Origin of the sequence: Streptomyces sp. WM6378 (genome assembly GCF_001279695.1) — a bacterium.
Lineage (GTDB): Bacteria > Actinomycetota > Actinomycetes > Streptomycetales > Streptomycetaceae > Streptomyces.
On the sequence record NZ_LGDD01000106.1, the window covers coordinates 57,672 to 112,753 of the forward strand.

At 71.2% G+C, this 55,082-nt stretch carries 41 protein-coding genes and 1 riboswitch (1 of these 42 only partly in view); of the genes, 8 read left to right on the top strand and 33 right to left on the bottom strand.

Going from position 1 to position 55,082, the window contains the following annotated elements:
* The 3 genes in view from ADK54_RS11620 to ADK54_RS11630 are tightly spaced (at most 38 nt apart) and all read right to left on the bottom strand, a layout consistent with a single transcriptional unit that may run on beyond the window.
* On the bottom strand, positions 1-541 hold the 5' end (the start) of the coding sequence (locus ADK54_RS11620; RefSeq protein ID WP_053725498.1) for an alkaline phosphatase family protein. The gene continues 647 nt to the left of window position 1, outside the view; the window shows 541 of its 1,188 coding nt (coding positions 1-541); it begins with the start codon at positions 539-541; the stop codon falls past the left edge of the window.
* Positions 541-1,128, bottom strand: coding sequence for a DUF5998 family protein (locus ADK54_RS11625; protein WP_053725537.1), 588 nt, complete (start codon positions 1,126-1,128; stop codon positions 541-543). Before ADK54_RS11625 ends, ADK54_RS11620 begins: the two co-directional genes overlap by 1 nt.
* Positions 1,129-1,166: 38 nt before the next feature.
* Positions 1,167-4,040: a GNAT family N-acetyltransferase gene (locus tag ADK54_RS11630; protein WP_053725499.1), complete on the bottom strand. Its 2,874-nt coding sequence runs from the start codon at positions 4,038-4,040 to the stop codon at positions 1,167-1,169.
* A gap of 152 nt (positions 4,041-4,192) precedes the next feature.
* Here ADK54_RS11630 and ADK54_RS11635 point away from each other — a divergent pair, with 152 nt between their 5' ends.
* On the top strand, positions 4,193-4,474 hold the full coding sequence (locus ADK54_RS11635) for an HPr family phosphocarrier protein (RefSeq protein ID WP_053725500.1): 282 nt from the start codon (positions 4,193-4,195) through the stop codon (positions 4,472-4,474).
* A 157-nt stretch (positions 4,475-4,631) separates the two neighbouring features.
* Here ADK54_RS11635 and ADK54_RS11640 read toward each other — a convergent pair whose 3' ends face one another.
* The 4 genes from ADK54_RS11640 to ADK54_RS11655 form a co-directional block, all read right to left on the bottom strand.
* Entirely contained in the window at positions 4,632-5,309 is a 678-nt protein-coding gene (locus ADK54_RS11640) for a GntR family transcriptional regulator (RefSeq protein WP_053725501.1), read from the bottom strand.
* A 209-nt stretch (positions 5,310-5,518) separates the two neighbouring features.
* The gene (locus ADK54_RS11645; protein ID WP_053725502.1) at positions 5,519-6,283 is read right to left on the bottom strand and encodes a M23 family metallopeptidase; all 765 of its coding nucleotides are present in this window, start codon (positions 6,281-6,283) and stop codon (positions 5,519-5,521) included.
* Between the two features lie 13 nt (positions 6,284-6,296).
* Positions 6,297-6,456: riboswitch (cyclic di-AMP (ydaO/yuaA leader) on the bottom strand.
* Between the two features lie 236 nt (positions 6,457-6,692).
* Positions 6,693-8,057 (bottom strand): M16 family metallopeptidase, encoded by a 1,365-nt coding sequence (locus ADK54_RS11650; RefSeq protein ID WP_078966316.1) that lies wholly within the window; start codon positions 8,055-8,057, stop codon positions 6,693-6,695.
* 17 nt (positions 8,058-8,074) lie between these two features.
* A complete protein-coding gene (locus tag ADK54_RS11655; protein WP_053725538.1) occupies positions 8,075-9,412 on the bottom strand; it encodes a M16 family metallopeptidase in 1,338 nt (445 codons plus the stop codon).
* Between the two features lie 209 nt (positions 9,413-9,621).
* Here ADK54_RS11655 and ADK54_RS11660 point away from each other — a divergent pair, with 209 nt between their 5' ends.
* On the top strand, positions 9,622-12,084 hold the full coding sequence (locus ADK54_RS11660; RefSeq protein WP_053725504.1) for a DNA gyrase/topoisomerase IV subunit A: 2,463 nt from the start codon (positions 9,622-9,624) through the stop codon (positions 12,082-12,084).
* A gap of 54 nt (positions 12,085-12,138) precedes the next feature.
* Here the strand turns inward: ADK54_RS11660 and ADK54_RS11665 are convergent, their stop codons facing one another.
* Both ADK54_RS11665 and ADK54_RS11670 read right to left on the bottom strand, forming a co-directional pair.
* Positions 12,139-13,326 (bottom strand): CobW family GTP-binding protein, encoded by a 1,188-nt coding sequence (locus ADK54_RS11665; RefSeq protein WP_053725505.1) that lies wholly within the window; start codon positions 13,324-13,326, stop codon positions 12,139-12,141.
* Entirely contained in the window at positions 13,286-14,443 is a 1,158-nt protein-coding gene (locus tag ADK54_RS11670; protein WP_053725506.1) for a citrate synthase/methylcitrate synthase, read from the bottom strand. Before ADK54_RS11670 ends, ADK54_RS11665 begins: the two co-directional genes overlap by 41 nt.
* A 97-nt stretch (positions 14,444-14,540) precedes the next feature.
* Between ADK54_RS11670 and ADK54_RS11675 the strand changes: the two genes are divergently transcribed.
* The gene (locus ADK54_RS11675; protein ID WP_053725507.1) at positions 14,541-15,773 is read left to right on the top strand and encodes a citrate synthase; all 1,233 of its coding nucleotides are present in this window, start codon (positions 14,541-14,543) and stop codon (positions 15,771-15,773) included.
* Positions 15,774-15,851: 78 nt separating this feature from the next.
* Positions 15,852-16,628 carry an alpha/beta fold hydrolase gene (locus ADK54_RS11680; protein WP_053725508.1) on the top strand — a complete coding sequence of 259 codons (777 nt, stop codon included), beginning with the start codon at positions 15,852-15,854 and terminating at the stop codon, positions 16,626-16,628.
* Positions 16,629-16,640: 12 nt separating this feature from the next.
* Here the strand turns inward: ADK54_RS11680 and ADK54_RS11685 are convergent, their stop codons facing one another.
* From ADK54_RS11685 to ADK54_RS11715, 7 genes are all read right to left on the bottom strand, one after another.
* Positions 16,641-18,857, bottom strand: coding sequence for a discoidin domain-containing protein (locus tag ADK54_RS11685; protein ID WP_324610148.1), 2,217 nt, complete (start codon positions 18,855-18,857; stop codon positions 16,641-16,643).
* Between the two features lie 270 nt (positions 18,858-19,127).
* Positions 19,128-20,759, bottom strand: coding sequence for a glycoside hydrolase family 13 protein (locus ADK54_RS11690; protein WP_078966312.1), 1,632 nt, complete (start codon positions 20,757-20,759; stop codon positions 19,128-19,130).
* Between the two features lie 63 nt (positions 20,760-20,822).
* The gene (locus ADK54_RS11695; protein WP_053725510.1) at positions 20,823-21,698 is read right to left on the bottom strand and encodes a carbohydrate ABC transporter permease; all 876 of its coding nucleotides are present in this window, start codon (positions 21,696-21,698) and stop codon (positions 20,823-20,825) included.
* A gap of 19 nt (positions 21,699-21,717) precedes the next feature.
* On the bottom strand, positions 21,718-22,662 hold the full coding sequence (locus ADK54_RS11700; RefSeq protein WP_053725511.1) for a carbohydrate ABC transporter permease: 945 nt from the start codon (positions 22,660-22,662) through the stop codon (positions 21,718-21,720).
* 63 nt (positions 22,663-22,725) lie between these two features.
* Entirely contained in the window at positions 22,726-24,147 is a 1,422-nt protein-coding gene (locus tag ADK54_RS11705) for an ABC transporter substrate-binding protein (protein ID WP_053725512.1), read from the bottom strand.
* A gap of 211 nt (positions 24,148-24,358) precedes the next feature.
* Positions 24,359-25,366 (bottom strand): LacI family DNA-binding transcriptional regulator, encoded by a 1,008-nt coding sequence (locus ADK54_RS11710; protein ID WP_053725513.1) that lies wholly within the window; start codon positions 25,364-25,366, stop codon positions 24,359-24,361.
* Positions 25,367-25,487: 121 nt separating this feature from the next.
* Positions 25,488-29,795 carry a discoidin domain-containing protein gene (locus tag ADK54_RS11715; protein WP_078966313.1) on the bottom strand — a complete coding sequence of 1,436 codons (4,308 nt, stop codon included), beginning with the start codon at positions 29,793-29,795 and terminating at the stop codon, positions 25,488-25,490.
* 378 nt (positions 29,796-30,173) lie between these two features.
* Here ADK54_RS11715 and ADK54_RS11720 point away from each other — a divergent pair, with 378 nt between their 5' ends.
* Together ADK54_RS11720 and ADK54_RS11725 are read left to right on the top strand one after the other, a co-directional pair.
* On the top strand, positions 30,174-31,853 hold the full coding sequence (locus ADK54_RS11720; RefSeq protein WP_053725514.1) for a sensor histidine kinase: 1,680 nt from the start codon (positions 30,174-30,176) through the stop codon (positions 31,851-31,853).
* Positions 31,850-32,527, top strand: coding sequence for a DUF7342 family protein (locus ADK54_RS11725; RefSeq protein ID WP_053725515.1), 678 nt, complete (start codon positions 31,850-31,852; stop codon positions 32,525-32,527). Before ADK54_RS11720 ends, ADK54_RS11725 begins: the two co-directional genes overlap by 4 nt.
* A gap of 47 nt (positions 32,528-32,574) precedes the next feature.
* Here the strand turns inward: ADK54_RS11725 and ADK54_RS11730 are convergent, their stop codons facing one another.
* From ADK54_RS11730 to ADK54_RS11740, 3 genes are all read right to left on the bottom strand, one after another.
* Positions 32,575-33,567, bottom strand: coding sequence for an ABC transporter substrate-binding protein (locus ADK54_RS11730; RefSeq protein ID WP_053725540.1), 993 nt, complete (start codon positions 33,565-33,567; stop codon positions 32,575-32,577).
* Positions 33,568-33,774: 207 nt separating this feature from the next.
* Complete coding sequence (locus tag ADK54_RS11735; protein ID WP_053725541.1) at positions 33,775-34,635, bottom strand: ABC transporter permease; 861 nt, start codon at positions 34,633-34,635, stop codon at positions 33,775-33,777.
* Complete coding sequence (locus tag ADK54_RS11740; protein ID WP_053725516.1) at positions 34,625-35,440, bottom strand: ABC transporter ATP-binding protein; 816 nt, start codon at positions 35,438-35,440, stop codon at positions 34,625-34,627. Before ADK54_RS11740 ends, ADK54_RS11735 begins: the two co-directional genes overlap by 11 nt.
* Before the next feature lie 145 nt (positions 35,441-35,585).
* On the opposite strand from ADK54_RS11740, the gene ADK54_RS11745 reads away from it, so the two are divergent.
* The gene (locus ADK54_RS11745) at positions 35,586-36,269 is read left to right on the top strand and encodes a response regulator (RefSeq protein WP_053725517.1); all 684 of its coding nucleotides are present in this window, start codon (positions 35,586-35,588) and stop codon (positions 36,267-36,269) included.
* A 68-nt stretch (positions 36,270-36,337) separates the two neighbouring features.
* Here the strand turns inward: ADK54_RS11745 and ADK54_RS11750 are convergent, their stop codons facing one another.
* The 6 genes from ADK54_RS11750 to ADK54_RS11775 form a co-directional block, all read right to left on the bottom strand.
* Entirely contained in the window at positions 36,338-37,936 is a 1,599-nt protein-coding gene (locus tag ADK54_RS11750; RefSeq protein ID WP_234392015.1) for a cation acetate symporter, read from the bottom strand.
* A complete protein-coding gene (locus tag ADK54_RS11755) occupies positions 37,933-38,493 on the bottom strand; it encodes a DUF485 domain-containing protein (protein WP_053725518.1) in 561 nt (186 codons plus the stop codon). The genes ADK54_RS11750 and ADK54_RS11755 overlap by 4 nt, the downstream gene beginning before the upstream one ends.
* 125 nt (positions 38,494-38,618) lie before the next feature.
* Complete coding sequence (locus ADK54_RS11760) at positions 38,619-39,308, bottom strand: response regulator transcription factor (protein WP_053725519.1); 690 nt, start codon at positions 39,306-39,308, stop codon at positions 38,619-38,621.
* Complete coding sequence (locus ADK54_RS11765; protein ID WP_053725520.1) at positions 39,305-40,501, bottom strand: sensor histidine kinase; 1,197 nt, start codon at positions 40,499-40,501, stop codon at positions 39,305-39,307. The genes ADK54_RS11760 and ADK54_RS11765 overlap by 4 nt, the downstream gene beginning before the upstream one ends.
* Positions 40,498-41,016 (bottom strand): hypothetical protein, encoded by a 519-nt coding sequence (locus tag ADK54_RS11770; RefSeq protein WP_053725521.1) that lies wholly within the window; start codon positions 41,014-41,016, stop codon positions 40,498-40,500. Before ADK54_RS11770 ends, ADK54_RS11765 begins: the two co-directional genes overlap by 4 nt.
* A 201-nt stretch (positions 41,017-41,217) precedes the next feature.
* Positions 41,218-43,335: a DNA gyrase/topoisomerase IV subunit B gene (locus ADK54_RS11775; protein ID WP_053725522.1), complete on the bottom strand. Its 2,118-nt coding sequence runs from the start codon at positions 43,333-43,335 to the stop codon at positions 41,218-41,220.
* 434 nt (positions 43,336-43,769) lie between these two features.
* Between ADK54_RS11775 and ADK54_RS11780 the strand changes: the two genes are divergently transcribed.
* Entirely contained in the window at positions 43,770-44,000 is a 231-nt protein-coding gene (locus tag ADK54_RS11780) for a DUF7455 domain-containing protein (RefSeq protein ID WP_053725523.1), read from the top strand.
* A 110-nt stretch (positions 44,001-44,110) separates the two neighbouring features.
* Here the strand turns inward: ADK54_RS11780 and ADK54_RS11785 are convergent, their stop codons facing one another.
* The 8 genes from ADK54_RS11785 to ADK54_RS11820 form a co-directional block, all read right to left on the bottom strand.
* Positions 44,111-44,923: a S1 family serine peptidase gene (locus tag ADK54_RS11785; protein ID WP_053725524.1), complete on the bottom strand. Its 813-nt coding sequence runs from the start codon at positions 44,921-44,923 to the stop codon at positions 44,111-44,113.
* 131 nt (positions 44,924-45,054) lie between these two features.
* The gene (locus ADK54_RS11790; RefSeq protein ID WP_053725543.1) at positions 45,055-46,608 is read right to left on the bottom strand and encodes an RNA polymerase sigma factor; all 1,554 of its coding nucleotides are present in this window, start codon (positions 46,606-46,608) and stop codon (positions 45,055-45,057) included.
* A 321-nt stretch (positions 46,609-46,929) separates the two neighbouring features.
* Positions 46,930-47,814 (bottom strand): FadR/GntR family transcriptional regulator, encoded by an 885-nt coding sequence (locus ADK54_RS11795; RefSeq protein WP_078966314.1) that lies wholly within the window; start codon positions 47,812-47,814, stop codon positions 46,930-46,932.
* A gap of 160 nt (positions 47,815-47,974) precedes the next feature.
* Positions 47,975-49,699, bottom strand: a complete 1,725-nt coding sequence (locus ADK54_RS11800; protein ID WP_053725526.1) for an ATP-binding cassette domain-containing protein — start codon at positions 49,697-49,699, stop codon at positions 47,975-47,977.
* A gap of 271 nt (positions 49,700-49,970) precedes the next feature.
* Positions 49,971-50,735, bottom strand: coding sequence for an NUDIX hydrolase (locus tag ADK54_RS11805; RefSeq protein WP_053725527.1), 765 nt, complete (start codon positions 50,733-50,735; stop codon positions 49,971-49,973).
* A gap of 96 nt (positions 50,736-50,831) precedes the next feature.
* On the bottom strand, positions 50,832-52,862 hold the full coding sequence (locus ADK54_RS11810) for a glycogen debranching N-terminal domain-containing protein (RefSeq protein WP_078966315.1): 2,031 nt from the start codon (positions 52,860-52,862) through the stop codon (positions 50,832-50,834).
* A gap of 220 nt (positions 52,863-53,082) precedes the next feature.
* Entirely contained in the window at positions 53,083-54,594 is a 1,512-nt protein-coding gene (locus ADK54_RS11815; protein WP_053725528.1) for a DUF4192 domain-containing protein, read from the bottom strand.
* 132 nt (positions 54,595-54,726) lie between these two features.
* Positions 54,727-54,909, bottom strand: a complete 183-nt coding sequence (locus tag ADK54_RS11820) for an acyl-CoA carboxylase epsilon subunit (RefSeq protein WP_053725529.1) — start codon at positions 54,907-54,909, stop codon at positions 54,727-54,729.
* Between the last annotated feature and the right edge of the window lie 173 nt (positions 54,910-55,082).

Consider the following 55,082-nt stretch of genomic DNA (forward strand, 5'->3'; position numbering starts at 1 on the left):
TCTTGGTGAGCGGGGTGTGCTCGAAGTCCGGCGAGGAGACCTGGGCGGTGTGCACGCCGTCCTGGTCGGCGAGCTGGAAGACGGTGGGGTACGGCTGCCAGGCGTGCGGGTCGGTCCACGGCTTCCAGCGGAGCTGGTTCATCAGCTCGCCGCTGTCGGGGTTGCGCGCGGTGTAGCCGGGCAGGCCGTGCTCGCCGGGGGCCAGGCCCGTGCCGACCGAGGCGAGCGAGGTCGCGGTGGTGGCGGGGAACCCGGCGGTTATGGGCCGCCCGGTGCCGCCGCGCGAGGTGCCGAGCAGGGAGTGCAGATACGGGGCCTCGTCCGGGTGGGCCTTGATCTGCTCCCAGCCGAGGCCGTCGATCAGGAAGACGCAGTTGCGGTCGGCGGGGGCGAGCCCGGCGATGCGCTCCTCGAATCCGGGTACGCCCTGGCCCGCCACGAGGGTGGGCAGCAGATCGGCGAGCGATCCGGTGCCGTACTCGGGGACGGGTGCGGTGTCGAGGGCGAGGGGTTCGGGGTCCTGCCAGGCGGGCTGGGCCATCAGCGGCCGGTCGCCGCGGTCGCCTCGGACAGCGCCTGGGCGAAGGCCAGGGTCTGGCGGACCGTGTCCGGGCCGTCGCCGGCCTCGCTGACCCTCAGGCTCAGGTCGTCGGCGGTGGAATTGCCGGTGTAGCCGTGGTCGGCGTCGCAGTTGGGGTCGCCGCAGGCGGCGGGCTCCAGGTCGATCCGGGCGACCGCGCCCCAGCCGATGGTCAGGACGACCTCGCGGGGCAGCGTGCCCGGGGTGTACGACTCGGGGTTGGCGACGACGCGGCTCACCACGACCGACGAGATCCGGCCGAGCTTCACGGACTCCGTGGAGGTGGTCGCGTACGGCGTCGGGGAGCTGGTGTCGGCGTTCTGCTCGTCGGTGTGGCTGACGATGAAACGGTTGTCCGTGAGCACGAGGACCGTCACATGGCGGCGTACCTCGTTGGCGTCGAACGTGGTCTCCTGGTGCACCAGGTACGACGCGATCGGCTCCCCGCCGACCGCGGCCTCCACCGCCTCGGCCACAAGGGCCGGGTAGTAGCCGCTGCGCTCGATCGCCGCGCGGAGCCCCTGGGTCGTCGTACCGGTCTTCGCCATGGGGTCCATCTTAAGCTGCCGCAGGGGGCGGACGGCCCTCAGTAGCTGGGCAGGCGTCTGGGGCCGAGGTCTGTGCGGGGCGGGGCGGGGGCGAGGCGGACCGTCGCGCCGAGCACCGAGAGGCCGTGCTGGGCGACGATGACGGGCTCCAGACCCACCGCGACCACCTCGGGATGGTCGTCGACCAGCCGCGACACCCGCAGCAGCAGCTCTTCGAGCGCCGCGGTGTCGACCGGCGCGGAACCCCGCCAGCCGAACAGGAGCGGCGCCGTCCGGATGGATCGCAGCAGCTCGGCCGCGTCGCGGTCGGTGGCCGGAATCAGCCGGTGCGAGGTGTCGCCGAGCAGCTCGGAGGCGGCGCCCGCGAGTCCGAAGGACAGCACCGCGCCGACCGCCGAGTCGATCGAGGCGCGCACGACGGTGTCCACGCCGCGCGGGACCATGGCCTGGACGACGGGCGCCAGCTCCTCGGGCTTGCCGAGGGTGGCCGTCAATTCGGCATATGCACGGGCGAGTTGGTGCTCGTCCGCGAGATCCAGGCGTACGCCGCCGAGGTCGGGGCGGTGGCGCAGATGCGGGGCGGTGGTCTTCAGGGCGACGGGGTAGCCGAGGCGGCGGGCGGCCGCCACGGCGTGCGCCGCGTCCGGCGCGGGCAGCGTCGGGCGCACCGGGATGCCGTACCGGCCGAGCAGTTCCTCCGCGTCCGACGCGGTCAGGGTCGTGCCGCGGGGGTCGGGCGCGGGGCCGAGGAGGCGCTCGATCAGCGCGGCCGCGCCCGCCTCGTCGATGTCCTCGTACTCCCCCACCTTGCCGGGGTCCGCCGCCTCGCGGCGCCAGCGGGCGTAGCGGACCGCTTCGGCCAGCGCCCGGACCGCTCGCTCCGCGGCGGGGTAGGCGGGGATTCGGGTTGCCTCGCGGGGTGGCCCGCCGAGGGGAGTGCTGAGGCTCTGCCCCAGCCCCGGCCCCCGCTCCTCGGTCTCCCCCGGGGAATTCGTCCGGGAGGGACCCCCGGGGGCTGGATTCGGCGGGGTCTGGGGCGCCCGCTTGTTCACCGTGCGGGCCGCCGCCGACAGCGCCTCCGCCAGGCCGCCGATCTCCACGTGGACCACCGCCACCGGCTTCGCCGGGGCCGCGGCGGCCGCCTCGCGCAAGGCATCCGCGAGGACCTGGCCGTCGCCGGATTCCATCGCTCCGTTCTCGCCGACCCAGGGGATCGCCGTCACCACGACCGCGTCGCAGGCGTCGTCCGCGAGGGCCGCCGCCAGGGCCGCGCGGAAGTCGGCCGGAGTCGCCCCCGTCGTCAGATCGAGAGGCCTCAGCGGGCGCAGGCCTTCGGTCAGGCAGGCGTCGTACGTCAGCAGGCCGAGCGATTCGGAGTTGCCGAGGATCGCCACGCGCGGGCCCGCGGGCAGCGGCTGGCCCGCGAGCAGCAGGCCCGCGTCCACGAGTTCGGTGACGGTCCCGACCAGGATGACGCCGGCCTGGCGCAGCAGCGCGGAGACGGTGGCGTCCGGCACCCGGGTCACCGGGACGGCGTGCCCCGGCGGCGTCGTGCCGCTGTGCCGGGCGCCCTTGACCACGACGACGGGCTTCGCGGCGGCGGTGCGCCGGGCGAGCCGGGTGAACTTCCGCGGGTTCCCGATGGATTCGAGGTAGAGCAGGACCACATCGGTGGCGGGGTCCTCGTACCAGTACTGGAGGAAGTCGTTGCCGGAGAGGTCCGCGCGGTTGCCGGAGGAGATGAACGTGGACAGGCCCGCGCCGCGCCGGTAGAGGCCCGACAGGAGGGCTATGCCGATCGCGCCGGACTGGGTGAACAGGCCGATCCGCCCCGCGGCCGGCGGCTCGGGCGCCAGCGAGGCGTTCAGCCGCACCCCGGCCGCGGTGTTGATGATCCCGAACGCGTTGGGGCCGATCAGCCGCATCCCGTACGAACGGGCCTGGCGGACCAGGGCGCGCTGGCGCTCCCTGCCGTCCGGGCCGCTCTCCGCGTAGTCGGCGGCGAGGACGACGAGGCTCTGGACGCCGTGCTCGCCGCAGTCGGCGACCGCTTCCGGCACTCGTTCGGCGGGCACCGCGACGATCGCCAGGTCGACCGGTTCGCCGATCGCGCCGACGGAGGGGAAGGCGGGGACGCCGTCGAGCTCGCGCCGCTCCGGGCCGAGCGCCTTGTTCACGGCATAGGTGCGTCCGGTGAACCCGGCGTCCAGGAGGTTGCGCAGGACCGTGCGACCGACGCCGCCGGGGGCGCGGCCGGCGCCGATGACCGCGACCGAGCCGGGCGCGAGGAGGCGCTGCACGGATCTCGCCTCGGCGCGGTGCTCGCGGGCGCGCTGCACGGCGAGCGACTCGGCGGTGGGTTCCAGGTCGAGGGTGAGGTGGACCGAGCCGTCCTCGAAGGACCGCTTCTGCTGGTAGCCGGCGTCCGTGAACACCTTGATCATCTTGCTGTTGGCGGGCAGCACCTCGGCCGCGAACCGTCGGATGCCCCGCTCGCGGGCGACGGCCGCGATGTGTTCGAGCAGCGTGGAGGCGACGCCCCGGCCCTGGTGCGCGTCCTGGACGAGGAAGGCGACCTCGGCCTCGTCGGCGGGGGCGGAGGCCGGCCGGCCCAGGGCGTTGATGCGGTCGTAGCGGACGGTCGCGATGAACTCGCCGCCGACGGTGGCGGCCAGGCCGACCCGGTCGACGTAGTCGTGATGGGTGAAGCGGTGGACGTCCTTCGCGGAGAGGCGGGGGTAGGGCGCGAAGAAGCGGTAGTACTTCGACTCGTCCGAGACCAGCTCGTAGAAGGAGACGAGCCGCTCGGCGTCCTCGGTGGTGATGGGCCTGATGCGCGCGGTGCCGCCGTCGCGGAGCACCACGTCGGCCTCCCAGTGAGCCGGGTACGCGGGGTCGGACGCCGTCGTCATACCGAAAGCGTACGGGTCGCGGGGCCGTACGGGGCGGGGCAAGGTGGACAGGGCCGATCGGCGGCGCACCGGGGCCTAAGGTCGGTACGAGCACCGCGCACCACATGAGAGACTGGTCTAGACAACCGTCAGAGATTTCGAAGGGCAACACCATGGCTGAGCGCCGCGTCAACGTCGGCTGGGCCGAGGGCCTGCACGCCCGCCCCGCGTCCATCTTCGTCCGTGCCGCCACGGCTGCCGGAGTCCCCATGACGATCGCCAAGGCCGACGGCAACCCGGTCAACGCCGCGTCCATGCTCGCGGTGCTCGGTCTGGGTGCGCAGGGCGGCGAGGAGATCGTGCTGGCCTCCGACGCCGAGGGCGCGGACGTCGCTCTCGACCGGCTGGCCAAGCTGGTCGCCGAGGGTCTTGAGGAACTCCCCGAGACCGTCTGATCCGGTCGACGGCACGTCCCGTCACATCGAAGGACCGCGGAACCCGAATTCGGGCTCGGCGGTCCTTTCGTTTCCCAGTAATGCGCGTGCGGGAAACGAATTGCGGGCAGCGCGATGCGGCACCCCTTATCGCCTTTCTTTGTATACGGCCGTGCTGTTAAGTGCGGGCGCTCGCGGTGTTTACGGCATGTTGCGAAGTCCTCACGGCCGCGGGCCCGCGCAGCCGATGGGCGGAAAAGGATCGCTCCGCGTGCAGGGCGGTTAGCGAACGGGCGCGTTCGGCGTCGCCGCGGGCCACCGCGTCGGTGATCGCGCCGAGTTCGGCCCAGGCCTCGGCCGGGCGGGCCGGCGCCTCGACCGCGTACATCCAGGCGACCTTGTGCCTCAACTGCGTGAGCAGCGCGATGAGTCCGGGGCTCGCGGAGGCCTGGGCGAGCGTCTCGTGGAACCAGCCGCCCAGCGAGCGCAGGTCCTCGCCCTGGCCGCGCCGGGCCCGGTCCTGACCCAGCCTCACCAGGCCGCGCAGCACCTTGAGATGAGCCTCGCTGCGGCGCCCGGCGGCCCGGGCCGCGGCCAACGGCTCAAGCACCAGACGGAGTTCGAGGAGGTCGGCCGCCTCAAGGTCGGTGGGCTCGGCCACGCAGGCGCCCGCATGTCTGCGGGTGGTGACGAACCCCTCGGACTCCAGGGTGCGCAGGGCCTCGCGGACCGGGACGCGCGAGACTCCGTAACGGCGTGCGAGGACTTCCTCGGTGAGCCGGCTGCCGCGCTCGTGGACACCCGAGACGATGTCGTCGCGGATTGCCGTGCATACCGAATGCGCCGGAATGCGCATGGCCGAACCTCCGCCTTAATCCCCGCGAAACGCGGTCGGGCAACGCCTGTTCCGCGACTCTATGGCAGGCCTTGTTAATTCCCGGTGACGGGCCGGAACCAATGGATATCTTTTGGCCAATACCGAAGGCCCCCGGCAGCGTGCCGGGGGCCATCGGTGTGCGCGCGGGCGCTTCGGACGTCTCGTACGCCTCGGATGTCTCGTACGTCTCAGACGCTGACGCCGTGCGAGCGCAGGTAGGCGACGGGGTCGATGTCCGAGCCGTAGTCCGGGCCGGTGCGGGCCTCGAAGTGGAGGTGCGGGCCGGTGGTGTTGCCGGTGTTGCCCGACAGGGCGATCTGCTGGCCCGGCTCGACGGGCTGGCCGACGGAGACCTGGATGACCGAGAGGTGGCCGTACTGGGTGTACGTGCCGTCGTTCATCTTGATCACGACGTTGTTGCCGTACGCGCCGCCCCAGCCCGCCTCGACGACGGTGCCCAGACCCACGGCGTGCACCGAAGTGCCGCTCGCCGCATGGAAGTCGATGCCCGTGTGGCTGCCGGAGGACCACAGCGATCCGCCGGTCTTGTAGCCGGTGGACACATAACTGTCGGATATGGGGGCCACGAAGGTGTTGAGGCGCTTGCGCTCGGCTTCGCGCGCCGCGCGCTCCTTGGCCTCGCGCGCCTCCTTGGCCCGCTGTTCGGCCTTCGCCTTGGCGGCGGCCTCGGCCTCCGCCTTCGCCTTGGCCTTCGCGGCGGCCTGCTTCTGCGCGTCGGCCTGGGCACCCACCTGGTCGGCGATGGTGTCGCCGATGACGATGGCCTGGGTCAGGCCCGTGTCGGCGGCGGCGGACGGAGCCGCCACGGCCGGGGAGGCGAGGGTGCCCACGACTCCGGCGGTGGCGAGGGTGGCGATGCCCGCGATGTTCGCGCTGCGGCGCGTCATACGGCTGGGCGCGCGATGCTTCCCGGTGGCACGGGTGAACGCCATGAAGTGGCGGTGTCCTTTCCTTCCATCTCGCCTACCGGGTTAGCTGACGGGTTCGGAGCAGGAAGGTCTCCTACGGGCTCCTCCGCGGGCGGAGGCGTCCGATTCACCCCAGGGACTGAGTGGGTCCCCGGCTCCCCAGGCTCGCGCCTTCGGGGACTCGGCGATCACTGTCCGGTGCCGCGGCTGCGACGGGTGGTGACGGACAGCGGGAACGACGCTAGACGGCTGATCTTTCAATCACCAAACAGACACCGGTTTTTGTAGCGCACGCCACATGACAGACAGGCAACCTCCCCAACAAACCGGACATTGCGCCGGACATCAGGAGGACCCCGGCAGCGCATCCGCCACCGGGGTCCCGTGCCCTTTGGCCGTCCGGGTGCCTCGACGGGCCCGGACGGTTCCTCAATCAGCCTGCTACGACGGTCACTTCACCGATTCCGAGCGCCCTGACGGGCTCCTCGATCTGTGCCGCGTCGCCCACCAGGACCGTGACGAGCCGGTCGGCCGGGAAGGCGTTGACGACGGCCGCCGTCGCCTCCACGGTGCCGGTTTCCGCGAGCAGCGCGTACAACTGCGCCTGGTAGTCGTCGGGCAGGAACTGCTCGACCTGGTCGGCCAGCGTCCCCGCGACGGCCGCCGCGGTCTCGTACTTGAGCGGCGCGACGCCCACCAGGTTCTGCACGGCCGTCTCGCGCTCGGCGTCCGTCAGACCCTCGGCCGCCAGCGTGCGCAGCACCTTCCACAGGTCGTCGAGGGCCGGGCCGGTGTTCGGGGTGTCGACCGAGCCGCTGATGGCGAGCATGGCCGCGCCGCCGTCCGGGCCCGAGCGCAGCACCTGGCCGAACGCGCGAACGCCGTAGGTGTAGCCCTTCTCCTCGCGCAGGACGCGGTCCAGGCGCGAGGTGAGGGTGCCGCCCAGGCAGTACGTGCCGAGCACCTGGGCCGCCCAGACCCGGTCGTGCCGGTCGGCGCCGATGCGGCCGATGAGCAGCTGCGTCTGGACCGCGCCGGGGCGGTCCACGATGACGACCCGGCCGGTGTCGTCGGCGGTGATCGGCGGCATGGGGCGCGGCTCGGCCGTGTTGCCGGTCCAGTCGCCCAGGGTGTCCGCGAGGATCGCGTCGAGGTCGGTGCCCGCCAGGTCGCCGACGACGACGGCGACCGTCGTCGCCGGGCGCACGTACGCCTCGTAGAAGGCGCGCACTGCGGCCGCGTCGATGGCGGCGACGGTCTCCTCGGTGCCCTGGCGGGGCCGGGACATGCGCGCGGAGGCCGGGAACAGCTCCTTGGAGAGCTGCTTGGCGGCCCGCCGCGACGGGTTGGCCTGCTCGTGCGGGATCTCGTCGAGCCGGTTGCGCACGAGCCGCTCGACCTCGGAGTCGGCGAACGCGGGGGCCCGCAGCGCCTCGGCGAGCAGCGAGAGCGCCTTGGGCAGTCGCGAGACGGGCACTTCGAGGGAGATCCGGACGCCGGGGTGGTCGGCGTGCGCGTCGATGGTGGCGCCGCACCGCTCCAGCTCGGCGGCGAACTCCTCGGCCGAGTGCTTGTCGGTGCCCTCGGTCAGGGCGCGCGCCATGATCGTGGCGACGCCGTCGAGGCCCTCGGGCTCGGCGTCCAGCGGGGCCGCGAGGAAGATCTCCACGGCGACGACCTGCTGGCCCGGGCGGTGGCAGCGCAGCACGGTGAGGCCGTTGGCGAGCGTGCCGCGCTCGGGGGCCGGGAAGGCCCACGGCGTGGCGGTGCCGGCGGCCGGCTGCGGGTGGAACTCCATGGTCACGACAGCGTCCGTCACTGGCCCGCCTCTTCCTCTTCGTTGCCTGCCTCGGGTGCCTCGGTGGGCTCGTACACCAGGACCGCCCGGTTGTCGGGGCGCAGGGTCGCGGCGGCGACCGCCTTGACCTCTTGTGCGGTGATGTCCAGGACGCGGTCCACGGCGGTCAGGGCGAGCTGCGGGTCGCCGAACAGCACGGCGTACCGGCACAGTTCGTCGGCGCGGCCGGCCACGGTGCCGAGCCGGTCGAGCCACTCGCGCTCCAACTGGGCCTGGGCGCGCTCCATCTCCTCCTCGGTCGGGCCCTCCTCGGCGAACCGGGCGAGCTCCTCGTCGACCGCGGCCTCGATGTCCGGGACATCGACGCCGGCCGACGTCTTGACGTCCAGCCAGCCGAGCGAGGGGGCGCCGGCGAGCCGCAGCAGGCCGAACCCGGCCGCGACGGCGGTCTGGTCGCGGCGGACCAGGCGGTTGTGCAGCCGGGAGGACTCGCCGCCGCCGAGGACGGTCAGCGCCAGGTCGGCGGCGTCGGCCTCGCGGGTGCCGTCGTGCGGCAGCCGGTAGGCGGCCATCAGGGCGCGCGCCGGCACGTCCTCCTCGACGACCTCGCGCAGCTGCCCGCCCATGGTGTCGGGCAGCGCGCCGTCGCGCGGCGGCTGCTTGCCGTCGTGGGTGGGGATGGAGCCGAAGTACTTCTCCACCCAGGCCAGCGTCTGCTCGGGGTCGATGTCGCCGACCACCGCGATCACCGCGTTGTTGGGCGCGTAGTACGTACGGAAGAAGTTCCGGGCGTCTTCCAGCGTCGCCGCGTCCAGGTCGGCCATCGAGCCGATCGGCGTGTGGTGGTAGGGGTGGCCCTCCGGGTAGGCGAGGGCGGTCAGCTTCTCGAAGGCGGTGCCGTAGGGCACGTTGTCGTAGCGCTGCCGGCGCTCGTTCTTGACGACGTCGCGCTGGTTTTCCATCGACTCCTCGTCGAGGGCTGCGAGCAGCGAGCCCATGCGGTCGGCCTCCAGCCAGAGCGCGAGCTCCACCTGGTGGGCGGGCATGGTCTCGAAATAGTTGGTGCGCTCGAAGCTGGTGGTGCCGTTCAGCGAGCCGCCGGCCCCCTGCACCAGCTCGAAGTGGCCGTTGCCGTGCACCTGGTGGGAGCCCTGGAACATGAGGTGCTCGAAGAGGTGGGCGAGGCCTGTGCGGCCCTTGACCTCGTGGCGCGAGCCGACGTCGTACCAGAGGCACACCGCGGCGACCGGGGTCAGGTGGTCCTCGGAGAGCACCACGCGCAGGCCGTTGGCCAGTCGGTGCTCAGTGGCTGTCAGACCGCCGGAGCCGGCCTGCGCTGTGGCCGTGTGACCCATGGGCATGTACGTCCCTTCGTTCGCGATGTGCAGTACTGCGAGGTGAAGTACTGGCGGGGGAAGTCCTCAAGTGAAGAAGTCCTGCCACTGTATGCAAGCGCGTGGGCACCTGGCGAAGTTCCCGGGTCGCGGTCGGCGTTGTCAGTGGGACGGTCCACAATGGTCGGCAGCAGAGATCCGATCCGGTACGTGAAGGAGCAGCAGCCGCGATGGCCCGCCGCAGCACGAAGACCCCGCCGCCGCCCGACGACTTCGAGGAGCGGATCCTCGACATCGACGTCGTCGACGAGATGCAGGGCTCCTTCCTCGAGTACGCGTACTCCGTGATCTACTCGCGGGCCCTGCCGGACGCCCGGGACGGCATGAAGCCCGTCCAGCGCCGCATCGTCTACCAGATGAACGAGATGGGCCTGCGCCCCGACCGGGGCTATGTGAAGTGTGCCCGCGTCGTCGGCGAGGTGATGGGCAAGCTGCACCCGCACGGCGACGCCTCGATCTACGACGCCCTGGTGCGCATGGCACAGCCGTTCTCGATGCGGCTGCCGCTGGTCAACGGCCACGGCAACTTCGGCTCGCTCGGCAACGACGACCCGCCGGCCGCCATGCGGTACACCGAGTGCAAGATGGCGGACGCCACGTCGCTGATGACGGAGTCGATCGACGAGGACACCGTCGACTTCACGTCGAACTACGACGGCCAGGAGCAGGAGCCGGTCGCCCTTCCGGCCGCCTATCCGAACCTGCTGGTCAACGGCTCGTCCGGGATCGCGGTCGGCATGGCGACGAACATGCCGCCGCACAACCTGGGCGAGGTCATCGCCGCCGCCCGCCATCTGATCCGGCACCCGGAGGCGGACCTGGAGGCGCTGATGCGCTTCGTGCCGGGTCCGGACCTGCCGACCGGCGGGCGGATCGTGGGCCTGGGCGGCATCAAGGACGCGTACGAGTCGGGCCGGGGCACCTTCAAGATCCGCGCCACGGCGTCGGTGGAGAACGTGACGGCGCGCCGCAAGGGCCTGGTCGTCACCGAGCTGCCGTTCACGGTCGGCCCGGAGAAGGTGATTTCCAAGATCAAAGACCTGGTCGGCTCGAAGAAGCTCCAGGGCATCGCCGACGTGAAGGACCTCACCGACCGTTCGCACGGCCTGCGTCTGGTCATCGAGATCAAGAACGGCTTCGTGCCCGAGGCCGTCCTGGAGCAGCTCTACAAGCTGACGCCGATGGAGGAGTCCTTCGGCATCAACAACGTGGCCCTGGTGGACGGCCAGCCGCTCACCCTGGGGCTCAAGGAGCTCCTGGAGGTCTACCTCGACCACCGCTTCGACGTGGTGCGCCGTCGCAGCGAGTTCCGCCGCACCAAGCGCCGCGACCGGCTGCACCTGGTCGAGGGCCTGCTCGTGGCCCTGGTCGACATCGACGAGGTCATCAGGATCATCCGGTCGAGTGACAACTCGGCGCAGGCCAAGGAGCGGCTCATCGAGCGCTTCTCGCTGAGCGAGATCCAGACGCAGTACATCCTGGACACGCCGCTGCGCCGGCTCACCAAGTTCGACCGGATCGAGCTGGAGGGCGAGCGCGACCGGCTGACCGGCGAGATCGACGAGCTGACCGGGATCCTGGACTCGGACAACGAGCTGCGCAAGCTGGTCTCGGCCGAACTGGCCGCGGTGGCCAAGAAGTTCAGCACCGACCGGCGCACCGTGCTCCTTGAGTCGGCGGGCGCCCCGGTCGCGGCGGTCGCCCTCGAAGTCGCGGACGACCCGTGCCGGGTGCTGCTCTCCTCGACGGGCCTGCTGGCCCGCACCGCCACCGGCGATCAGTTCGTGGCCGGCGAGGACGACAAGCGCGTCAAGCACGACGTGATCGTCTCGGCGGTGCCCGCCACCCAGCGGGGCGACGTGGGCGTCGTGACGTCCAGCGGGCGGCTGCTTCGCCTCGCGGTGATCGACCTGCCGCAGCTCCCGGACACGGCGTCCGCGCCGAACCTGTCGGGCGGCGCCCCGATCTCGGAGTTCCTGTCCTCCCTGGAGGCGGACGAGACGGTGGTGTGTCTCACCACGCTCGACGAGTCCTCGCCGGGGCTCGCGATCGGCACCGAGCAGGGCGTCGTCAAGCGGGTGGTGCCCGACTACCCGGCCAACAAGGACGAGTTGGAGGTCATCACCCTCAAGGACGGTGACCGGATCGTGGGCGCGGCCGAGCTGCGCACCGGCGAGGAGGACCTGGTCTTCATCACCGACGACGCCCAGCTCCTGCGCTACCAGGCGAGTCAGGTGCGTCCCCAGGGGCGGCCCGCGGGCGGCATGGCCGGCATCAAGCTGGCCGACGGCGCCAAGGTCATCTCGTTCACGGCGGTCGACCCGGCCGGGGACGCGGTGGTGTTCTCGGTGGCCGGCTCCGGGGCCACCCTGCTCGGCGACACGGCGGTGTCCGGGAAGGTGACGCCGTTCGACCAGTACCCGCGCAAGGGCCGGGCGACCGGCGGGGTGCGCTGTCAGCGGTTCCTGAAGGGCGAGGACAAGCTGGTGCTCGCCTGGGCGGGCCCGGCCCCGGCCCGCGCGGCCCAGGCCAACGGCGCCCCGGCGCAGCTTCCGGAGCCGGACCCGCGCCGGGACGGCTCGGGCACGCCGCTGCCCTCACCGGTGGCGGTCCTGGCGGGCCCGGCCTCGTAACGAGGGGCGAGCGGCCGACCGGGCAGCGAGGGCCAGATACGGCCAGAGCCTCAACTAGCCGATGGGGCCGGGGAGTTCGTCGAACTCCCCGGCCTCTTCCGGCTCTCGGGGATCCTGCTCCGGCTCGGGTACGTAGCGCAGGACGCCCCACATCGCGTGCTCGGGCGGGGTCTCGCCCGGGGCCGCCACGCACCCGGCGAGCTGCTTTTCGAGCTCGGGTGCGTCGATGCCGGCGCCGATGAGGACGAGCTCGGTGCGGCGCTCCTGCTCGCGCTCCCACGGCTCGGGGTAGAAGCGCAGGAACCGCCCGACCGCGTGCAGGCTGTACCGGTTGCGGGCGTCGGCCGCCCCGAAGTCGACGAATCCCTTGATGCGGTAGAGGCCCTCGGGCCGGGTGTCGAGGAAAGCCATCAGGCGGCGCGGGTCCATGGGCACGTCCGAGGTGAAGGCGACCGATTCGTACCCGGCGTGCAGATGGGGATGCGCGTGCCCCGTGCAGGCGCTGTGGTCATGAGCGTCCCCGCCGCAGCTCCCCTCTTCGGGCTCGTCGTCGAGGAGGTCGTCGAAGGCGAGCTGGCCGACGCGTTCCGTCAGGGGCCTGCGGTCGAAGAAGAGCTCCGGGTCGACCCTGCCGTACGCGGACTCGACCACCGCGGCCGCCCCCGCGAGCGCGGTGCGCAGCCGGGCCAGGTCCGCCGCGTCCACCCGGTCCGTCTTGTTGAGCACGACCAGGTCGGCGACGGTCAGATGCCTGTCGATCTCGGGGTGCTTCTCGCGTGTGGTGTCGTACTCCGCCGCGTCCACGACCTCGACCAGGCCCCCGTACACGATCCGCGGGTTCTCGCTGGCGAGCAGCATCTTCACGAGTTCCTGGGGTTCGGCGAGACCGCTCGCCTCGATGACGATGACGTCGAGGCGGGCGGCGGGCCGGGTCAGCCTGTCCAGGTAGAGGTCGAGCTCGCTCGCGTCCACGGCGCAGCACAGGCAGCCGTTGCCGAGCGAGACGGTGGAGTCGCCGAGCTGGCCCGCCACCGTCATGGCGTCGATCTCGATGGAGCCGAAGTCGTTGACGATGGCTCCGATGCGGGTGCCGCGGCAGGCCCTGAGCAGATGGTTGAGCAGGGTGGTCTTGCCCGAGCCGAGGAAGCCCGCGAGGACGATGACGGGGATCTGCTTGCTCGGGCTGCTCACCTGGGACCTCTCAGACTGCGGGTACGGGCTGCGGCGGGGGCGGGCCCACATAGCGGGCCGCCGGACGAATGATCTTCGAGTCCGCCGACTGCTCCAGGATATTGGCGCTCCAGCCGACCACCCGCGCCGCGCAGAAAGTGGGCGTGAACATCTCGCGCGGCAGCCCGCACAGCTCCATGACCACCCCGGCGTAGAACTCCACATTGGTGTGCAGCTCACGGCCCGGCTTGAGCTCGGCCAGGATCGCCTCGACCTGGCGCTCGACCTCGACGGCGAATGCGACGAGCTGGCCGCCGAAGCCCTCCGCGATCCCGCGCAGCATGCGCGAGCGGGGGTCCTCGGTGCGGTAGACGGGGTGCCCGAAGCCCATGATCCGGTCGCCGGCCAGGACGCGTTCGCGGATCCAGCCGTCGATGCGGTCGGGGGTGCCGATCGCGTCCAGGGTGTCGAGGGCGCGGCTGGGGGCGCCGCCGTGCAGCGGCCCGGAGAGCGCGCCGACCGCGGCGACCAGGCTCGCCGCGACGTCGGCCCCGGTGGAGGCGACGACGCGGGCGGTGAAGGTGGACGCGTTGAAGCCGTGGTCGATGGTGGAGATGAGGTACTGCTCGACGGCCCTCACGCGCTCGGGCTCGGCCTCCGAACCGGTCAGCATGTAGAGGTAGTTGGCGGCGTACGGCAGGTCGTCGCGCGGCTCGACCGGTTCGAGCCCCTGGCCGAGCCGGTGCAGGGCGGTGAGCAGGGTGGGCACGGCGGCGCAGGCGGCGAGCGTGTCCTCGGCACGCTGCCCGGCGTCCAGGTCGTACACCGGCCGGAAGCCCTTGGCCGCGCCGAGCAGGGAGAGCGCGGTGCGCAGCCCGGCGAGCGGTCCCGACAGGGCGCCGGTGCGGGCGATGCCGGGCAGCGCCTCGCGTACGCCGTCGGGCAGGTGGCGCAGTGCGGCGGTGCGGGCGGCGAAGGCGGCGCGAGCCTCGGCGTCGGGCAGCTCGCCGTGGAACATCAGGTACCAGACGTCCTCGAAGCCACGGCTCTGGGCGAGCTCGACGGCCGAGTACTGGCGGTAGTGGTAGAAGCCCTCGCGGCCGCGGACGTCGCCGAGTTCGGTGTCCGTGACGACGACGCCCGCGAGCCCGCGGGGTACCGCGGCGGGGGCGGTGATGGTGCCGGCCATGTGGCTGCCTCCTTCAGTTCTTCATCTTGACTTGACTGTCTATGATTGACTCCGAGACTGTCAATGTTGATTGAATCAATATTGATACGGTGACCGCATGACTGATCAGGCACGGCTCACCACCCGCGAGGCGGCGGAGCGGCTCGGCGTGAAGCCCGAGACGGTCTACGCCTACGTCAGCCGCGGGCAGCTGAGCAGCGAGCGCGCCCCGGGCGGCCGGGGCTCCACCTTCGACGCGAAGGAGGTCGACGCGCTGGCCCGGCGCAGCGGCCGCCGCGAGCCGGGCACGGGCACCCCGAGCGGGGAGTTCACGTTCCGCACCGGCATCACCCTGATCGACAAGGACCGCTACTACTTCCGCGGCGTCGACGCCGTCGAGCTCGCCACCGCGTACGGCTTCGAGGAGGTCGCCGAGTGGGTGTGGACCGGGGAGTTCACGCACGGCCCCCGGTTCACCGCGCCGCAGCCGTTCCTCGACGCGGCCCGGCTCGCCGTCGACGCGCTGCCCGTGCACAGCAGCACGATGGACCGGCTGCGCGGTGCGGCGGTCGCGGTCTCGGCGGCCGACCCCCTGCGCTTCGACCTCGATCCCTCGGCGGTGCTCGGCTGCGGCCGGATGCTGATCCCGACCCTGGTCGGCGCCCTGCCGGCGGCGGGCAAACGGCACCGCGGCGAGGGCCGGACGGCCTGGCGGCTGTGGCAGCGCCTCACCCCGCAGGTTCCTGACGAGCAGTCAATTCACCTGTTCGACACGGCACTTGCCCTGCTCATCGACCACGACCTGGCCGCCTCGACGCTCGCCGCCCGGGTCGCGGCCTCGGCCCGCGCACATCCCTACGCCGTCGTCTCGGCGGGGCTCGGCGCCCTGGAGGGGCCGCTGCACGGCGCCGCGAGCGGGCTCGCGCACCGCACCCTGGCCGAGGTGCTCGAACGCGGCAGCGCGGCCCCGGTCGTCGCCGACCATCTGCGCTCGGGGCGCCGCGTGCCAGGGCTCGGCCACCGGCTCTATCCGGGTGAGGACCCGCGCGCCCGGGCCCTGTTCGCGCTGCTCGAAGCGATCCCGCAGGCCTCGGACGCGCTGGCCGCGGCGCGCGACGTGGTCGACACGACGGCCCGGCACACCGCGCTGCACGCCAATGTCGATCTGGCGCTGGCCGTCATGAGCGTGGCGTTCGGCATGCCCGCCGAGGCCGGCGAGACGGTGTTCGCGGTGGCCCGCACGGCCGGCTGGATCGCCCACGCCCTGGAGGAGTACGCGGAACGCCCGCTCCGGCTGCGCCCGAGCGGCCACTACATCGGCCCCCGCCCACCCCGCCCGCTGCCCTCCTGACCGGATCCGGTACGGCCTGAACTCGCCTGTCTTCAGGGCAACTTGGCCTGGCGAGGGACGTACCGTCAGACTGGCGCCATGGAACTCACAGTGCCGGTCAAGGACGGCGAGGTCTGGGCCGAGGACACCGGCGGCGACGGCCCGCCGCTGGTGCTGCTGCACCCCGGGGTCGCGGCCTGTGGCGTCTGGGACCCGGTCATGCCGGGGCTCGCCGGGCGCCGCCGCGTGATCCGGTACGACGCCCGGGGCTTCGGGCGCTCCCCCGCGCCCACCGCTCAGTACTCGCTCTCCGGCGATCTGCTCGCGGTGCTCGACCACTTCGAGGTGGACCGGGCCGTGCTCGTCGGGTCCAGCATGGGCGGCGCGACCGCCCTGAGCCTCGCGCTCGACGCCCCCGCACGGGTCGCCGGGCTCGCCCTGTTCTGCCCCGGCGTCACCGGCGCACCCGACCTCGAATCCCCCGAACTCATCGCACGGATCGGCGAGTTGGCGCAGAAGGGCGACATGGAGGGCCTGGTGGCGCTCACTCTGCGCACCTGGGGAGCGGCCGGCTCAGGCGACGACCCCGAGGTCGCCGCGCAGGTGCGGGCGGCGATCCCGGGGTGGTTCAACAATCTGGGCCGCCAGGTCCCGGACCCGGACGCCTTCGGTCGGCTCGGCGAGATCACCGCGCCGTGCCTGCTGGCCCTCGGCGAGCTCGACCAGATCCAGGTGGTCCGGTGCAACGAGGCGATGGCCGCCCGCATCCCGGGCTGCCGCCTGGTCCGGCTGCCGGGCAGCGACCACTTCCCGTCACTGCGAGAGCCGGACCGGGTGACCGGGCTGACGCTGGAGCTGTACGACAGCGTCGCCTGAGCCCCCTGGCGATCAGGAGCCGTACGCCTCGAACTCGCTGAACTGGGCGGCCGGCCAGCCCGTGTTGGCGGTCACCGTCAGTCGCAGACGGCGGGTGCCGGTGTTCGCGGGCAGGGCGATGGTGACCTGGTTGCCGGTGGCCGGATCGAAGGTGTAGCCGCGGCTCGCGACGAGCTGCCCGTACGAGCCGTTGTCGGCGCTGCCCAGCACCGAGAGCGTCTCGGTGCGGGCGCCCCAGGCGGTGGCGGGCGGCAGCTTCAGGACGAGGTGGTCCACACTCCGTACGGAGCCGAGGTCGACGGTGATCGACTGCGGGAAGGCGTTGTTGGCGCTCTCCCAGTAGGAGTCGGCGTCGCCGTCGACGGCCTTGGCCGCGTCGTAGACCTGGGTGTGCGAGGTCTCGGTGACCGGGCGGCCCTTGGCGAGGTCGGGGTCGGCGGGCGGGCTGCTGGGCGGCGACGTGGGGCCGGTGGGCGGCGGGCTGGTCGGGGGTGTCGTACCGCCGTGGTCGTAGTTGGGCTTGGGCCACTCGCCGCAGTAGGTGGCGGGCAGTTCGCCGTTCCAGCCGGAGTTGCCCGGTCCCTGGGTGAGGGCGAGGCTGCCGCCGAGGCAGCTGTAGACGGGCTCGCCGAACCCGAGGTTCTTCGCCGTGACGCCGGTCATGCTGAGCTGGGCCGGGTCGTTGAACTGGAGGGCGAAGGTGCCGGTGCCGTCAATGTTGACGTTGTTGAAGGCGACCCCCTTCGTGGTGCCGGACACGAACTGGACGGCCGCGTAGGAGCTGTCCAGGATGTCGGTGTCGGTGACATTGACCGTCGCCTTGTCCATGGTGCTGTTGCGGGAGTCGAACCAGACGGCGCCGATCGGGAAGGGCCAGCCGAGGTCCGCGTTGCCCGCCCGGATGGTCGTGTTGCGGGCCAGCGTGACGGTGCCCTGGACGTCCGTACCGCTGCCGGGGTTGACACCGTCGAACCGGTTGCCGACGTGCAGACCGCCGCCGTTGGTCACCGTGTCGGCGACCACATTGTCCGTCGCCGCGTTGTCCTTGCCGCCGTACAGGGCGATGTTGTTGGCGAGGACGGGCGCCACCACCGTATTGCCCTTGAACGTGTTGTTCGCGTCGGTCACGGTGTCCGACCACATGGCAAGGCCGTCGTCACCGGTGTTGCGCAGGAAGGTGTTCTCCACCGATGAATGGGTCACTCCCCAGTGGAAGTTGACGCCGTCGGCCGTCTGATCCAGGATCCGGCTGTTCTTTATGTGGAAGTCATCCATGGGCCCGTCCATCCAGGCCCCGACCTTGGTGCGCTGAAGCCACACATCGTCGACGGTGGAGTTGCTGAGGGCACCACCGATCCCGTTGACCTGGTCCTCGTCCACGCGCTCGGTGATCTCGCCGATCAGCGCGAAGTCCTTCATGACGACGTTCCGGCTGGGCCCGCCCGCCTCGTACGGGCGGATGCCGCCCTTGTAGCCGCCGCCGGTGACGTACTTGCCGTAGATCCCGGCGGCCCGGGTGCGGTCGGTGGCGCTGCGGCCGGTCAGGACCGAGTACCAGGGGCCCGCCCCGGCCAGCGTCACCTGGTCCACCACCACATGGTCGGTGAGCCTGAACGTGCCCGAGGGGATGTAGACCTCCTTGCCCTGGGCCTTTCCGGCGTCGACCGCCTGCTGGAAGGCGGAGGTCGAGTCGGCCGCGCCGCTCGCGTCGGCGCCGAAGTCCGTCACGGACAGCGAGCCCGCGGGCCGGGGCGCCGGATCCGGTACGAGTTCGAAGTCGGCGAGGTCGACGACCGCCCAGGGCGTCGCGGTGGTCGAGGGCAGGGTTACGCGGACCTTCGCCCCGGCGGGCAGAGTCGTGCCGAGCAGTGTGCGGGTCTCGCCGTAGAAGTGGTGCGGCTTGTCGCCCGGCTGATTCTGGAAGGGGTAACTGCCGTAGAACCAGCCGTACTTGGACGTGAAGGTGACGTCCTTCAGCTTGGCACCGCCGGAGCTGATCTCCATCGGCGCACTGATCCCGGTGCCCGCCGCGCTGTCGGGGACGCTGTAGCGGATGTCGACCGCGTTGGCCGGTGCGTTGAGGGTGAACTCGACGTACTGGCCTGCCCCGTCGAGCTTCACCGCACTGCGCCCGGAGGCCTCGGAGGGCAGCGAGGTGTAGGTGCGGTCGGGGCCGATCACCGTGCCGTTGGTGGCGGCGGCCTCCGCCTCCAGCTCGGTGAACGGCACGGTGGCGCCCCGGCGAGCGGGGACAGCGGGGCGGATTCGACGGCCGAAGCCGAGGCGCCGCCGCCGATCCCGACGGCGCCGAGCGCGACGACACAGGCGAGCGCCGCGACCGCGGCGGCGGCCCGGCCGGGGGACGCGGTACGTCCGACGGGTGAGGTCCGCCTCGGCGTCGGCGGGGGCTCCCGGCACACGGCTCCGAACGCATCTCTGATCATGCCCATGACACATCCTTCCTTGTGGGGGTGGGGAGCGGGGATGGCGCGGACGGGATCAGGCGCGCAGCCAGACCGCCGTGTCCCTGGGGAGCAGCCCGTCGGCGAGGGGGCCGCTCGCGAGGAGGAGCGTGCGGTGGTCCGGGAGCCGGGCCGGCTCGTCGGCGAAGTTGACCACGCAGCGCAGGCCGCCCTCGCGGGCGAAGGCGAGCACGCCGTCGGGGACGTCGAGCCAGGTCAACTCGCCGTCACCGAAGCCCTGTTGGGTGCGGTGGATCCGGAGGGCCCGGCGGTAGAGGGCGAGCATCGAGGACGGGTCCTCGCCCTGCCGGTCGGCCGCGTACCGGGCCCAGTCGGCGGGCTGCGGCAGCCAGGGCGTCGCCCACGGCTCGGCCGTCCAGGGCAGCGGGACGCGGCAGCCGTCGCGGCCCGGGTCGGCCCCGCCGGAGCGGAAGTGCATCGGGTCCTGGATGCGGTCCACCGGAATGTCGGCCTCGGGCAGGCCCAGCTCCTCGCCCTGGTAGAGGTAGACCGAGCCGGGAAGCGCGAGCGACAACAGGGCGGCGGCGCGCGCCCGCCGGGTGCCGAGCGCCAGGTCGGTGGGGGTGCCGAAGCGCTTCGTCGCGAAGTCGAACCCGGTGTCCTCGCGACCGTAGCGGGTGACCGTGCGGGTCACGTCGTGGTTGCACAGGACCCAGGTGGCGGGCGCGCCGACCGGGGCGTGTTCGGCGAGGGTGTCGTCGATGGAGGCGCGCAGCAGGGCGGCGTCCCAAGGACAGGACAGGAAGCTGAAGTTGAAGGCGGTGTGCAGTTCGTCGGGGCGCAGATAGCGGGCGAAGCGCTCACTGTCGGGCAGCCACACCTCGCCGACGAAGATCGCCCCGTATTCGTCCGCCACTGCCCGCCAGGAGCGGTAGATGTCGTGGAGTTCGTCGAGGTCGATGTACGGATGGCGGCCTTGGCCCGCGACGAACTCGGGCAGCGCGGGGTCCTTGGCGAGCAGTGCCGCCGAGTCGATGCGGACGCCCGCCACGCCCCGCTCGAACCAGAACCGCAGCACGTCCGCGTGTTCCCGGCGGACCGCCGGGTGGGCCCAGTTGAGGTCGGGCTGCTGGGGGGTGAACAGGTGCAGGTACCACTCGCCGTCCTCGACCCGGGTCCAGGTCTCGCCCGCGAACTGCGACGGCCAGGCGTTGGGCGGCAGTTCGCCGTGCTCGCCGCGGCCGGGCCGGAAGTGGAAGAGCTCCCGCTCGGGGCTGCCGGGCCCGGCGGCCAGCGCCGCCTGGAACCATATGTGCTGGTCCGACATGTGGTTCGGCACTATGTCGACGATGGTGCGGATGCCGAGCCCGCGCGCCTCGGCGATCAGCTTCTCGGCCTCGGCCATGGTGCCGAAGGCCGGGTCGATGACGCGGTAGTCGGCGACGTCGTACCCGCCGTCGGCGAGCGGGGACAGGTACCAGGGGGTGAACCACAGGGCGTCGACGCCCAGTTCGGCGAGGTAGGGCAGCTTGGCCCGGACGCCCGCGAGATCGCCGGTGCCGTCGCCGTCACCGTCGGCGAAGCTGCGTACGTACACCTGGTAGATGGCGGCCGAGCGCCACCAGTCGTCGCTTTCGTGGGCTGCCACGGCAGGTTCCTTTCGGGCAGGTGGGATCCCGCCGCCGGCCCCGTTGCTCAGCGGGGGCATGGTGGATGGGGCCGGCGGCGGAGTGCGGGGAAGGGCGGTCCGCGGGCGGGGTCGTGGGCGGCGTCAGCCCTTGAGGCCGCCCGCGGTGAGACCGCTCATGATGTTGCGCTGGAACACGATGAAGATGAGAAGTGTGGGGAGCGACGCCATGGCGAGCGCCGCCGTGAGCCAGTTCTCGGGCACACCCTGGGCGAGCGAGTAGATGCCGACGTTGAGGGTCTGCTTGCCGGGGTCGGGCAGTGTGAGCATCGGCCAGAGGAAGTCCTTCCAGACGCCGACCACCGCGAAGATGGACACGACGCCCAGGATGGGCCGCGAAATCGGCAGCACCACCGAGCGCAGCGTCCGCAGCGGTGAGGCCCCGTCGAGGGACGCGGCGTCCAGGAGCTCGCGCGGAATCGCGTCGAAGAACCGCTTGAGCAGGAAGATGTTGAAGGCGTTGGTGACCGACGGCAGCCAGATCGCCCAGGGCGTGTTGAGCAGGTTCCGCCGGAAGATCGGCACATCGAGCACGGTCAGGTACTGCGGCACGACGAGGACGGCGGCCGGGATCATGAGGGTGGCCAGCATCATCGCGAGGATCGCCTTGCCGAACACGGGCCTCAGTTTGGAGAGCGAGTAGGCGGCGGCCACGTCCAGGACCAGTTGGAAGGCGAGCGCGCCGAACGCGTACCAGACTGTGTTGAGCAGGAGCTTCGCGAAGTCCATCACCCGCCAGGCGTTGGTGACGTTCTCGGTGTGCACTCCGTGCGGGACCAGGGTCGGCGGGATCCTGGTGAACTCCTCTGTTGATTTCAACCCGTTGACGGCCATCCAGTACAGCGGCCCGATGAAGACGAGTGTGAAGAGGACCATCACGAGGGAGAAGACGGTCCAGTAGACGACTTTGCCCCGGGTGCGGCCGAGGGTGGCCGGTGAGATGAGCGTGCGTGTCGGCATGGGTCCCCCACCGTCCGGTCTAGTCGTCGCTGTCGCGGCTCAGGCGCACGTACGCCGCCGAGAACCCGGCCAGCAGGACCAGCAGGCACAGGCCCAGCGCCGCGGCCCCGCCGTAGTTGTTGAAGTTGAAGGCGTACTGGTAGATGAGGTAGACCACCGTCGTCGTCGAGCCCTCGGGGCCGGCGCCGTTGGTGAGCAGGAACGGCTCGGTGAAGACCTGCATCGTCGCGATGATCTGCATCAGGAACATCAGCGAGAGCACGAGTCGGGTTTGCGGGACCGTGACGTGCCAGATCTTGCGCCACAGCCCGGCCCCGTCGAGCTCGGCCGCCTCGTACAGTTCGCCGGGAATGCCCTGGAGGGCGGCGAGGTAGACCAGGGTCGCGCTGCCCATGTTCATCCAGGTCGCGGCGATGACGACCGAGAGCATGGCGGTGTGCGTGGACTGCAGCCACTGCTGCTCCGGCAGGCCGAACAGTTCGAAGATCCGGTTGAACAGGCCGTACCCGGGGTCGTAGAAGTATTTGAAGAGCAGCACCGAGGCGACCGGCGGCAGCATCACCGGCAGGTACACGAGGAGCCTCAAGTAGCCCTGGCCGTGCCGGAATTCATTGATCAGGACGGCGACCAGGAACGGCAGCACGAAGCCGAGGAGCAGGGCGAGACCGGTGAAAAGGAGGGTGTTGCGCCAGGCCTGCCAGAACGCCGGGTCGTGGAAGACGTGACGGAGGTTGGACCAGCCGGCCCAGGTGGTGCGGCCGTCCTTCGTCTTCTGGAAGGCGAGCACGAACTCCCTGACCATGGGGTACCAGGAGAAGAACGCGAAGCAGAGCACGGCCCCGATGAGGAAGCCGTGCGCGGTGAGGTTGCGCCGCAGCGCGCGGGCGAATCCGCGCTGCCGGGGCAGCGGACGGCTCTGGTGCGTCCGTGGTGTTTCCCGCGTGGGCAGGGTGGAGGCCGACATCGTCACTCCTGAATCCGGGGCGGGCGGGGCCGGCGGATGCTCCGGCCCCTGCCGCCGTGCGCGCTACTGGTTCGCCAGGACCTGGTCGACCTGCGTCCGGGCGGTCGAGAGCAGCTTCGTGATGTCGGCGTCCTTGTTGGTGAGCACTGCGGACATCGCGTTGTCGAGGACCTTGTAGACCTCTTGGGCCTTCGGCGGCTCGGCCTTGCCGGGGATCGGGTGGGCGAGGTACGGCGCGAAGTTGGCGACCGGCATGGTGGCGTTGTCGGTACGGGACGTGAGGTCGGCGGCCTTCACGTCACCGGTGAAGAAGTTGGGCTGCGGCACGCCGACCGGCAGTTGGTCGGCCTTGGTGCGGGCCCAGTCGAACTGGCCCTTGCCGGGGCTGAGGGTCTTGAAGTTCAGCCAGGCGATCGCGGCCTTGATCTTGTCGGGCGAGCTGCCCTGCTTGATCATGTAGCCGTTGCCGCCGGTGAGCGTGGCCTTGCCGCCGGGGATGGGCCCCATGCCGAAGTTCTCGTACTTGGCGCCGAGTTGCTGGACCATGTAGGCGATGTCGTCGGGTGCGGCGAGGAACATGCCGAGCTTGTCGGCGGTGATCTGCTTCTGCAGGTCGCCCCATTTGAGGAGCTGGGTCTTGCTCATGCTCTGGTCGCTCCAGCGCATGTCGTGCAGCTGTTGGAGGACCTGCTTGCCGGTGTCGTTGTCGAAGGCGGCCTTGCCGTCGGCGCCCACCACGTCGCCGCCGAGGCTGTACATCGCGGCGGTGAAGTGCCAGCCGCCGGTGTTCTCGGCGCTGTACTCGCCGTAGCCGTAGGTGCCGTTGCCGAGTTTCGCTATCGCCCGGGAGTCGGCGCGGACCTCGTCCCAGGTGGCCGGCGGCTTGTTCGGATCGAGCCCGGCCTGCTGGAACAGCTTCCGGTTGATCATGATGCCCATCTGGTAATTGCTGGTGGGCAGGCCGTACATCTTGCCGTCCTTCTTGTACACCCCCATGACGGCCGGGTCGATGCTGTTCAGGGCCGGTACGGACGTGGCGGTGACGTAGGCGGAGATGTCGGCAGCGCCGTTGTTGTCCAGGACCTGCTGGAGATCGGTGAAGTACGTGTAGAAGACGTCGGGTTGGGACTTCGCCTTGAGTGCGGCGGTGAAGCGGGTCGGCTCCTCGCACTGCCCGGGCGTGGACTTACCGATGATCTTGACGTTCGGGTAGGTCTTGTTGAACGTCGCGACGTCCTGGTTCCACTCCTTGAGCTCGGCGGCCTTCGCGGCCGGCGGCATGCAGTCGATCGTGAGGGCCACCTTGGCCTTCGGGTCGAGCGGCGCCGCGGGGTCACTCGATCCGCTGCCCGGCTTGTTGTCGCCGCTGCCCGTGTCGCTGCTGGTTCCACAGGCGGCGAGTGCGGCGAGGGCGACGGCGCTGACGAGCGCGGTGGCGGCGGTGCGGCGTGCTGGTCGTGCGGGACTGAACCAGGTGCGTCTCATCACAGGACCCCTTCGGGAGGAGCGTGGAAGCCCGTCGCTGACGGCAGCGGGGCGCGGCACACTCAACCACCGGCGCCACAGTGGCGCAATATCTCGCGCTGATTTAGTAAAACTTCGACAGAGCGCTGTACGCATGAGGTGCGGCGGACGCACGCAGCAGCGCGCCGGGCCGCATGACCCGACGCGCTGGATGACAGAGGTACGCAAGCGCCTAGCGCGGCACCTGCGCGGTCGAGCCGCGGACGACCAGCTCGGGCTCGAAGAGCAGCTCGCCGGGGGGCACCACGCCGCCCTGGATCTGCGCGGACAGGAGCTCGACGGCGGCCCGGCCCATGGCTTCGATGGGCTGGCGGACGGTGGTCAGCGGGGGCTCGGTGCAGTTCATGAACGCGGAGTCGTCGTAGCCGACGACGGACACGTCGCGGGGCACGTCGAGTCCCCGTCGGCGGGCGGCCCGCACGGCGCCGAGCGCGAGCGGGTCGCTGGCGCAGATGATGCCGGTGACGCCGCGTTCCAGGAGGCGGGAGGCGGCGGCCTGGCCGCCCTCCAGGGAGAACATGGCACGCTCGACGCGGTCCTCGCCTAGCTCCGCGCCGGCCGCCTCGGCAAGGGCCCGGGCCGCCTCCAGCTTGCGCCGCGAGGGGACGTGGTCGGGCGGCCCGAGCACCAGGCCGATGCGCTGGTGGCCCAGGGAGACCAGGTGCCGCCAGGCCTGTTCCATGGCCACCGCGTCGTCGCAGGCGACGACGGGGAAGTCGAGGTGCTCGATGGCGGCGTTGATCAGGACGACCGGGACCTTGCGGTCGGCGAGCTGCTGGTAGTGCCCGTGCGGTGCCTCCATCTGCGCGAAGAGCCCGCCCGCGAAGACGACGCCGGAGACCTGCTGCTGGAGGAGCAGGTCGACGTAGTCGGCCTCGGAGACACCGCCCTTGGTCTGCGTGCACAGGACCGGGGTGAGCCCTTGCTGGGCCAACGAGCCGCCGATGACCTCGGCGAACGCCGGGAAGATGGGGTTCTGCAGCTCGGGCAGGACCAGGCCGACCAGCCGGGCGCGCTCGCCGCGCAGCTGAGTGGGGCGCTCGTAGCCGAGCACGTCGAGCGCCGTGAGCACGGCCTGCCGGGTGGATTCGGAGACTCCCGGTTTGCCGTTGAGCACCCGGCTGACCGTGGCCTCGCTGACTCCAACCTTCTTCGCCACCTGAGCAAGTCGTCGCGTCATGCGCGCAAGACTAGCGCAAGTCATGCAAGCCGCTTGCGTTGATGTCGGGCTCGGTTTCGGGACGTGCGGATGCCGCCCCGGGCAGTCCCGGGGCGGCGCCGCGCGGCCTCCGTTACGGGCGCTACGGGTTGTTGTTGATCTTGAAGGTGGACGTGGTGTTCCGGATGTCCTGCGCGTTGTCGCTCAGCTTCAGGTGGTTGAAGGTCACCTCGCCGACGGCCGGGCCCTGCCCGGGCTCGGGCAGCTCATTGGCCCAGATGCCGATGCCGGACTTGGCGTCGAAGGCGTCGCCGCTCTTCTTCGCCCCGCTGATGCTGACGTCGGTGAGCACGCTGTCCTTGATCGGGTACAGCGGCGTACTGCCGTTGTACTTCGTCTGGAACATGATTCCGGAGTACGTCGGATCGGTGATGTCGAGGTCGCTGATCCGGATCCCCTGGAACTCGTACTCGGCGGAGTACATCCACAGCGCCCCGAATGCCTGCGCGCCCCAGAAGTGCCCGCCGGAACGCACCAGGGAGATGCCCTGGAAGTTCGTCGGATCCGCCCCGAAGCCGAGGGCCGGGATCGAGCCGAACTTCAGGGTGGCGATGGTCAGTCCGGGATAGGTGAGCATGTCGGCCGCGTACAGGTTCCGGAACGTGTTGGCGGTGCCTCCGTAGACGGCGAATCCGGCGGCCCGCCAGGTCAGCAGGGCGCTGAGGTTCTCGAAGACGTTGCCGGTCTCGTCCGCGTTGTTGATGTCGGTCGCCGGGAACAGGGCGAAGCTGTCGTCCCCGGTGGAGCGGGCCTCGACGTTGCTGATGGTGTTGTCGCTGCTGCCGTTGGTGAGGTTGATGCCGTCCGCGTACAGGTCGCGGACCCGGGAGTTCTTGATGGTGATGTGGTCGGTGTTGGTGCCCCAGTACAGGCACATCATGTGCTCGACCCACACGTTGTCGATCGTCATGTTGGCGACGTTCGACCAGTTGAAGACCTTGCCGGGGCCGTCGTTGCGTGAGGTGTAGTTGCCGAAGAAGCCGAATCCGGTGAAGGACGAGCCGTTGGCGGAGGACTGGACGTCGAATCCGGCGTCGGTGTTCTCCTGGTCGGGCGGCGTCGCGAACCGGGTGAACCAGGGGCCCGCTCCGACCACCTTCACGGCCTTGCCGTAAATCTGGAACTTGTTGCTGGTGGCATAGGTGCCGGGCGGCAGGTAGACGCCGACGAGCTTGCCGGTGGTGTCCATCCGCACCTTGTCCAGGGCGTTCTGCACGTCCTGCTGAGCGGTCCCGGCCGGCACGGCATAGGCCGCCGGGTCGGGGTTCGGGGCCTGGCTGACCTGCTCCAGGTTGATGAAGTCGATCGCGTACGTGGAGGAGTTCGCGGCGTCCTTCTGGAGCCGGATCGTGCTGCCCGCCTTCACGGTGTCGCCGAGCAGGATGTTGGCCTCGTCGTAGATGTGGCGCGGGCCGCCGGAGCCCGGCGAGTTGTTGGGGCCGGCCTCGGCGCCGTACTGCCACATGTACTTCGAGGTGAGGTCGATGGCCTTGCGGAAGACGCCGTCGACATAGACGTCCAGGTTGGCGCTGGCGCCGCCACCGCCCGCCGAGTCCGGGATGGAGAAGCGCGTCACCAGGCTGTTGGTGTCGGCCCGGGTGGTGAACTGCACATAGTTTCCGGTGGAGTTGAGGGTGACAGCCTTGCGCCCCGACGCCTCGCCCGCGAGGTCGCCGATGGTCCGGTTCGGCCCGATCACCTGGGCGCCGCCGCCCGTCACACCGTCCTCCGCCTCATAGGTGTCGTACGGCATGTCGGCGCCGCGTCCGACGAAGAACGCCTGCGAGCTGGTGTTGTTGGCGCGCTTCACCGGCAGTTCGTTGGCGTCGTCCGCGATCACCACCTTCGCCGTGTACTTGCCGTTGGCCGCCGTCCAGTTGCCGAGGCTCACCGGGGACGCCGTGGCTCCGGGTGCGAGCGCGCCGTTGTAGGCGCCGGTCAGCGTCTTCAGCGTGGCGCCCGTGTCGTCGATCAGCGTCAGCGTGACGGCGTGGCTACCGCCGGCCGAGGCGCGGGTGCCCTGGTTCTTCAGCGTCACCGAGAAGCCGACCGACTGGCCCGCCGAAGGGGCACTCGGCGTCCAGTTGACCCCGGAGGCGACCAGGTCGCTGGAGTCGACCGGCTTGATGACCAGGGGGCTGCCCGTGAAGCTGTTGTTGGTGTCGTTCTGTTCTATGACGGTGTTGTCCGGATCAACGACCGCGCTGAGCGGATAAGTTCCCGCGTCGTGCGTCCCGATGGAGGCGCTGACGGTCTCCGAGGCACCGGCCGCGAGCGCGCCGACGTTCGCGGTGGCCGCCTTGGAGCCGCCGAGCTGGAAGGCGACGGTGGTCGCGGGCGAGGCACTGGTCCCCTTGTTGTGTACGGTCGCCGACAGCGTCACGGCGTCCGACTCGACCGGCGCGGACGGGCTGGCCGTCAGCGCGGTCACCTCCAGATCCGGGTTGGGCGAAGGCACCCCCACGACCTGGAACTCCGCGATCTGCCCGCCCGTTGCACCGGTGTTGGAGGTGAACTTGAGCTGGACGTCGGCGACGCGCGCCGCGACCGGTACGGCCACCGTGTTCCCGCTCGCCGGGTCGAAGGTGTAGTCCTTGGCCGCCACCAGGCTCGTGTACGAGGACGCGCTCTGCTCGCGTCCGAGGACCTCGATGTTCTGCGTCCGCCTGCCCCAGCTGCTGTCCGGGTTGAGCTTCAGGACCACGGTGTTGGTGTCCGCGTTGGCTCCGAGCTTGACGGTGAGGGTGCTCGGGTAGCCGCCCGCCGCGCTCTCCCAGTAGGTCGCCGTGTTGTTGTCGTCGGCGTTCTCGGCGACGAAGGTGAACGTGGAGGACGAGGCCGTGATCGGCTTGCCCACGGCGAGGTTGGAGCCGTCCCCGCTCGACGTTCCGTTGCGGGTCACGGTGTTGCTGGCGCCGGACTGGTTGCCCGCCGCGTCCTTGGCCCGCACGTAGTAGGAGACGGTCACCGTGACCGGCTGGCTGTCGGTGTACGTGGTGACATCGCCCGCCACGCTCTTGAGCAGCTGGTTGTTGGCGTAGATGTCGTATCCGCTGACCCCCACGTTGTCGCTGGAGGCCGTCCAGGTGAGCTTGATCTGCCCGGCGGCCGACTCGGTGTAGGCGAGATTGCCGGGCGCGGTCGGGGCCTGGGTATCGCCCGAACTGCCGTTCCGGGTCACGGTGTTGCTGTTGGCCGACTGGTTGCCGGCCGCGTCCTTCGCCCGCACGAAGTAGGCGACCGTGGCGCTCGCCGGCTGGCTGTCGGTGTACGTGGTGACATTGCCCGCCACGCTGGTGCGCAGCTCGCCGTTGGCGTAGATGTCGTAACCCGTGACCCCGGTGTTGTCGGTGGCCGCGTCCCAGGCCAGCCGGATCTGACCGGAGGCGGGCTCGGTGTAGGCGAGGTTCTTCGGGGCGCTCGGCGGCTGGGTGTCACCCGTCGCCGGGCCGTAGATCTCCAGCTCGGAAAGCTGACCGCCGGGCTGGGCGGTGTTGCCGGAGATCAGCACCCGGACGTAGCGCGTCGTGGCCGCGTCGAAGGCGGCCGGCACCGTGAGCCCGTTGGCCGCGGTGAAGTCGTAGCCCTGCGAGGCCGTCAGATCGGTGAAGTCGGTGCCGTTGGCGCTGCCCTGGATCTTGAGGGTCTGGGTGCGGGCGCCCCAGCCGTCCGGCAGCTTGAGGACCACCTTGTCGACCGGCACGGTCGCGCCCAGGTCGGCCTGGATCCACTGCGGGAAGGCGTTGTTGGCGCTCTCCCAGTAGCTCGCCTTGTCGCCGTCGTTGGCGTTGGCGGCCGCGTAGGTCTGGGTGGTGCTGCTCGCGGTGAGGGTCTTGCCGAGGGCGAGGTTGGTGCTGCTCGGCCCGTCGGCCGCGTGCACTTCGAGCGCGGAGAGCTGGGCCGCCTGCCAGCCGGTGTTCGCCGTGATCTCGATCCGTACGAACCGGGCCCGCGAGGCGGCGAACGCTATCTTCACCGTGTTGCCGGAGCTCTGCGCGAAGCCGTACGCGGCGGAGCCCACCAGCGTGCTGAATGCCGTGCCGTCCGCGCTGCCCTGCACGGACACCGTCTCCTTGCGGTCGGCCCATGACGCGGGGAGCTTCAGGACGACCTCGGCGATGCTGCTGGTGGCGCCGAGGTCGGCCTGGACCCACTGCGGGAAGGCGCTGCCCGCGCTCTCCCAGTACGTGGCCTGGTCGCCGTCGGTGACGTTCTTGGCGACGTACGGGCCGTTGGCGCCGGATGCCGACGCGGGCTTCTGGGCGGCCAGGTCCGTGGCGCCCGCCGCCGAGGCGGAGAGCGCGGGCCAACCGATCATGAACAGGCTGGTGGCGAGAACCGCGGCGAGCAATCTGATCCGCGTCCGCCATTTCCAACGGTGCGTTCTCATGTGTCCCCGATCTGCGCGACTAGGGGGTGTCCGGTGGGGGTTCGTGCCGCCAGGGCTTCTGGCGACTTGGGTTTCTGCAGCGAAGAACCACGTAATTTGCGCTGAGCGGTGAGAGAGTTGCAGAGATGTGTCCGAGCGTCCATCCCTACGACCAGCCCGAGAACCCGGCGTCCCGGTCCACCCGGCGAACCGGAACGATCGCTTTCCTCCCCGTCACTGGCGCATACTGCGGCTTTCCACGAAGCACGACAGCGGCTCGCAAGATATCCGCAAACAACGCAAGCGACTTTCGTCGAATCCGGGCGGCATTTACGGAGATCGCACTGTGATCCCGGGGGGATTTCGGGATGCGTCCCGGGCCGTCTAACGTGCCTGTCCATGACCGCCCCACCCACCAGGACCACCCCGCGCCGGCGGCGGCTTGGCTGGCCGCGGCGCGTCTTCTCCCAGGTGCTGCTCATGCAGCTGGCCATCGCAGCCGGAGTCGCCGTGCTCGCGACCGGGCTCTTCCTGGCCCCGCTCAGCGCCCAGCTCGACGACCAGGCCATGCGGCGCGCGCTGGCCATCGCCGCGACCACCGCCGCCCAGCCGCAGGTCGCCGACGACCTGCTCGCCTCGCGGCCGTCCGCCCAGGGGCCGGTGCAGGCGGACGCGGAGCGGATCAGGCGGGCGACGGGCGCCGAATACGTGGTGATCATGGACACCCGCGGGGTGCGCTGGTCGCACACCGACCCCGGCGAGATCGGTCGGGTCGTCTCCACCGACCCGACCGACGCACTCACGGGCCGCGACGTCATGGAGATCGACAGCGGCACCCTGGGCCGCTCGGCCCGGGGCAAGGTGCCGCTGCGGGACGCCGGCGGCCGGATCGTCGGCGCCGTCTCGGTGGGCATCGAGTACGACAGCGTCCGGGCCCGGCTCCTGAACGCGATCCCGGGCCTGCTCGCCTACGCGGGCGGGGCGCTCGCGGTGGGCGCGCTCGCCGCGTATCTGATCGCGCGGCGCATCCACAAGCAGACCCGTGACCTGGCCTTCTCCGATATTTCGGGGCTGCTCGCCGAGCGCGAGGCCATGCTGCACTCCATCCGCGAAGGCGTGGTCGCGCTCGACCGCGACGGCCGGATCAGGCTGCTCAACGACGAGGCGCAGCGCCTCCTCGGCGTCGGCCCCGAGGCCGGGGGCCGGGCGCTTGACGAGGTGCTCGGTGCGGGGCGTACGACCGATGTGCTCGCCGGGCGGGTCGAGGGCACCGACCTCTTGACCGTGCGCGGTCACCGCGTCCTCGTGGCCAACCGGGTGCCGACCGACGACGGGGGCGCCGTCGCCACCCTCCGTGACCGCACCGAACTTGAGCGCCTGGGCCGTGAGCTCGACTCGACTCGGGGCCTGATCGACGCCCTGCGCGCCCAGGACCACGAGCACGCCAACCGCCTGCACACCCTGCTCGGCCTGCTCGAACTGGAGCTGTACGAGGAGGCCGTCGAGTTCATCACCGAGGTCGTCGGGGTGCACCGGGCCACCGCCGAGCAGGTCACCGAGAAGGTCAGGGACCCGCTGCTCGCCGCGGTCCTGGTCGGCAAGGCGACGGTCGCCGCCGAGCGCGCGGTCGCCCTCAGCCTGTCCCCCGCCACCTCGCTGCCGGACCGGCTCGTCGATCCGCGCGGCCTGGTCACGGTCACCGGCAACCTGCTCGACAACGCGCTGGACGCGGCGGCCGGGTCGCCCGGCGCCGCGGTCGAGGTGGAGCTGCGCGCCGAGGGACGTACCGTCGTCCTGCGGGTCCGCGACAACGGGCCCGGTATCCCCGCCGAGCAACGTGAGCTCGTCTTCACCGAGGGCTGGACGACCAAGGAGCCGCCCGCCCACGGCAAGCGGGGGCTCGGTCTCGCGCTCGTCGGCCGGTTCGCAGAGCGGATGGGCGGCAGCGCCCGGGTCGGTACCGGCCCGGACGGCGGGGCGGAGTTCACCGTCGTCCTGCCGGATGCGCTGAGCGAGGCGCTGGAGCAGGAGCTCACTGACGACGGACACCGGAGCAAGGCCGTGGAGGAGGCGCGATGATCGACGTGCTGGTCGTGGACGACGATCCCCGGGTCGCCGACATCAATGCCGCGTACACCGCGAAAGTTCCCGGATTCCGAGTGGTCGCCCAGGCGCATTCGGCCACCGAGGCGCTCGCCCGGATCGTCGAGCACCCGGTGGACCTGGTGCTGCTCGACCACCATCTGCCGGACGAGAACGGCCTCGCGTTCGTACGGGAGCTGCGCCGGCTCGGCCACCACACCGACGTGATCATGGTGACCGCGGCCCGCGACGTCGCCACCGTGCAGGCGGCGATGCGCCAGGGCGCCCTTCAGTACCTGGTCAAGCCGTTCAACTTCGCGGGGCTCCGCACCAAGCTGGAGGCGTACGCCGTACTGCGCCGCACCCTGGACGGCGGCGGCGAGGCCGAACAGGCGGAGGTGGACCGGATCTTCGGCGCACTGTCCGTCCCCGCCGAGCCCGACCTCCCCAAGGGCCACTCCCCCACCACCGCCGACCTGCTGCGCAGGGTCCTGAAGGAGGCCGAAAACCCGCTCTCGGCGCAGGAGATCGCGGAGCGGGCCGGGGTGAGCCGCCAGACGGCCCAGCGCTATCTCAAACTCCTGGAGCGGGCGGGCCGGGTGCGGCTCGGCCTGCGCTACGGCGAGACCGGCCGCCCCGAGCACCGCTACGCGTGGGCGGCCTCGCTGTAGGCACCCCGCACAGGGGTTTCAGCTCTGCGGCGTTGGCTCTTACGGGGTCAGCTCCGCGGGGCCTTCTTCACGAACTCCGTCGTGAAGGTCCCGGACAGATCGACCTTGGCGGACTTGAGGTTGGGATTGAACGCCTTGAGCACCCTCTCGACCGTTTCCGGGCCGTTCTCGGGCATGACGCCGTCCTTGGTGAACATCGGCAGCGTGCTCTTGATCGACTGCGCGTACAGGGCCTTGCCGCCCTGCGCGTAGTCCGCGGGCATCTTCGCCGCGATCTCATCGGCGCTGTGCGCGGACATCCAACGCAACGTCTTCACCAGGGCGTTGACCAGCTTCTGCACCGTCTGCTTGTGGCCGTTCACCCACTCCGTGTTCATGTACAGACTGGACGAGGGGTAGGGACCGCCGAGCGCCTGCTGCGAGCCTTCGGGCGTGCGCATGTCGATCAGGACCTTGCCCAGCTTCTGGTCGACGAGGGTCGCCACCGTCGGGTCGGTGGTCATGCCGCCCTGGATGGAGCCCTGCTTCAGCGCGGCGATGAACGTCTGCCCCGCGCCCACCGCGACAGGCGTGAACTCGCTCGTCTTCACCCCGTCCCGCACGGCGAGGTACTTGGTGAGGAAGTCCGTCGAGGAGCCGAGCCCGGTGACCCCCAGCTTCTTCCCCTTGAAGTCCTTGGGCGAACCGATAGTGCCGACGGCCTGGTTGGCGACCACCTCCACCTCGCCGGGCGCGTGCGAGAACTGCACCACGGACTCCACCTTCTTGCCCTTGGCCTGGAGGTCGAGCGTGTGGTCGTAGAAGCCGACGGCGCCCTGGACGTCGCCGGAGATCAGCGCGGTCTCGGCCTGCACCCCGGCGGGCTCGGTCAGCAGCTCCACGTCCAGACCCTCGGCCTTGAAGTAGCCGAGCCGCTGGGTCAGCATCGCGGGCAGATAGATGACCTTGTCCAGACCGCCGACCATCACCTTGACCTTGGCCTGTCCGGACGCGCTCTTGGCATCCGAGGCGGAGTCGCCGCCGCATCCGGAGAGCGTCATCAGCAGCGCGACACACAGCCCTCCGGCCAGAACGGCCGAGGGCGCGTTGCGCGGGTCGCGGATGACGGATCGTCGACAACTGGCGGCAGCTGTACGGAAGTTGGGGTTGCTCGGCATGATCATCACGTCCCTGTGATCATTGTTCGGTACGGATATGGGGCGCGCGGGAGCCCGTCGGCGCTCGGCGTCGGTCGCCCCTCGGGCCGGTCAGCGTTCGGTGCCGGCCTCGGCCGGGCGCCAGCGGAACAGCCGCCGCTCGGCGAAGGTGAGCAGCCCCTCGGTGAGCAGCGCGACGACCGCGAGGATGGCCATCGCCGCGTACACCCCGGCGGCGTTGAAGGTCCCCTGCGAGGCGGCCACCAGGAGGCCGAGCCCCTTGGTGGCGCCGATGTACTCGCCGACGATCGCGCCGATCAGCGCGAAGCCGAAGCTGACATGGAGGCTGGTGAAGATCCAGGAGGTGGCGGAGGGGATGACCACCTGAAGGGTGACCCGGCGGTTGCTCGCGCCCAGGATGCGGGCGTTGTTCACCAGGTTGCGGTCGACCTCGCGCGCCCCCTGGAAGGCGTTGAAGAAGACCGGGAAGAACACGAGCACGACGGCGGATGCGACCTTCGAGGCCGGTCCGAGGCCGAACCAGATCAGGAAGACCGGCGCGAGCACGATGCGCGGAATGGCGTTGAGCACCTTGATGTACGGGCCGAGGACATCGGCGAGGAACCGGATCCGGCCCAGCGTGATGCCGAGCACGACACCCGCCGTGACCCCCAGGACCCAGCCGAGCAGCGCCTCGTAGAGGGTGTACCAGATCTGTTCCCAGAGCGATCCCTGCGCGGTGCCGTGCACGGCCCACTCGCGGATCTGGTCCCCGATGGCGGACGGCATCGAGAAGTTGAACGGGTCGATGATCTCGGCACGGGCCAGGATCTCCCAGAGCGCCACGACCAGCGCCAGGAGCAGGACCCGGCTGCCGTGCACCAGGAGCCGACGGTTGCGGGCGGCCCGGGCGCGAGCCTGGGTACGGGTCCCGGGCTTGACCCCGAGGGCGGCGACGGTGTCAGGCGACATCGGCGGCACCCCGCTCCCTGGTGATGCGGACCTCTTCGCCGAGCGATTCCCAGATCTCCCGGTAGATCTCGATGAACCGGGGTTCCAGGCGCACCGATTCGACCCTGCGGGGGCGCGGCAGGTCGATGTCGAAGATCCGCTTCACGGTGGCGGGTCCCGCCGTCATCACGACGACCCGGTCGGCAAGCGCGATGGACTCCTCCAGGTCGTGCGTGACGAACACGACGGAGGCTCCGGTGCCGGACCACAGGTCGAGGAGCTCGTCCGACATCAGGGCCCTGGTCTGCACGTCGAGGGCCGAGAACGGCTCGTCCATCAGCAGGATCCGGGGGTCGTTGACGAAGGTCGCGGCCAGCGCGACGCGCTTGCGCTGGCCGCCCGAGAGCTGGTGCGGATAGCGGTCCTCGAACGCCGACAGGCCGACCCTGGCCAGCCAGGCACGGGCCGCCTCCCTCGCCTCGGCCTTGGGTACGCCGCGGAAGCGCGGGCCCGCCATGACGTTGGAGAGCACGGTGCGCCAGGGGAAGACGGCGTCCTGCTGGAAGACGAAACCGACCTTGTCGCCGATGCCCTCGACAGGCTCCCCGGCCACCAGGACCTCGCCCTCGGTGGGCTCCTCCAGGCCGCTGACCAGGGTCAGCGTGGTCGATTTCCCGCAGCCGGTGGGGCCGACGACGGCCACGAACTCGCCCTGCCGCACGGTCAGATCGAGCTCCCGCACGGCGGTGTGCAGCGTCCCCGACGGCGTGCGGAACGCCTTGCCGGCGCCCCTCAGCTCGATGGCGGGGCTGGTGTCTGTGTTCATGGAGCGGGACCGTAGATGCGGCCCGCGCCATGGCGTCAGCCTTGTGGTCTCAAGACACACTTCTGCTCGCAAACCCCTGTTGTGCTCGTTTTGCGCGCGATACAACTGCGGGGTTCGAAGAGCGGGCACGGAGGAGGAGAGCGTCTTGATCGACGTCCTGGTCGTGGACGACGACTTCCGTGTCGCTGAGATCAACGCGGCGTACGTCGGCAAGGTTCCCGGGTTCCGGGTCGCGGCGCGGGCGCACAACGCCGCCCAGGCGCTGGCCACGCTGGAACGCCACCGCATCGACCTCGTCCTGCTCGACCACTTCCTGCCCGACGAGACCGGGCTCAGCCTGGTCCGCCGGATGCGTCAGCTGGGCCACCACACCGACGTGATCATGGTGACGTCGGCGAGCGACGTAGCGACCGTCCAGGCCGCGATGCGCCACGGCGCCCTGCACTACCTGGTCAAGCCGTTCACCTTCGCCGGACTCCGGGCCAAACTCGACTCGTACGCGACCCTGCGGCGCACGGTGGACCGGGCGGCGGGGACGGCCGGCGGCGGGCCCGCCGCCCAGGACCAGGAGCAGGTCGACCGGATCTTCGCGGCCCTGCGCACCGGGCTGCCCAGCCGCCACTCGGTGCCGACCGCGGAGCTCATCCGCGACGTGCTGCACACCGCGGACCACCCGCTCTCCGCCCACGAGGTCGCCGACCGGACCGGCCTGAGCCGCTCCACCGCCCAGCGCTATCTCCGTCTCCTGGAACAGTCCGGCCGCCTCCGTCTGACCCTGCGGTACGGAGAGACGGGACGCCCGGAACATCGGTACGCATGGATGGTGTGAGGATCAACTCCCCTTGCCATGAGCAGAGTTGACTCACGCCGAACCCGGAGTCGGCGCGGGGACGGGGGCTACACCGCGCCCGCCCCCGTCAGGGCCCGTACCTCCGCCTCCGCGTTCTTCGCCTCGTCCGGCATTTCGCGCGAGGTCACCGCGCCGAGCCAGCCCGCGACGAATCCCAGCGGGATGGAGACGAGCCCCGGGTTCTGCAGCGGGAAGAACTGGAAGTCCACGTCGGGGAAGAGAGATTCGGGGCTGCCCGAGACCACGGGCGAGACCAGCACCAGGACAAGCGCCGGGACCAGGCCGCCGTAGACCGCCCACACGGCGCCCCTCGTCGTGAAGTTCCGCCAGAACAGCGAGTACAGCAGCACCGGAAGGTTCGCGGAGGCGGCCACCGCGAAGGCCAGGCCGACCAGGAAGGCCACATTGAGGTCCCGGGCGAGGAGGCCGAGGGCGATGGCCGCCGCCCCGATCCCCACCGCCGCGACGCGCGCGACCGCCACCTCGCTGCGCTGCTTGGCGTGCCGACGCCGGAGCGAGGCGTACAGGTCGTGGGCGACGGACGCCGAGGACGCGAGGGTGATGCCCGCGACCACGGCGAGGATCGTGGCGAAGGCGACGGCGGCGACCACGGCGAAGAGAACCGTTCCGCCTGTGGAACCGGCGCCCCCGCCCAGGTGGTGGGCGAGCAGGGCTACGGCCGTGTTCCCCGCCGGATTCGAAGCCTTGACCTCGGCCGAGCCGACCAGCGCGGCCGCGCCGAAGCCGAGCACGATCGTCATCAGGTAGAAGCCCCCGATGAGGCCGATGGACCAGACGACCGAGCGGCGGGCGGCCCGCGCGGTCGGCACGGTGTAGAAGCGCGAGAGGATGTGCGGCAGTCCGGCCGTGCCGAGGACCAGGGCGAGCCCCAGGCTGATGAAGTCGAACCGCGCCGTCCAGTCCCCGCCGTACTTGAGGCCGGGTGAGAGGAACTCCTTTCCGTGGCCGCTGTGTTCGGCCGCCGAGTTCAGCAGCAGATTGATGTCGCCGTGGAAGTGCAGCAGCACCAGCACGGTGAGGGTGATCGTGCCGGCCATGAGCAGGACGGCCTTCACGATCTGGATCCAGGTGGTGGCCCGCATCCCGCCGAGCGACACATAGACCACCATCAGGGCGCCGACCCCGACGACCGTCCAGCTCCGCGCGGCATCGCTGGTGCCGCCGAGCAGCAGGGCGACCAGGCTCCCCGCGCCGACCATCTGCGCCACCAGATAGAGAACGGACACGGTGACCGAAGAAGTTCCCGCCGCGATCCTCACCGGGCGCTCGCTCATCCGGGCCGCGACCACGTCGGCCAGGGTGAACCTGCCGCAGTTGCGGACCAGTTCGGCGACCAGGAGCAGCACCACCAGCCAGGCGACGAGGAAGCCCACGGAGTACAGCATTCCGTCGTAGCCGTAGAGCGCGATCAGTCCGGAGATGCCGAGGAAGGAGGCGGCCGACATGTAGTCGCCCGCGATGGCAAAACCATTCTCCATGGGCGAGAACAGGCGCCCGCCGGTGTAGAACTCCTCGGCCGAGCCGCGCCGGTTCCGGCTGACCCAGGTGGTGATGGCGAGCGTCGCCGCCACGAACGCGCTGAAAAGGAACAGCGCCAGAGTCTGTTGGTCCCCGCCGACGATCACTTGTTGGTCCCCCGTGTCGTGCCCCGTCCGCCGGTCCCCCGGGCACCGCGCCCCTGTTCGGCCTGCTGGTTCGGTCCGCTGTGCTGCTGATTGTTCTGCTGGTTCTGCTCGAACACGACCCAGCGCAGCTCCAGCGCGGCCCGGTCCCGGCGCAGCCGCGCATGACGTGCGTACGCCCAGGTCAGCAGGAAGGTGGTGAGGAACTGGGCCAGCCCGGCGACCATCGCCACGTTCACCGCGCCGGCCACCGGGCGGGCCATGAGGCCGGGGGCGCTGACCGCGGTGATCACATAGGCCAAGTACCAGGCGAAGAAGGCGAGGGCGGCCGGGACGACGAAGCGGCGGTAGCGACGGCGCACCTCCTGGAACGCGGCGCTTCGGTGCACTTGAAGATAGATCTCGGCCGGGCTGAGCCAGCCGTCGTCGCCGTCATGCTGTACGGGCACGGTCGCGGGCACCGTCTCGCCGTCCAGCTCGCCCCACCCGGAGGCGAGGGCGTCATACCAGGGGTCGTCGATCCGCGCCTCCGCGGGATCACGCCCTTCCTGCTTCTCCACCGCACAACTCTCCTTGCCCACAGCCCCGTTCGGCCGCGTGGCCCAAGGATGGGCAGAGGGGCGGGCTCTGGACTCTCCTATGCCCCCGCTTCACTCCATTAGGTGATGGCGCGGCCTCAGGACCCCTAGCCGCGCGGTGGCTGGGCGAGGCCGTGCAGGTAGGCGTACCGCATGGCCTGCGCTCGGTCGCGCACCCCGGTCTTGCCGAAGATGTTGTTGATGTGTGTCTTCACGGTGGCCGTCGAGATGTGCAGGGCCCGCGAGATCTCGGGGTTGGACATCCCTTCGGCCACCAGCCCCAGCACCTCGCCCTCGCGGACGGTGAGCCCGTCGGGCAGCTCGGCAGGCGCGGAAGGGACGGGCGGAGGCGCGGTCACCCGTTCCAGGAGCCGGCGCTGTACGGCGGGGGCGAGCCCGGCCTGCCCGGCCAGCACGTCCTCTATCGACTTGACGATCTCCTCGCCCCCGGCGTCCTTGGTGAGATAGCCCCGTGCTCCGGCTTGCAGGGCCGGGAAGAGCGAGTCGTCGTCCGCGTACGTCGTCAGGATCACCACCTCGGTGCCGGGATGCCCGGCCCGGATGCGGCGGGTCGCCTCGACCCCGTCGCAGCGCGGCATGCGCAGGTCCATCAGGACGATGTCCGGAGCCAGTTCGGCCGTGAGGGCGACCGCCTCCTCGCCGTCCCGTGCCGATCCGACGACCTCGATGCCGGGCAGCAGCCCGAGCAGCATCACGATTCCCTCGCGCACCACGGACTGGTCGTCGGCCACGACCACCCTGATCGTCCCCCGTGCCCCGCGCCCGCTCCCGGTCATGCGGGCACCCTCAGTCTCACCACGAAGCCCTCCTCGTCCGGCCCGGCCTCCAGCGTCCCGCCGAGCAGTTCCGCGCGCTCCCTCATCCCCAGCAAACCGTATCCGGAACCACTGACAGCGAGCTCGCCCGCCCGTTTGCTCCCGCCCGAATCCCGTACTTCCAGGGCCACTTCGTCCGGCAGGTATTCCAGCCGTACGGCGACGACCGCGCCCGGCGCGTGCTTGCGCACGTTCGTCAGGGCCTCCTGCGCCACTCTGCGCACGGCCTGCGAGGCCTCCGCGGGCAGCGCCCTGCGCTCCCCCTCCACCTGCACCCGGGCGCCCGGAGCGAGCCCCGTCCCGGCTCCGGATGCCTCGATCAGGGTGTGCAGGAAGTCCTCCACCGGGGTCATCTCGCCGCGCAGCGCGGACAGCGCCTGGCGGGTCTCGGCCAGGCCTTCCCGCGCCATGCCCCGGGCGGCCACCACCCGTTCGAGGATCTTCTCCCGGAACTCTCCGGGTGGCTCCCGCTCGATCAGCAGCCGCGCCGCCTCCAGGTGCACCAGCTGCGCGGAGAGGCTGTGCGCCAGTACGTCGTGGATCTCGCGAGCGATCCTGGCCCGCTCGCCCAGCGCGGCCGACTGCGCCTCGGCGGCCCGCGCGGCCCGCTCCTGGGAGAGCAGCCGCTGTGCGCTGCCTCGGGCCTCGGCATCGAGGCGCAGCACGTATCCGGCGAGCCCGAGCCCCACCGCGGTCACCGCCGTGGTCAGCCAGTTGTCGTTGTTGACCAGGCTGTACGCGGCCAGTGCCACCGCCGTACACGGCACGGCGGCGCCCAGCGGCAGTCGTTCAAGGGCGGTCACCGCGCAGCCGCACCACAGAACCAGCGCGAGCACCGGCCAGCCCGCCGCCCTGGCGCCGGCGGCGGCTCCCATCACCAGCAGGAGCGTGCCCAGCGAGGGCCAGAGCCGGTGCTCCAGGGTGAACCGGAAGAACACCCGGGCCAGCAGGACGCAGCCCAGCACGAGCGCCACGCCCGCCGCCCAGGTCCACGCCCCGTTCCCCGGGCCCTGCTTGCTGCTGAACGTGGACCAGAGCAGCCCGCCGAACACCACGGCCCTGATGCCCCGGGCGAGATTGCGTCTGGCGCGGGTCAGGCCCTCGCGGGAGAGTGCTTCCCGCGAAGGCCAGCTGAGCCAGGTCTCCAGGGTCACACGCGGTCCTTCCACACCTGCTGGGCGGGGCTTGCGGCAGCAACACCGTACGACGCTAGGGCCGGGCGGGCCCGCCACATCAGGATGGCGCCGCGGACGAGCAGAGAGGCGGCCAGCGCAACCAGGATGGCGCCGGTGCCCATGTGGATTCCGGCCAGCGCGCCGAGGGCCGCGAGCCCCACGCGCAGGGCGATGCCCAGGACCCAGATCCCGGCGGTGGCCTTGGTGCCGCGGGACCACACCGTGCCGTCCGGCTCGGTCCATATCCTCGACGTCCAGGCCCAGCCGACGCCCATGAGCACGCCGGTCACGAGCTCGGCGCCGAGCAGGGCCATCGAGCCGGCCTGGTGGTGCTGGTCGATGAGGCCGCCGTCCTTCACCGCGAAGAACACCAGGACGGCGGGAATGAGCCACCACTTCCTTCCGTCGCCGCCCAGCTGCTGCGGCTTGAACTGGCGGACCAGGATCAGCGCCACCACCGCGACTGCCACCAGCACGTTGAAAAGCGCGGACATCGAAGCCTCCGGACTACGAGAAGACGAGAAGACAGGAACACGGGAATCGGACTGCCTGTACGTCTACGAAGTTACGGAAACGACCTGGTCAGAGGCATCGGATCAGGGGTGGATCGCGGGTGGAGGTTTGCTCTCCACCCATGGGTGGAGAGCGCGAACGCCGGCCCGGGGGTCCCCGGGCCGGCGTTCGTCAGGCGCGGCTCACGCGTCGATGCGCGAGCGGTCCAGCGTGGCGGCGGAGCTGGTGATGAACTCCTTGCGCGGCGCCACCTCGTTGCCCATCAGCAGGTCGAAGACCTGCTCGGAGGCTTCCAGATCGCCGATGTTGATCCGGCGCAGGGTGCGGAACCGGGGGTCCATCGTGGTCTCGGCCAGCTGGTCGGCGTCCATCTCGCCGAGGCCCTTGTAGCGCTGGATGGTGTCCTTGTAGCGGACGCCCTTGCGCTGGAACTCAAGCAGCGTGGTGCGCAGTTCGTTGTCCGAGTACGTGTACACGTACTTGTCCTGGCCCTTCTTGGGCTGGACCAGCTCGATCCGGTGCAGCGGCGGCACCGCGGCGAAGACCCGGCCCGCCTCGACCATCGGGCGCATGTAGCGCTGGAAGAGGGTCAGCAGCAGGATCCGGATGTGCGCGCCGTCGACATCGGCGTCGACGAGCAGCACGATCTTGCCGTACCGCGCCGCGTCGATGTCGAAGGTCCGGCCCGAGCCCGCCCCTATGACCTGGATGATCGCGCCGCACTCCGCGTTCTTCAGCATGTCGGAGACCGACGCCTTCTGAACGTTGAGGATCTTGCCGCGGATCGGCAGCAGCGCCTGGAACTCGGAGTTCCGCGCGAGCTTGGCGGTGCCCAACGCCGAGTCTCCCTCGACGATGAACAGCTCGCTGCGCTCCACGTCGTCGCTGCGGCAGTCGGCCAGCTTGGCCGGCAGCGAGGAGGACTCCAGCGCCGTCTTGCGGCGCTGCGCCTCCTTGTGCTGGCGGGCCGCGATGCGGGTGCGGGCGGCCGCGACGATCTTGTCGAGGACGGCCCTTGCCTGGGTCTTCGCGTCACGCTTGGTGGAGGTCAGGAACTCCTTGAGCTCCTTGGCGACCACGTTGGCGACGATCCGGTTGGCCGCGGACGTGCCCAGGACCTCCTTGGTCTGGCCCTCGAACTGCGGCTCGGCGAGTCGCACGGTGACGACCGCGGTGAGACCCTCCAGGGCGTCGTCCTTGACGACGTCGTCCTCGGCGACCCGCAGCATCTTGGCGGAGCGGAGCACCTCGTTGACGGTCTTGGTGACCGAGCGCTCGAAGCCGGTGACGTGGGTGCCGCCCTTGGGGGTGGCGATGATGTTCACGAACGACTTGAGGTTGGTGTCGTACCCGGTGCCCCAGCGCAGCGCGATGTCCACGGCCAGCTCCCGGGTGACCTCGGTGGGCGTCATGTGGCCGCGGTCGTCGAGGACCGGGACGGTCTCCTTGAAGGTGCCCGAGCCGGACAGGCGCAGCACGTCGTTGACGGCCTTGTCCTGGGCCAGGTACTCGCAGAACTCGCTGATCCCGCCGTCGAAGCGGAACGTCTCCTCGGTCTTGCCCTCGCCGTCGAGGCCGCGCTCGTCGCGCACGACGATGGTCAGGCCCGGCACCAGGAACGCCGTCTGGCGGGCCCGCTGGTAGAGCGTGTCAAGGGAGAGCTTGGCGTCCTTGAGGAAGATCTGGCGGTCGGCCCAGTAGCGGATGCGGGTGCCGGTGCGGCCCTTGGGCACGCGCTTGCCCTTGAGCAGCCCGCTGCCCGGGTCGAAGGGCGCGTCGGGGCCCTGCTCGGTGAAGATGCCGGGCACGCCCCGGCGGAAGCTGATCGAGTGCGTGGTGGTGCGGTCGACCTCGATGTCGAGGCGGGCCGAGAGCGCGTTCACCACGGAGGCGCCCACGCCGTGCAGGCCGCCGGACGCGGCATAGGAGCCGCCGCCGAACTTTCCGCCGGCGTGCAGCTTGGTCATGACGACCTCGACGCCCGAGAGCCCGGTCTTGGGCTCGACGTCGACGGGGATGCCCCGGCCGTTGTCACGTACCTCCACGGAGGCGTCGTCGTGCAGGATCACTTCGATGTGGTCGCAGTAGCCGCCCAGGGCCTCGTCGACGGAGTTGTCGATGATTTCCCAGAGGCAGTGCATCAGACCGCGGCTGTCCGTCGACCCGATGTACATGCCGGGTCGCTTACGGACCGCTTCGAGGCCTTCGAGTACGAGCAGATGCCGAGCGGTGTAGTTGGAGCCGTCGCGGTCTGCCCCGCTCAGCAGCGCAGTGGACGGAACGGACGTCTCGGCGGTCACGCAGTTCGCTCCTCGCTGAATTTCAATTGCGCCCCTGGTGGGTAAGGGGTCGGCGTCGGTCGCCGGTCTGAGGGTACCGAGGCCTGGTAGAGCCGTTGTAACGCCACCCTCGCGAATCCTCATGCTAGTCCAGCGTCGCAAACATGTTCGATCCCTCGTGGGGGTGATGCGGATATCACGTTCCCATTCAGGCATGAACCATTTAGGCTCCGGGCACGTCCTCATGAACAACCGGCAACCCCGCCGGGAGGGCCAAACGAGACAAGCAACGCGAAACCCGTAAAGCTCCGCAATACGGCTCATTCGCCGCCAACCGGCAGCAGACAGCCACCTTGACCAAGAACTTTCGAGGAAAAGCCACGAGCGGGAACGTTTTCGGCCTGGTTGGATGTTGACCCTGGTACGACAGCTCGTCGAGCTAGAGAAGAGGCGACGTGACTACTGTTCTGACCCCCGCGAGCCCCCTGACGGCCGCCGACCGTTGCGACCGCTGCGGCGCACAGGCCTACCTTCGCGTAGTCCTGACCAGCGGCGGCGAGCTGCTCTTCTGCGCTCATCACGGACGTAAGTTCGAGCCGGAACTGAAGAAGATCGCCGCTGACATACAGGACGAGACGGACCGCCTCACGGCGGTGCCCGAGTCCGCAGGCGACGAGGATCGCTGAGACCTCGCATCACGACGAGCCAGGGCCGGTCCAGGACCGGCGACGGGCGGTCGCTCCCCGTGCAGGGGGAGCGACCGCCCGTTCTCATGTCCGGCCGGCTCTCCTGCCGCTCAGTCCGTGGCGGGCCTGGCCACGCCTGACACCCGCGTGTACACCCCGGGGCTGTCGGCCCGTCCGCAGCCGTTGCCCCAGGAGACCAGACCGATGAGCCGGCCCTGGGCCACCAGCGGGCCACCGCTGTCGCCCTGACAGGCGTCGTAGCCGCCCCTGGGGTCGCCCGCGCAGAGCATGGTGGTCGCCTCGTACGTACCGTCCGAGTTCGGCGGGTAGGCGCGCGCACAGGCCCCGTCGTCCAACACCGTGACGGGGGCGGCACGCAGCGCCGTCGGGTACTTGCCGCCGCCCGTCGTGTCGCCCCAGCCGTAGACCGTGGCCCGGACGCCCGGCTTGTACGCCGCGTCCCCCGCCGGCGCCGCGGTGATCACGTACGAGGCGGGCAACGGGGTGGCCAGGGTCAGCACCGCCATGTCGCCCACGTTGGTCCCCGCGTCGTAGCCCGGGTTGACCCACGTGGCGCTCACCCGGATCTCCTGGCCGGCGTTCGAACGCAGCTCGGTGCGGCCCGCGATCACCTTGAGGTCCCGCACCTGGGACACGTCCACGCCCAGGACGTCGTGGCGCAGGCAGTGCGCGGCCGTCAGGACCGTGGTGGGCGAGACCACCGCGCCCCCGCAGAACTGGCCCGCACGCGTACCTCCGAACCGGTCACGGCTGGACAGCGCCACCACCCAGGGGCTGTCCGAGATCTCGACCCGCTGCCCGCCGATGACGACCTCATCGGCGGCCGCGAGCGGCGGCACCCCCAGTCCGGTGGCCGCAAGGGCGGCCGCCCCTGTGACGGCTCGGGCGAAACAGCGGCGCATAGGGTCTCCTGACTCTCGGTGACACAGGCACACCCAGCGTCATTCAGTGAGCCGCGCCCCGCACCCGCGGATACGCCCGAGGGCCCGGCCTCCCAAAGGAGACCGGGCCCTCGACGACGTACGACCGCGACCTAGTCGAGGTAGTCGCGCAGCACCTGCGAGCGCGACGGGTGGCGCAGCTTCGACATGGTCTTGGACTCGATCTGGCGGATCCGCTCGCGGGTCACGCCGTAGACCTTGCCGATCTCGTCCAGCGTCTTCGGCTGGCCGTCGGTGAGGCCGAAGCGCATGGAGACCACGCCCGCCTCACGCTCGGAGAGGGTGTCGAGCACCGAGTGCAGCTGCTCCTGGAGGAGCGTGAAGCTGACCGCGTCGGCCGGGACGACCGCCTCGGAGTCCTCGATGAGGTCACCGAACTCGCTGTCGCCGTCCTCACCCAGGGGCGTGTGCAGCGAGATGGGCTCACGGCCGTACTTCTGGACCTCGATGACCTTCTCAGGGGTCATGTCGAGCTCCTTGGCCAGCTCCTCCGGGGTGGGCTCGCGGCCCAGGTCCTGGAGCATCTGGCGCTGGACGCGCGCGAGCTTGTTGATGACCTCGACCATGTGCACCGGGATACGGATGGTGCGGGCCTGGTCGGCCATGGCGCGGGTGATCGCCTGACGGATCCACCAGGTGGCGTACGTGGAGAACTTGTAGCCCTTGGTGTAGTCGAACTTCTCGACCGCGCGGATCAGACCGAGGTTGCCCTCCTGGATGAGGTCCAGGAAGAGCATGCCGCGGCCGGTGTAGCGCTTGGCCAGCGAGACCACCAGACGGAGGTTGGCCTCCAGGAGGTGGTTCTTGGCGCGCCGGCCGTCCTCGGCGATGATCTCCAGTTCGCGCTTGAGCTTCGGCGCCAGCTTGTCGGCGTTCGCCAGCTTGTCCTCGGCGAACAGGCCGGCCTCGATGCGCTTGGCGAGCTCGACCTCCTGCTCGGCGTTGAGGAGCGGGACCTTGCCGATCTGCTTCAGGTAGTCCTTGACCGGGTCGGCGGTGGCTCCGGCGACCGCGACCTGCTGGGCCGGAGCGTCGTCCTCGTCCTCGTCGGACAGGACGAAGCCCTTGCTCTCGCCCTCGGGCTCCTCGTCGTCGCCCTTGCCGGGCGCGGCGTCCTCAAGGAGCTCGTCGCCCTCGACGACCTCTTCGTCGTCGCCCTTCTTGGCGGCGGTCTTCTTCGCCGCGGTCTTCTTGGCCACCGTCTTCTTGGCGGCGGTCTTCTTGACGGCCGCCTTCTTGGCGACGGCCTTCCTGGGGGCGTCCTCGGCCTCGTCCGCCGATACGTCCACGGTCTCGGCCGGGGCCGCGGAGGCGGCGACGGTCCTGGTGGTGGTCACGGTCGTCTTGGCCGCGACCGTCTTGGTGGCGGTGCGCTTCGCCGGGCTCTTCGCTGCGACGCTCTTGCGTGTGCGCTTCGGTGATTCCGCGGCACTGACCATCAGCGTCACACCCTCTTCCTCGAGGATCTGGTTGAGGCTGCGCAGAACATTCTTCCACTGGGTCGGCGGAATCTGGTCGGCTTCGAAGGCCCGACGCACGTCATCGCCGGCGATCTGTCCATCAGCCTTTCCCCGCTCGATGAGCGCCATCACAGACTCGGACTCGGCGATCTCCGGCGGGAGCGTACGGGATGTGCTGGCCGACACGAACAACCTCTCGAAACGATGGAAAACGGCTTCCGGCCCCGCCCAGGATCGGGCCGGAGCCGACGACCACCGGCTGGGAATGTGCCGGGGGCGCGGGCTGAACCTCGGAGCTGCACAGCGCCACGCATGGCCGCTGTATTCCCTCCTCGGCTGTTACCTCTTAAGTCATCGCATGGTTCCGAGGAGTGTTACGCGCAATCTTCGTGGCCCGAGTCACACTCCAAAGGCGACCTAGGGGTCACAAGGGGCATATACCCCGTAATCGAGTGCGCCGGACCCCCTCCAGGATCCGGCGGCACACTACCTCCGGCGGGGCTCCGATCAGTGCTCGCGCGGCGCGGGGACGACCCGCTCCACCTCCGGGTGGACGGTGAGCAGTTGACGTACGGCCGTCTCGGCCGCCATGGGGTCGCCGTTGGCGAGGGCGTCCACGATCCGCCCGTGGTGCGCGAGGGAGCCGTCCGAGGGGCGGTCACAACCGGTGACCGGGGAGCCGGAGACCTGGAGCGCGGCCGAGACGATCCCGGAGAGATGCTCCAGCATCCGATTGCCGGCGAGCTGGATCAGTAGGGAGTGGAACTCGGCATCCGCCCGCGAGAAGGTGATCGCGTCCCCCTGGGCGAGGGCGTGGCCCATGATCTCCACCATGTCGCCGAGCCGCTGCTGGATGTCCTCACGGCCGTGGCCCGCGGCGAGGCGGGCGGCGAGCGGCTCGATGGTCCAGCGCAGCTCGGCGAGCTCGCGGCGCTGGTCGTCGCGCTGGGGGCCGAAGGCGCGCCACTCGATGATGTCGGGGTCCAGCAGGTTCCAGTCGCTGACCGGCCGGACCCGGGTGCCGACGTTGGGCCGGGCGCTGACCAGGCCCTTGGCCTCGAGCACGCGCAGGGACTCGCGGACCACCGTGCGGGAGACCTCGAACCGCTGGCCGATCTCCTCGGGGACGAGCGGGCGGTCCGCGCCGAGGTCGCCGGAGACGATCATCTGGCCGAGCTGCTGGACGAGTTGACCGTGCAGGCCGCGGCCTCGGCTGCCTGCCGCGCGGCGGCCCACCCGGCCGAGTTCCGCGTCCCCGCTGTCCCAGGAGGGGGTGCCGATCCGGTCGGAGGGGCGCGCCTCCCCGTAGGGGTAGCGGTCGAGTTCGCCCGGGGCCGAGAGGCCGGCGTCGGCGGTGCGGGCGGTCATCATGGTGTGCGCAAGGGTGCTCATGCACCCTTTGTCGGCGGGACCGCGGTGCCCCTTGAGGTCTTTGGTGAAAAGCACACGAAAGGGTGATCACCGCCCGCCCCGCAATTGACGCTTTATCGGAAAGAAGCGGGCATTCCCAAGGGAGTTCTGGGCAGATGCTCGCTCTCTGGTCGCCGGTGCCTCACCAACGGGCCCTGGCGCGCAGGCCGGTGACCAGATATGCGCAGATCAGGACGGTGATCGACAACGCGAGTGCGGCTCCGACCGGTTCGGCGACCAGGTGCAGGACGGCGATGAGCCAGTGGTCGAGGACGTGCGGCCACCGCACCCACGCCAGGTCGCGCAGCCGGTCGGGAAGCCCGGCGACGGAGCGCACCGAGTGCCCGTCGACGGCCTTCCTCAGGAGCGGTACGACGGCGACGGGCACGGCGAGGACCGCGGCGAGGCCCGCGATGGTGGCCCGGAAGATCCCGGCGGCGAGCAGCCCGGCCCAGGCGCAGCCGACCGTGAGACCGGCCCAACTGGCGCCCCACGCGAGCCATTCGCGCGGCGGCCCCGCCATGTCGCCGCCGTACACCAGGCGCAGGACCTGATAGTCGACCGCCGCGGCGAGCGCGGCGAGCAGGAGGGCGGCCCCGGCGGTCACGGCGAGTTTGGCGCCGAGCAGGCCGAGCCGGCGCGGCACGGTGCCCCGGTCGGCGGCGAGCGCCGGGTAGCGGTACTCGTCGCCGAAGGCGAGCGCGCCGAGCAGGCCCGCGCCGAGCGCGGCGGGCGGCAGCGGCAGCAGACCGGGCCAGGCCGCGAGGAGCCGCGGCAGCGGGGCGTGCCCGGCCCTGGCCAGCAGCACGGACAGGACGGCCGAAAGCGCCAGAACACCCGCAGCCAGCAAGAACGTTGTCCGTACGCCGAGGAGTCTGCGCAGTTCGTAGCGCAGGGGGCGCAGCGGGGTGCGGGCGGGCCTGCGGGTGATGGGCAGGGGGTGGGAACCGCGGGGCGGTCCGGTCCGTTCCTGGGGTGGGACGGTGACGCTCGGGCCGGTGTCGCCGATCTCGTCGGCGAGGCGGTGCAGCAGCACGCCGTTGCGGAAGGCCGTCTCCCCGACCTCCGCGCAGCTGCTGCCGTACACCGACAGGTGGTTGCCGTCCTCGGCGACCACTTCGACGGACCGCTGGGCGGCGCGCGCCTCCCGGCCGACCAGGGCGGCGAGGCGGGCGGCGTGCGGGGTGGCGACGGCGACGCGGGGCCGCAGCCGGGTGCGGGCGAACTGGGTGGCGTCCTGGTCGGCGACGAGCCGGCCGCCGTCGATGGTGACGACGCGGTCGGCGACCCGGGCCGCTTCCTTGGGGTCGGCGAAGGTGCACAGGACGGTGCCGCCGTGGCCGGCGTGGCCGCGCAGGAGTCCGTAGAGCCAGGCGTTCTCGCGGGGGGAGAGGCCCTCGGCGGGCTCGTCGAGAAGGAGGGTGTGCGGGTCGCCGAGGAGTGCGGCGGCGAGGCCGAGGCGGCGGTCCATGCCGAGCGAGAGGGTGCCCAGGCGCTGGTCGGCTAGGCCGGAGAGGCCGACGACCTCAAGCATTTCGTCGGCGCGCGACACGGGGACGCCCGCGACGGTGCACATCAGCTTGAGCTGTCCCCGGGTGGTGCGTGCGGGGTGACCGGGCACATCGCCGAGGAGGGTGCCCACTTCGCGGGCGGGGTGGGCGAGTTCGTGCAAGGGGCGGCCGCGGAAGTAGGTGACGCCCCGGCCCGGTTCGAGTTCGAGCATCAGACGCAGGGCCGTCGTCCGCCCCGAGCCCGGGGGGCCAAGGAGGGCGGTGAGCTGCCCGGGTCTCGCCTCGAAGGTGAGGTCGTCGACGGCGGACGGACGATCTCGGCGGGGGGCACTGGTGAGTCCGATTGCCTGGAGCATCGCTTCTCCCGCGGTAGATGAGACCGCTCGGCGGCAGGCCGGGGTACCGCAGCAAGATAACGCGACATTTTGGACTTTTGGTGCATGGTTGGGGCGATGTGGCCCCGGATGTCAGGCCATTGGGGGCCACGGCGGGACGAGCGGACACCTCCCGATCTGATCCGGCCCGGATGCCCAGGCCGGGATTGGGACGCCCCTGTCCCTGGCAGCCGGGTGGGCGCCGGGGCCGACGCCGACCCCCTCGGATCCTCGGCCCTCGTTCTCCTTCGGGTCAGACCTCGGGGCGCAGCATCGGCGGGTTGAGCAGCGTGGCGCCGCCGGCCCGGAACAGCTGGGCGGGGCGGCCGCCCTGCCGGGTCGTGGTGCCGCCGGCCGGGACCAGGAAGCCCGGGGTGCCGGTCACCTTGCGGTGGAAGTTGCGCGGGTCCAGGGCGACGCCCCACACCGCCTCGTACACCCGGCGCAGCTCGCCGACGGTGAACTCGGCCGGGCAGAAGGCGGTGGCCAGCGAGGAGTACTCGATCTTCGACCGGGCGCGTTCCACCCCGTCCGCCAGGATCTGGGCGTGGTCGAAGGCGAGCGGCGCGGGCTGCTCGCCTTCGCGGCCGAATCCGCCTTCCTGCCCGAGCAGGTCCTCGACGGGGGCCCAGCGCGCACTGTGCGCGTCGCCGCCCGCGCGCGGTGCGGGCAGGTCGGGAGCGAGGGCGAGGTGGGCCACGCTGACCACCCGCATCCGGGGGTCGCGCCGGGGGTCGCCGTAGGTGGCGAGCTGTTCGAGATGGGCGCCGTTGGCGAGCGCCGGGGCCGACGGGTCCGAGGCACACAGCCCCGTCTCCTCGCCGAGTTCCCTGGCCGCCGCGGTGGAGAGGTCCTCGTCGTCGCGGACGAATCCGCCGGGTAGCGCCCAGCGCCCCTGGAACGGTGGCTCCCCGCGGCGCACCACGAGCGCGCAGAGCGCGTGGCGGCGCACGGTCAGCACGACCAGGTCGACGGTCACGGCGAAGGGCGGAAAGGCCGACGGGTCGTAGGGCGACATGCGGCGATCATAGTCGTCTGCCTGACGATAAACACTCCCCTCGACACCCCTCCGGCACTTCTTCTCCCGTCGCACCTTCCGCTGCGCCCATCCCGCTCAGCCTCCCAACTGGAGCCATTCGGCGGCCTGCTCGACCATGCCGACCCCGAGCCTGCTGATCCGTACCGTGAACGGCTCCCCCGCGACGCTGAGGCCGGAGAGCCGGACCGCGCCGAGCGGGGCCGACCTCATCGGGTCCAGCGCGACCGATCCGGCCGGGGCGTCCGGGCGGATCCCGGCCAGGGTGGTGAGCAGCTGGATGCCTGCCGCGGCCGCCACCGCCGCCGGACGGCAGGCGGCCGGATGCGGCACGGGCACGCTGTCGGCGGTGCGCTGCTCCCCCGCGTACATCTCGGGCAGCCGATGGCCGAACGCCTCCGAGGCGGCCAGGACGCCCCGCAGCAGGGAGACGGCCTCCTTCTCGTACCCGGCGGCCGCAAGGCCCGCGACGGCGACGGCGCTCTCGTGGACCCGCACCGCCCCTGCCCGGTGCCCGAACGGGTTGTACCCGGGCTCCTTGGCGGCGAGCCCGCGCAGCCCCCAGCCCGAGTCCATCGCGGGGCCGCCGAGCAGCCGGGCCAGCTGTTCGGTCTGCACCTTGTCGAGCAGCCCGGGCGCGAGCCGGCCGCCGCCGAGCAGCCCCGTGTCCAGCAGATGGGCGCCGCCCGCCCCGAGCAGCGGCACCGGGCGGCCGTCGGCGGTGCGGGCGGCAGCGGGGCGGCCGCCGCCGAGGTCGTCCAGCCAGAACTCGGCCCGGAACCGGTCCCTGAGCGCCCCGGCCCGCGCGAGCCACGCGTCGGCCCCGGGACGGCCGCACTCCCGCAGCAGTTCCGCGCCGAGCAGCGCGGCCCGGTGGACGTGGGCCTGGGTCTCGGCGCGTACGAATCCGGCGGCCCCGGGGCCGGTCTCGGCGAGGTAGCCGTTGTCGTCCAGGGCGGTGGCCAGCCAGTGCAGGCAGCGCTCGGCGGCGGGCAGCAGCTCGGTCACCGCCGGCTCCGGCAGGCCCCAGCGCCGCGCCTCCGCGAGCACGACCGGGAAGGCCAGGGTGGCCTCCACTCCCGAACAGCTGGGCGGGAGGTAGGGGCCCGCATCCCTGAACGGTCCCGGGATGCGCCCCAACTCTGCTCCAGGACCCGGGAGTTGAGTCCTCGCGAGGGTGCGGAGGGTGGCCGCCGCGAGCCGGGTGGACAGCGGCAGCGCCATCCGGGCCGCCCAGAGCGCCTCCGCCGGTGCCGAACCGCATCGCCAGGGGACTCCGGCCGCCGCGTACAGGTCGGCCGGGCGGGCCGGGTCGCGGATCAGCAGCGCCCGCAGATCGTCGATGCTGTGCTGGAGCAGCACCGCCACCCGAGGGTCGTCGCCCTCGGCCCTGGCTTCCTGGGGCGAGGGCAGCGGGCTCGCGGCGTGTCCGGGCGGCCGCACCGGTCGGCCGGTCCTGATGGTCAGCTGGATCGTGCACGAGCCGCCCGGAGGCAGTTCCAGGGCCCAGCGCAGCACCCCGGCGGACGCGAGCGCGTCGGTCGGCGGTGGCTGTGCGGTCACCGCCGAGTGGGCGCCGCCCGACGTCCAGCGCATTCCCGAGCCGTGGACACTGGCGGGCAGTTCGGGCCCGGCGCGGCCGGCGGCCACCGCGCCCAGCTCCGCCAAGTCGGTGCCGAGGGCGATCTCCACCGGCAGCCTCAGCGGCCGGGCCGCCGAGCTGCTCAGGGTGATCCGCTCCGTGCCGTCCGCCTGCCGAAGGCGCTCGACGGCGATCTCGGGGTCGGGCCCGCCGTCCGCCGCGGTGCGGACCACCGCGAGGAAGCGGGCACGGTCGGCCGATATCGACCTGCCCTGCACGGCGATCGGGTCGCGGCCCGCCACCCTCAACTGGCAACGGGAGACCAGCCGTCGGCCGTGCTGGTAGAAGCCTCCGAGGCCCTGCCCGGTCAGCTGTCCGTGCTCCGGCGACACCGCGAGGCCGGGCAGGGCCACGCAGATCACGGCCGCGTGCACGGCGGGCAGCTCACCGAGCGGCCCGGCCGTTCTCGGCGGGACCGGCCCCGGTGTGCTCCCGGTGCCGGTGCGGGGAGGGGCGGTGAACACCATGGGTACCCTTCTTCGCTGTCCGTTCCGGGCGACGATGGTGGGCCTGGCGGAGGCTGCCGCCCGTGCGGCCCGGTGCCCGGTGCCGTGCCGCCACTCGGGTGAACGCCACGAGCCTCGACCGGGTCACGGACGGATCGCCCCCCGGTCGCGGCCCAGGGTCGGGTGGCCCGCGTCTCCCCCATGACCCGGCACTCCAGGACGGAGCGGCCCGCGCCGTCTTTCACCTCTCCCGTTTCACCGGCTCGCCGCCTCGGCGGCGCACCCGGTCTCGTACCTTCGCCTGCTTGGGGCCGGCGGGCTCGGGGCGGCCCGAACTCTCGTGCCGATGTGGGCTGTTGGCGCTCCTTCGCGAGGTCGGAGTGGACTTGCGGCGCGGCTCGGGACGGACCTCGCGGCGCGCGGGCGGGTCTGCGGATTCCTCCTCGCCGACAGCGTCCCCGGCCAGCCTCGCGGCGCGTTCCTCGCGCAGGCAGACGCGCAACTCCTCGGGGTCGAGGCCTCCGTTGCAGGCCCGGTGCAGCAGTTGGGCGAAGCGGTAGTCGGGGTCCGCCCGCAGGGCGAGGCTGAACGCCACCCGGGCGTTCGGGTCGTCACCGGTCGACCAGGAGACCCAGCCCGCCAGGGTGAGCAGCGCCGCCGCATGGTCGCCGTACGGGCCGACGCAGCGGCGGGCCAGCGCCCGCCACAGGCGCAGGGCCGGCCCTGCTTCCGGCCCCTCCATCCACTCCGCGGCCCAGTCCCGGGTCGTACGGTCCTGGAGGCCGAGGATCAGGGCCGCCGCCTCGTCGTGGGCGATGAGCCCGTCGTCCAGGTCGTCCGACGCGTTCCTGCCGAGGAGCAGGGTGGCGACCCCCCGGCCGGCCGCCGGGAGGGCGTCCGTGCCGCGGCCAGGTGCGGGCGCCTGCGCGATCCGGCGCATGAGCCGGGCCGCCAGGTCGAGCGTCTCGTCGGCCACGGTGCGCCGGTCGCCCTCGCTCAGGATGCGGGGGAACATCTCGGCGGCCGCGGCGTCCAGGGCCCGTTCCTGCTCGTCCGCCGCCCCGGACCGCCAGGGTGCGAGCCGTTCCTCCATCTCCCGCAGGGAGCCGCGTACTTGGATGCCCGCGTAGGTGGCGGCGGCCGCCATGACGGAGGTTCCCGGCAGGGTGAGAACGTTGCCCTCCGGTGGGCAGCAGCGGGTGTCCGGGCAGCAGTACGACCAGTAGCGGCCGTCGGAAATGCACAGCGCTTCGAGTACCGGGACGTCGAGGCCGCCGCACGCGACGCGAAGCCGTTGGGCCAATGGCCGCAGCCGCTCCATCACTTCGCGTCCGGTGCCGCCCGACGACGGGTCCTGGCAGAGGAAGACGACGATGCCGTCGGGCCGTGGCCCGCGCCGCTCGCTCCCCGTGACCAGGCAGTCGGCGAGCTGTTCGGCGATGTCGGACCACTCCTGCGGCGAGGCGGGCAGCCCCACCCTGACCCGACCGCCGAACCGGCCGCTCTCGCCGTGCAACGCGACGAGCACCACCGAGTCGGTCGGATGGAAGCCCATCAAGTACGGCAGTGCGTCAGCCAGTTCGGCCGGGCCGCGCAGGGTGATCCGCGGCTCGCCCGACGAGCCGTGGGATTCGGATTCGCGGGAGCCGGACCCGCGGGACTCGGAGCCGCGGGACTCGGAGCCACAGGATTCACCCTCGCGGGAGTCGGGCTCAGGGGATTCGGATTCGTGGGATTCGCTCGTGTCTCGCATGACTTGAGGGTTTCGCGATCACAGATCTCCCACCACCCCTGTGGATAACCTTGTCCACAGACCGAAGGCGCTGGTCATACAAATGGCGCGGACGGAAGGCCCAGGCTCAACGACCGCCCCTGCGGGAGGAGTTCAGCCCTGCCAGGAGTGGGGCGCGCGGTGGCCCGGGGTGCGCCATCCCGCCCTGGCGCGGGCGCGCTCGGCGGCCGGGGTGGCGGTCAGGGCGGCGGCCCGCGCCAGGAGCACCGCGGTGATCGCGGCGAGCTCCTCGGGGCCGGCCTCGCCCCGTTCTATCCGGACGACCGCGTTACCCACGACTTCATCGCCTACGGCGGCATCACGTGCGACAACATTGGCGCTCACGGCATGAACTCCCTTGCTATTGGGGTGGGTTGCCGTGTTTGCGGGACGGCAGGTCGGCGTGTTTGGTCTTGAGCATCGCCAGTGAGGCGATGAGGACGGCCCGGGTCTCGGCGGGGTCGATGACG

Bases quoted from the DNA above. Each gene is read 5' to 3' on its own strand.
- ADK54_RS11650 (WP_078966316.1), bottom strand. From the start codon at position 8,057: ATGGAGTTCCACCCGCAGCCGGCCGCCGGCACCGCCACGCCGTGGGCC.
- ADK54_RS11770 (WP_053725521.1), bottom strand. From the start codon at position 41,016: ATGTCCGCGCTTTTCAACGTGCTGGTGGCAGTCGCGGTGGTGGCGCTG.
- ADK54_RS11690 (WP_078966312.1), bottom strand. From the start codon at position 20,759: ATGCCCCCGCTGAGCAACGGGGCCGGCGGCGGGATCCCACCTGCCCGA.
- ADK54_RS11720 (WP_053725514.1), top strand. From the start codon at position 30,174: ATGACCGCCCCACCCACCAGGACCACCCCGCGCCGGCGGCGGCTTGGC.
- ADK54_RS11645 (WP_053725502.1), bottom strand. From the start codon at position 6,283: ATGGCGTTCACCCGTGCCACCGGGAAGCATCGCGCGCCCAGCCGTATG.
- ADK54_RS11730 (WP_053725540.1), bottom strand. From the start codon at position 33,567: ATGACGCTCTCCGGATGCGGCGGCGACTCCGCCTCGGATGCCAAGAGC.
- ADK54_RS11635 (WP_053725500.1), top strand. From the start codon at position 4,193: ATGGCTGAGCGCCGCGTCAACGTCGGCTGGGCCGAGGGCCTGCACGCC.
- ADK54_RS11715 (WP_078966313.1), bottom strand. From the start codon at position 29,795: ATGAGAACGCACCGTTGGAAATGGCGGACGCGGATCAGATTGCTCGCC.
- ADK54_RS11655 (WP_053725538.1), bottom strand. From the start codon at position 9,412: ATGGGTCACACGGCCACAGCGCAGGCCGGCTCCGGCGGTCTGACAGCC.
- ADK54_RS11670 (WP_053725506.1), bottom strand. From the start codon at position 14,443: ATGGCCGGCACCATCACCGCCCCCGCCGCGGTACCCCGCGGGCTCGCG.
- ADK54_RS11805 (WP_053725527.1), bottom strand. From the start codon at position 50,735: ATGTCGCCCTACGACCCGTCGGCCTTTCCGCCCTTCGCCGTGACCGTC.
- ADK54_RS11810 (WP_078966315.1), bottom strand. From the start codon at position 52,862: ATGGTGTTCACCGCCCCTCCCCGCACCGGCACCGGGAGCACACCGGGG.
- ADK54_RS11665 (WP_053725505.1), bottom strand. From the start codon at position 13,326: ATGTGGGCCCGCCCCCGCCGCAGCCCGTACCCGCAGTCTGAGAGGTCC.
- ADK54_RS11710 (WP_053725513.1), bottom strand. From the start codon at position 25,366: ATGACGCGACGACTTGCTCAGGTGGCGAAGAAGGTTGGAGTCAGCGAG.
- ADK54_RS11815 (WP_053725528.1), bottom strand. From the start codon at position 54,594: ATGCGAGACACGAGCGAATCCCACGAATCCGAATCCCCTGAGCCCGAC.
- ADK54_RS11705 (WP_053725512.1), bottom strand. From the start codon at position 24,147: ATGAGACGCACCTGGTTCAGTCCCGCACGACCAGCACGCCGCACCGCC.
- ADK54_RS11800 (WP_053725526.1), bottom strand. From the start codon at position 49,699: ATGCTCCAGGCAATCGGACTCACCAGTGCCCCCCGCCGAGATCGTCCG.
- ADK54_RS11660 (WP_053725504.1), top strand. From the start codon at position 9,622: ATGGCCCGCCGCAGCACGAAGACCCCGCCGCCGCCCGACGACTTCGAG.
- ADK54_RS11795 (WP_078966314.1), bottom strand. From the start codon at position 47,814: ATGAGCACCCTTGCGCACACCATGATGACCGCCCGCACCGCCGACGCC.
- ADK54_RS11740 (WP_053725516.1), bottom strand. From the start codon at position 35,440: ATGAACACAGACACCAGCCCCGCCATCGAGCTGAGGGGCGCCGGCAAG.
- ADK54_RS11675 (WP_053725507.1), top strand. From the start codon at position 14,541: ATGACTGATCAGGCACGGCTCACCACCCGCGAGGCGGCGGAGCGGCTC.
- ADK54_RS11725 (WP_053725515.1), top strand. From the start codon at position 31,850: ATGATCGACGTGCTGGTCGTGGACGACGATCCCCGGGTCGCCGACATC.
- ADK54_RS11735 (WP_053725541.1), bottom strand. From the start codon at position 34,635: ATGTCGCCTGACACCGTCGCCGCCCTCGGGGTCAAGCCCGGGACCCGT.
- ADK54_RS11630 (WP_053725499.1), bottom strand. From the start codon at position 4,040: ATGACGACGGCGTCCGACCCCGCGTACCCGGCTCACTGGGAGGCCGAC.
- ADK54_RS11640 (WP_053725501.1), bottom strand. From the start codon at position 5,309: ATGCGCATTCCGGCGCATTCGGTATGCACGGCAATCCGCGACGACATC.
- ADK54_RS11760 (WP_053725519.1), bottom strand. From the start codon at position 39,308: ATGACCGGGAGCGGGCGCGGGGCACGGGGGACGATCAGGGTGGTCGTG.
- ADK54_RS11695 (WP_053725510.1), bottom strand. From the start codon at position 21,698: ATGCCGACACGCACGCTCATCTCACCGGCCACCCTCGGCCGCACCCGG.
- ADK54_RS11785 (WP_053725524.1), bottom strand. From the start codon at position 44,923: ATGCGCCGCTGTTTCGCCCGAGCCGTCACAGGGGCGGCCGCCCTTGCG.
- ADK54_RS11625 (WP_053725537.1), bottom strand. From the start codon at position 1,128: ATGGCGAAGACCGGTACGACGACCCAGGGGCTCCGCGCGGCGATCGAG.
- ADK54_RS11700 (WP_053725511.1), bottom strand. From the start codon at position 22,662: ATGTCGGCCTCCACCCTGCCCACGCGGGAAACACCACGGACGCACCAG.
- ADK54_RS11680 (WP_053725508.1), top strand. From the start codon at position 15,852: ATGGAACTCACAGTGCCGGTCAAGGACGGCGAGGTCTGGGCCGAGGAC.